This is a genomic window from Myxococcus sp. AB025B (assembly GCF_006518215.1).
Classification (GTDB): Bacteria; Myxococcota; Myxococcia; order Myxococcales; family Myxococcaceae; genus Myxococcus; species Myxococcus fulvus.
Genome location: NZ_SRLW01000011.1, coordinates 1 through 57,671, shown reverse-complemented (window position 1 = coordinate 57,671; position 57,671 = coordinate 1). Strand labels below are relative to the sequence as shown.

Annotated in this window: 22 protein-coding genes and 1 pseudogene (1 of these 23 running past the window's edge); 11 read left to right on the top strand and 12 right to left on the bottom strand. The window is 67.2% G+C overall.

What is annotated here, in order from left to right:
* From FL311_RS03395 to FL311_RS03365, 7 genes are all read left to right on the top strand, one after another.
* Positions 1-3,433, top strand: the 3' portion of a protein-coding gene (locus FL311_RS03395) for a non-ribosomal peptide synthetase (protein WP_141323423.1). 1,925 nt of this gene lie to the left of the window's left edge; only the last 3,433 of its 5,358 coding nucleotides appear in the window; the start codon falls outside the window, past its left edge; the stop codon is at positions 3,431-3,433.
* A 35-nt stretch (positions 3,434-3,468) separates the two neighbouring features.
* Complete coding sequence (locus tag FL311_RS03390; protein WP_141323422.1) at positions 3,469-6,729, top strand: non-ribosomal peptide synthetase; 3,261 nt, start codon at positions 3,469-3,471, stop codon at positions 6,727-6,729.
* A 32-nt stretch (positions 6,730-6,761) separates the two neighbouring features.
* Entirely contained in the window at positions 6,762-9,194 is a 2,433-nt protein-coding gene (locus tag FL311_RS03385) for a penicillin acylase family protein (RefSeq protein WP_141323421.1), read from the top strand.
* Positions 9,191-16,222, top strand: coding sequence for a non-ribosomal peptide synthetase (locus FL311_RS03380; RefSeq protein ID WP_141323420.1), 7,032 nt, complete (start codon positions 9,191-9,193; stop codon positions 16,220-16,222). The genes FL311_RS03385 and FL311_RS03380 overlap by 4 nt, the downstream gene beginning before the upstream one ends.
* A gap of 12 nt (positions 16,223-16,234) precedes the next feature.
* A complete protein-coding gene (locus FL311_RS03375) occupies positions 16,235-17,983 on the top strand; it encodes a hypothetical protein (RefSeq protein WP_141323419.1) in 1,749 nt (582 codons plus the stop codon).
* A gap of 19 nt (positions 17,984-18,002) precedes the next feature.
* A complete protein-coding gene (locus FL311_RS03370; RefSeq protein ID WP_141323418.1) occupies positions 18,003-19,397 on the top strand; it encodes an MFS transporter in 1,395 nt (464 codons plus the stop codon).
* 285 nt (positions 19,398-19,682) lie between these two features.
* On the top strand, positions 19,683-19,880 hold the full coding sequence (locus FL311_RS03365) for a helix-turn-helix domain-containing protein (protein WP_228556649.1): 198 nt from the start codon (positions 19,683-19,685) through the stop codon (positions 19,878-19,880).
* An 88-nt stretch (positions 19,881-19,968) separates the two neighbouring features.
* On the opposite strand, the gene FL311_RS03360 is transcribed toward FL311_RS03365, so the two are convergent.
* The 5 genes from FL311_RS03360 to FL311_RS03340 all read right to left on the bottom strand — a co-directional run bounded on the left by FL311_RS03360 (position 19,969) and on the right by FL311_RS03340 (position 32,923).
* Complete coding sequence (locus FL311_RS03360; RefSeq protein ID WP_141323417.1) at positions 19,969-22,167, bottom strand: hypothetical protein; 2,199 nt, start codon at positions 22,165-22,167, stop codon at positions 19,969-19,971.
* Between the two features lie 19 nt (positions 22,168-22,186).
* Positions 22,187-23,641 (bottom strand): hypothetical protein, encoded by a 1,455-nt coding sequence (locus FL311_RS03355; protein ID WP_141323416.1) that lies wholly within the window; start codon positions 23,639-23,641, stop codon positions 22,187-22,189.
* Entirely contained in the window at positions 23,638-26,775 is a 3,138-nt protein-coding gene (locus FL311_RS03350) for a DEAD/DEAH box helicase (RefSeq protein WP_141323415.1), read from the bottom strand. Before FL311_RS03350 ends, FL311_RS03355 begins: the two co-directional genes overlap by 4 nt.
* Entirely contained in the window at positions 26,772-30,083 is a 3,312-nt protein-coding gene (locus FL311_RS03345) for a hypothetical protein (RefSeq protein ID WP_141323414.1), read from the bottom strand. The genes FL311_RS03350 and FL311_RS03345 overlap by 4 nt, the downstream gene beginning before the upstream one ends.
* 80 nt (positions 30,084-30,163) lie before the next feature.
* Positions 30,164-32,923 carry a hypothetical protein gene (locus FL311_RS03340; protein ID WP_141323413.1) on the bottom strand — a complete coding sequence of 920 codons (2,760 nt, stop codon included), beginning with the start codon at positions 32,921-32,923 and terminating at the stop codon, positions 30,164-30,166.
* A 505-nt stretch (positions 32,924-33,428) separates the two neighbouring features.
* Between FL311_RS03340 and FL311_RS03335 the strand changes: the two genes are divergently transcribed.
* Genes FL311_RS03335 through FL311_RS03325 form a run of 3 tightly spaced genes read left to right on the top strand, consistent with a single transcriptional unit; the run spans position 33,429 to position 40,549 of the window.
* Entirely contained in the window at positions 33,429-35,144 is a 1,716-nt protein-coding gene (locus FL311_RS03335) for a hypothetical protein (RefSeq protein WP_141323412.1), read from the top strand.
* Positions 35,145-35,148: 4 nt separating this feature from the next.
* The gene (locus FL311_RS03330) at positions 35,149-36,597 is read left to right on the top strand and encodes a hypothetical protein (RefSeq protein WP_141323411.1); all 1,449 of its coding nucleotides are present in this window, start codon (positions 35,149-35,151) and stop codon (positions 36,595-36,597) included.
* A 19-nt stretch (positions 36,598-36,616) separates the two neighbouring features.
* The gene (locus tag FL311_RS03325) at positions 36,617-40,549 is read left to right on the top strand and encodes a hypothetical protein (RefSeq protein ID WP_141323410.1); all 3,933 of its coding nucleotides are present in this window, start codon (positions 36,617-36,619) and stop codon (positions 40,547-40,549) included.
* 105 nt (positions 40,550-40,654) lie between these two features.
* Here the strand turns inward: FL311_RS03325 and FL311_RS03320 are convergent, their stop codons facing one another.
* The 5 genes and pseudogenes from FL311_RS03320 to FL311_RS46240 all read right to left on the bottom strand — a co-directional run bounded on the left by FL311_RS03320 (position 40,655) and on the right by FL311_RS46240 (position 55,088).
* On the bottom strand, positions 40,655-45,940 hold the full coding sequence (locus FL311_RS03320) for a DEAD/DEAH box helicase (protein ID WP_141323409.1): 5,286 nt from the start codon (positions 45,938-45,940) through the stop codon (positions 40,655-40,657).
* A gap of 7 nt (positions 45,941-45,947) precedes the next feature.
* On the bottom strand, positions 45,948-50,210 hold the full coding sequence (locus FL311_RS03315) for a hypothetical protein (protein WP_141323408.1): 4,263 nt from the start codon (positions 50,208-50,210) through the stop codon (positions 45,948-45,950).
* A 4-nt stretch (positions 50,211-50,214) separates the two neighbouring features.
* Positions 50,215-53,286 (bottom strand): helicase-related protein, encoded by a 3,072-nt coding sequence (locus FL311_RS03310; protein WP_228556646.1) that lies wholly within the window; start codon positions 53,284-53,286, stop codon positions 50,215-50,217.
* A gap of 514 nt (positions 53,287-53,800) precedes the next feature.
* Positions 53,801-54,109 carry a DDE-type integrase/transposase/recombinase gene (locus FL311_RS03305; protein ID WP_141323406.1) on the bottom strand — a complete coding sequence of 103 codons (309 nt, stop codon included), beginning with the start codon at positions 54,107-54,109 and terminating at the stop codon, positions 53,801-53,803.
* Between the two features lie 338 nt (positions 54,110-54,447).
* Positions 54,448-55,088, bottom strand: a pseudogene (locus tag FL311_RS46240) (DUF5131 family protein).
* 385 nt (positions 55,089-55,473) lie between these two features.
* On the opposite strand from FL311_RS46240, the gene FL311_RS03295 reads away from it, so the two are divergent.
* Entirely contained in the window at positions 55,474-55,971 is a 498-nt protein-coding gene (locus FL311_RS03295) for a hypothetical protein (RefSeq protein ID WP_141323403.1), read from the top strand.
* Positions 55,972-56,083: 112 nt separating this feature from the next.
* Here the strand turns inward: FL311_RS03295 and FL311_RS03290 are convergent, their stop codons facing one another.
* On the bottom strand, positions 56,084-56,983 hold the full coding sequence (locus FL311_RS03290; RefSeq protein ID WP_228556648.1) for a DUF2381 family protein: 900 nt from the start codon (positions 56,981-56,983) through the stop codon (positions 56,084-56,086).
* Positions 56,984-57,264: 281 nt separating this feature from the next.
* A partial coding sequence (locus FL311_RS03285) for a hypothetical protein (protein WP_305036138.1) occupies positions 57,265-57,671 on the bottom strand: 407 nt, incomplete at its 5' end.

The following is a 57,671-nucleotide window of genomic DNA, read 5'->3' as shown; positions in this document are numbered from 1 at the left end:
ACACCGGTTCGAGACGGAGCTCGGCGTGAGCGTCTCGCTGGTCCTGTTCCTCCAGGACAGCACGCTGGAGCAGCTCGCCGCGCACCTCCTGGAGGTCCTGGGCAACACATCGACACCCGTCACCGAGCCATCCATCACGCTCGAGTCGTCCGTTCAGCCCACCCATCCGCTCTCGCGCGGACAACAGGCGCTGTGGTTCCTCCATCAACTGGCCCCGGAGAGCGCGGCCTACAACGTGTCGTTCGCGGTGCGCATCGTCTCCGACCTGGATGTGGAGAGGCTGAAGGAGGCACTCGGACTCCTGACCCAGAGACACTCCGCGCTCCGCACGTCATTCGAGACGATGTCGGGCCAGCCCCTGGCGCGCGTGCACGAAGCCCCCCCGCTGGACTTCGCGAACCTCGACGCCAGGGACTGGAGTCAGGACACGATCGACAAGGCGGTGCTGGAGCACACCCACCGTCCCTTCGACACACGAGTCGCGCCGCTCCTGCGAACCCGGCTGTTCCACAGGGCCGCTGGAGACCACGTCCTGGTGCTGACCGCGCATCACCTGGTGACCGACTTCTGGTCGCTCGTGGTGCTGCTGGACGAACTGGCTGTCGTGTACTCCGACCTCAGGGCCCGACGCCCGGTCTCCCTCCCACCCGTCCTCGCGCAGCCCTCGCATCACGCGAAATGGCAGGCGGAGCAGCTGTCAGGCCCCGCCGGCGAAGACCTCTGGCGATACTGGCGGGAGCAGCTGGCCGGAGCCCGACAGGTCCTCGCGCTTCCGACGGACAGGCCCCGCCCGCCGGTGCAGAGCTTCCGGGGCGCGATGCACCTCTCCCGATGGGAGGGCGACCTCGTCGCGGGCGTGAGGAAGCTCGCGGCCTCGCACGGCGCGACGCCGTACATGCTGCTGCTCGCGGCCTATCAACTCCTGCTCCATCGCTACTCGGGACAGGACGACCTGCTCGTGGGGACCTCGGTGACGGGGCGGACCCGCTCCGAGCTGGCGGGCACGGTGGGCTATCTCGTGAACCAGCTCGCGCTCCGTGCACGGCTCACGGGCAACCCCACCTTCGAGGACGTCCTGCGGCAGGTCCGACAGACGGTCCTGGGGGCCCTGGCCCATCAGGAGTACCCGCTGGCCCTGCTCGTGGAGCGGCTGCAGCCCGAGCGAGACACGAGCCGCTCGCCGCTCTTCCAGACGATGTTCGTGCTGGAGAAGCCGCACCGCCAGCAAGCCATCGCGGCCCTGGTGACAGGCACTCCGGGGGCCTCCGCCATCCTGGGGGACCTCACCCTCGCATCGGTGGCGCTGGAGCAGCACACGGCGCAGTTCGACCTGACGCTCAAGCTGACCGACGGCAGCGAGACGATGACGGCGGCCTGGGAGTACAGCAGCGACCTGTTCGACGCGGCGACGGTGCGGCGCATGGACGACCACCTGCGGGCCCTGCTCGTGGCCATCATCGAGGACCCGCGTCAGCGTGTGGAGGACCTCTCGCTGCTGAGCACCGTCGAGCGACGGCGCATCCTCGTGGAGTGGAACGACACCCGCATCCCCATCTCCGAGGAGCCGTGTTTCCACGAGCGCTTCGAGGCCCAGGCCGCGCGGACCCCGGACGCCATCGCGCTCGTTCAGGGTGACGTGGAGGTCACCTACCGCCAGCTCAACGAGAGCGCCAACCAGGTCGCCCGGCACCTGGTGCGGCTCGGCGTGGGACCGGAGAAGCTCGTCGGCCTCTGTCTCCCGCGCTCCATCGACCTGGTGGTCGGGCTGCTCGGTGTGCTCAAGGCCGGCGGCGCCTACGTCCCGTTGGATCCGTCGTACCCCCCGCAGCGACTGGCGTACATGTTGGAGGACGCGCAGGTCACGGTGTTGCTCACGCACCACGCGCTCCTGTCGCGACTGCCGGAGACCCGCGCGAAGGTCGTCCGCCTGGACTCGGATTGGGATGAACTGGCGAGGAACGGACGCGAGAACCTGGGGCGCCAGGCCACGCCTGCGAATCTGGCGTACATCATCTACACCTCGGGTTCGACCGGGCGGCCCAAGGGCGCGCTCATCGAGCACCGCGGGCTGACGAACTATCTCGCCTGGTGCACCCGAGCCTACGAGGTCGCGAACGGCGACGGTGCGCCCGTCATCACCTCCATCGGCTTCGACGCCACCATCACCGGGCTCTTCGCGCCGCTCTGGGTGGGCCGCAAGGTCATCCTCGTGCGGGAGCAGGAGGAGCTCGCCGCGCTCGTGGAGCTGCTCCGGGAGCAACGCGACTTCAGCCTCGTCAAGCTGACGCCCGCGCATCTCGACGTGCTGCGAAGCTCCCTCCCGGCGAAGTGCGCCGAAGGGGCAACACGCACCTTCGTCATCGGCGGCGAGGCCCTCTCTCGCGAGAGCCTGGGCTTCTGGCGGACACACGCCCCCTCGACGAGGCTCATCAACGAGTACGGCCCGACGGAGACCGTGGTCGGCTGCTGCGTCCATGAAGTGACCGACCTCGACTTCGCCGCTGGCACCGTGCCCATCGGCCGACCCATCGCGAACACGCGGCTCTACGTGCTGGACGGCCACCTGCGCCCCGTCCCCATTGGCGTGCCCGGAGAGCTCCACATCGCTGGAGCCGGAGTGGCGCGCGGCTACCTGCGCCGCCCCGAGCTGACCGCGGAGCGCTTCCTGCCGGACCCCTTCCATCCCGAGCCCGGCGAGCGGATATACAAGACGGGCGACCTCGCGCGGTATCTGCCGGACGGCACACTGGAGTTCCTGGGGCGCATCGACGACCAGGTGAAGCTGCGCGGCTTCCGCATCGAGCTCGGAGAGATTGAAGCGGCCCTGCGCCAGCACCCCGAGGTCCTCGATGCCGCCGTCGCAGTGCGTGCCGAGGCCCAGGGTGACAAGCGGCTGGTCGCGTATCTCGTCTGGAAGACGTCCACCGCGCGGCCCGGAGTCGTGGAGCTGCGACGCTTCCTCGCCGACTCACTGCCGCCCTACATGGTGCCCTCGGCTTTCGTGACGCTCGCGGCGCTGCCACTGACGTCGCATGGGAAGGTCGATCGACGCGCCCTGCCCGCTCCGGACACCTCGCGCCCGGAGCTGGCCGCTGCCTACGTCCTCCCCGGCACGGAGCTGGAGCAGACGCTCGCGGCGCTCTGGAGGTCCCTGCTCCGGGTCGACCGCGTGGGCGTGGACGACAACTTCTTCGAGCTGGGAGGCCACTCCCTCCTCGCGACCCAGATGCACCACCAGCTCCAGGAGACGCTGAAGCGCGAGCTCCCGCTCGTGCAGCTCTTCCAGCACCCGACCATCCGCTCCCTCGCGGCCTACCTGAGCCGAGGCGACGAGAGCGCCACCGACAACACCGACCTGCAGCGCATCCAGGACCGCATCCGGAAGCAGAAGCGAGCGCTCGACCTGAACCGCCGGAAGAAGGACCGGTCGTAGCTCGCCCCTCACACCCTCACGAAGCGAACCTTCCCATGACCGCGACCAAGGACACCCTCGAGCTGCTCAACAGCCTTTCGCCGGAGAAGCGCGCGCAGGTTCTCAAGTCCCTGAAGCAGGAGGCACTCCAGACGCAGTCGCCGCGCATCACCCGGCGCGCGGACCCGCATGCGCCGGTCCCCGTCTCGCTCGCGCAGAACAGGCTGTGGTTGTTCGAGCAGCTCCGCCCCGGTGGTCACGCCTACAACGAGGTGTCCGCGCTGCGCCTCGAAGGGACTCTCGACGTCGCGGTCCTCGAGCAGAGCCTTCAGGAGATCGTCCGCCGCCACGAGGTCCTGCGCACCACCTTCGCCGAGGGCGCCGAGGGCCCCGTCCAGATCATCACGCCCACGGTGGCGACGCGGCTGCACGTCGTCGACCTGGCTGGGCTCGCGGAGGCGGAGCAGTCCCGAGAGCTCCAACGGTTGATCGACGCCGAGTCCCGCCGTCCCTTCGACCTCACGAAGGGCGCGCTGCTGCGGACCACGCTGTTCCAATTGGGAGCGCGCAAGAGCGTGCTGCTCACGGTGGTGCACCACATCGTCCTCGACGGCTGGTCCATCGGCGTCTTCCAGCGAGAGCTCGCGGAGCTGTACCGGGAGCTGAGCGCGGGCCGGCCGTCTCCGCTGCGCGAGCTGCCCATCCAGTACGCGGACTACGCGGTGTGGCAGCGCCAGTGGATGAAGGACGACGTGCTCCAGCGGCAGCTCGAGTACTGGACGCGGCAACTGAAGGACGCGCCGCCCCTGCTGACGCTGCCCTTCGCGAATCCTCGCCCGGAGTCGGAGCGCTTCGCGGGGGCGCGGGAGTACTTCACGCTGGATGAGCAGGTCAGCAAGGGACTGTCCGCGCTGAGCCGCCGCTTGAACGCGAGCCTCTTCATGACGTTGCTCGCGGGCTTCCAGACGCTGTTGCACCGGTACACGGGTCAGACGGACATCCCCGTGGGCACGGTGGTGGCCAACCGGGAGCAGCCGGAGCTGGAGCAGCTCATCGGCTTCTTCGTGAACACCCTCGTCCTGCGCGGGGACCTGGGTGGCAACCCGCGCTTCGAGGAGCTGGTGGAGCGCACGCGCGCCACGGCGCTCGCCGCGTTCGAGCACCAGTCGCTGCCCTTCGAGAAGCTGGTGGACGCGCTCAAGCCCGAGCGCTCCCTCGGCTACAACCCGTTGTTCCAGGTCATGTTCATCCTGCAGAACATGCCGGCGTCGGACCTGACGCTGCCGGGGCTGACGCTCTCGCCCCTGGAGATTGGGAGCGTCACTGCGAAGTACGACCTGACGCTGGTGATGGACGAGACGCCCCACGGGCTGCACGGCCACTGGGAGTACAACAGCGACCTGTTCGACGCGGACACCATCCGGCGCATGAGCGGGCACCTGGAGGTGCTGCTGCGCGCGGTGGTCGAGAACGGGACCCGGCCCCTCGCGGAGCTGCCCCTGCTGCCCGAGGCCGAGGAGCGGCGGCTGCTCGTCGAGTGGAACCAGACGCAGCCGGCTGCGTTCCCCCTGGCGCCTTCACTGCACCGGCTCTTCGAGGACCAGGCCACCCGGACACCCGAGGCCGTCGCCGTGGCGCATGCCGGTCAGCGCCTGAGCTACCGCGAGCTGGATGAGCGCGCCAACCAGCTCGCGTACCACCTGCGGGGCTTGGGCGTCGGACCGGGGAAGCTCGTCGGCGTCTGCCTTCAGCGCGCTCCGGAGCTGCTCGTGGCGCTGCTCGGTGTGCTGAAGGCGGGCGGCGCCTACGTGCCGTTGGACCCGTCGTATCCCCCGCTGCGCCTGGGCTTCATGCTCGAGGACTCGAAGGCCGCGGTCCTGGTGACCCAGGACTCGCTGCGCACGCGGTTCGCCACGCACGGAGCGCAGGTGGTCTGCGTGGACGGGAGCGACCTCGCGAGACAGGGCAAGGAGCGCCCCACACCGCTGGCCGGTGAGCACGACCTGGCGTACGTCATCTACACGTCCGGCTCCACGGGCATGCCCAAGGGCGTGCAGGTGACGCACCGGAACGTGGTGCACTCCACCCTCGCGAGGTGGACGTACTACCGCGAGCCCGTGAGCAGCTTCCTGCTGCTGTCGTCCTACGCGTTCGACAGCTCCGTGGCCGGCATCTTCTGGACGCTGAGCCAGGGAGGCATGCTCGTGCTTCCCGAGGGCGATGGCCTGCCCGACCTCGGCGTGCTCGGCGGGTTGATCTCCGCGCATCGGGTGTCGCACCTGCTGTGCATCCCATCGGTGTACTCGCTCCTGCTGGAACAGGCCCGTCCCGAGGACCTCGCGTCCTTGAAGACCGTCATGGTCGCGGGCGAGACCTGCCCGCCCCGGCTCTTCGAGCAGCATCGCCGGGTCATCCCGAGCGCGGCCCTCTACAACGAGTACGGCCCCACCGAGGCGACGGTCTGGTGCACGGTGCACAAGCTCGAAGAGGCTCCGCGGCGCGCGAGTGTTCCCATCGGCCGCCCCATCTCGGACACGCGCATCTACCTGCTCGATGCACACCTGCACCCTGTCCCCATCGGTGTCCCCGGCGAGTTGCACGTCGGAGGCCCGGGGGTGACACGCGGGTATCTCAACCACCCCGAGCTGACGGCGGCGCGGTTCATCCGGGACCCTTCGAGCCAGGACACCGAGGCCCGGCTCTACAAGACGGGGGACCTGGCGCGGTACCTGCCGGATGGGAATCTCGAGTTCCTGGGGCGCGTCGATGACCAGGTCAAGGTCCGCGGCTTCCGCGTGGAGTTGGGCGAGGTCGAGGCCGTGCTGAGTCGCCTGCCCTCGGTCCGCGAGGCCGTGGTCGCCGTTCGTGACGATGAGCGCGAGAACAAGCGGCTCGTGGGCTACGTGGTCGCGGACGCGGGGGTGTCACTCACCGCGCTGAAGGAAGCGGCGCTCCAGCAGCTCCCAAGCCATGCCGTCCCGTCCGAGCTCGTCCAGGTGGACAGCCTGCCGCGGCTGCCGAACGGCAAGGTCGACCGGAGGTCCCTGCCCGCGCCCGAGACGCTGCGTGTGACGACGCAGGCGCCTTCGCAGGCGCAGTGGACCGAGCTCCAGCGGACCATCGCCGCGCTGTGGAAGGAGGCCATCAACGTGGAGTCGGTGAGCCTGGACGACAACTTCTTCCAGATTGGTGGGGACTCGCTCTCCGTGGTGCGCGTGTTCAACCGACTGCGGGAGGCCGTGGACAAGGAACTGTCCATCACCCACCTCTTCAAGCACCCGACCATCCGCGCCCTCTCCGCGTTCATCGAGCCGTAGCCGTCGCGCCCACCCACTCGACCGACTCCGCCATGCGCCTCTACTTGCTCGTCCTCGGGATGGCCGCCTTCTCCAAGTGCGGGAGGGCGGAGTCGCCGCCCGCGCCGCTGAAGGCCACGATTCATCGGACCGCCCATGGGGTTCCTCACATCACGGCCTCGGATTACCGGGGCCTCGGCGCGGGCTACGGCTACGCGCAGGCGCAGGATCTGGTCTGCATCCTCGCGGACCAGTTCCTGAAGGTCCGGGGCGAGCGGGCGCGCTACTTCGGTCGAGGCGAGAAGGACGTCCACGTCGAGAGCGACCTCGTCTATCGGGGCCTCGCGCTGCGGCCCCGGGCCCAGGCCGCGTATGGGCGTCAGTCCCAGGAGGTCCGCGACCTGATGGAGGGCTTCGCACAGGGCTACAACCACTACCTGGAACAGACGCCACCAGAGCGACTGCCCGCGCCGTGCACGGGCGCGAGCTGGGTGAAGCCCATCACCAGCCTGGACCTGCTCGCGTACCACCTGGACGTCTCGCTGTTGGACACGTTGCAGCCGCTCCTCGGGGATGTCGCCAACGCGCAGCCTCCTGGCATGGGGAGCGCGTCGACGAAGGAAGCCTCACTGCCCTTCGGGTGGCCTCCGGGGGTTCGAGAGTCGAGCCTGGGGAGCAATGGCTGGGCGGTCGGGCGTGAGCGCTCGCGGAGTGCCGGAGGGATGCTCGTCGCCAATCCCCACTTCCCGTGGGAAGGGGCGCTGCGCTTCTACGAGAGCCACCTCACCATCCCGGGACGGCTGGACGTGTACGGCGCCTCGCTGGTGGGCATCCCGGTCATCAACATCGGCTTCAACCGGAATGTGGCGTGGACGCACACGGTGACGGCGTCGAGCCACTTCACCGCGTACCGGCTCCGCCTGGTCCCTGGAGATCCCACGGCGTATCTGTACGACGGGCAGGTCCGTCGGATGACGCACGAGGAGCACACGGTAGACGTGCTCGAGGCGGACGGGCGGGTGAGCCAGGTGACGCGCACGTTCTGGCGCTCGCATTACGGGCCCATGGTCGAGCGGCCCGGGCTGGTCCCCTGGACGGACACGGTGGCCTACACGCTGCGAGACGCGAACGAGGACAACCACCAGTTCGCGGAGCAGTGGCTGCGGATGAACAGGGCGGAGAGCCTTGACGACCTCGCCGAGGTGGACCGCACCGTGCGCGGCATCCCCTGGGTCAACACCATCATGACGAGCGCGCGGGGAGACACCCGCTACGTGGACGCCTCGCGGGTGCCCCGGTTGAGCGACGAGGCCCTCGCCGCGTATCGCACCGCCCGGGAGACGATCCCGGACGTGAAGGGGTTCGCGAGCCTGCGCGTCATCCTCCTCGATGGCAGCACGTCGCGTGACGAGTGGGTCGACCTGTCGGGTCCGGGCAGAGGACTGTTCCCCGTCGACCAGGCGCCTCGCCTCACGCGCACGGACTTCGTGATGAACGCGAACGACTCGGCGCGGTACACGAACCCGGCGGAGCTGCTCGCCTCGGTCCCCTTCCCTTACGAGAACTACGCGAGCCCGGGAGGCCGGCTCTCCAACCGCTCGCGCACGAACCTCGCCATCCTGTCGGAGAAGGGGCCGGATTCGGCTTCGGGACCGGATGGAGTCTTCACACGTGAAGAGCTCGAGCAGGCCGTCCTGAACAATCGCAACTGGCTCGCGGAGCACCTCCGGGTCCCTGTCGCGCAGCGCTGCCAGGGCGCGACGACGGTGTCGGTCAAGGAGGCGCAGGTCGACCTCCGCGAGGCCTGTCGACTGCTCGCGGAGTGGGACGGAAGGCTGGAGCTCGACCGCAAGGGCGCGCTGGTGTGGCGAGAGTTCCTGGGGCGGTTCACGCGCGCGGAGCTCAATGACCGGGGACCGCTCTTCGCCGAGCCGTTCGACCCGAGCCGGCCGGTGCAGACGCCCGCGGGACTGACTCCGGCACCCGCGTCGGGCCCGGACCCCATCCTCCAGAAGCTGGGCGAGGCCGTCTCGGTCCTGCGAGAGGCGGGCCTTCCGCTCGATGCCCGTCTGCGTGACGTGCAGTTCGCCCGGAAGGGGTCGCAGGTGATTCCGATTCACGGGGGCGTGGATGGAATCGAGGGCGCGGCGAACATCGCGGGCTTCTCGCTGGCGAACTCGACGCTGTTGCCGCGCACCGAGCGGAAGCAGGTGCTGTCGGAGACCACGGGCCTCACGTCGGAGGGCTACCTGGTCAATCACGGCGCATCCTTCCTGATGGTGATGGAGTTCACCCGGGAAGGCCCCCGAGCGAGCGCGGTGCTCGCCTACTCTGGAGCCACGGACCCAGCCTCTCCCTTCTTCGCCGACCAGACCCGACTCTTCTCCGAGAAGCAGCTCCGCCCGGTCCTCTTCGAGCAGGAGGACATCCTCGCGGACCCGGCGCGCGTGACCACCGAGCTGGTGATCAAGAGGACGGCGCCATGAAACCGGAGGCGCGATCCCAGACCATCCCGCGCCGCCAGGGCGATGGACCGACGCCGGTGTCCTATGCCCAGCGGCGCCTGTGGTTCCTGGACCGGCTCGCGCCGAACAGCCCGACGTACAACATGCCCTTCACGCTGCACCTCGCGGGCCCGTTGGACGTGGAGGCGCTGCGCCGGGCGTTCGAGTTGCTCACGCACCGACACGAAATCCTGCGCACCACCTTCGAGGAGCGAGGCGGCGAGGCGTTCCTCCGCGTCCACCCTCCCTCGGCGTGGGCCATGCCAGTGGTCGACCTGTCCGGGCGTGAGCCTGACGCACGCACCGCGGACGCACGGAGACTGGCGGACGAGGAGTCACGGCGCCCGTTCGACCTGGAGCGAGGGCCGCTGTTCCGGACCACACTCCTGAAGCTCGATGCAGCCGAGCACGTGTTGCTCGTGAACATGCACCACATCATCAGCGACGGGTGGTCGACGGGGCTGATGATGCGGGAGTTCGCGGCGCAGTACGAGGCGCTGCGGCAGGGGCGCACGGCGTCACTTCCCGAGCTGCCGGTGCAGTACGGCGACTACGCGGCCTGGCAGCGGGAGCGTTTCACGGGAGGGACGCTGGAGAGGCAGCTCGCGTACTGGAGCCGGCAGCTCGCCGACGTGCCCTCTTCGCTGAGACTTCCCACGGACCGTCCGAGGCCCGTGGTGGCGACGGACCGGGGGGCGGAGCTCGTGGTCAAGCTGCCTCCGAAGGTCGCGGAGGCGGTGAAGGCCTTCGCGATGCGCGAGGGCGCGACCCCGTTCATGGTGTTGCTCGCCGGGTTCCAGGTGTTGATGTCCCGGCTGTCGGGGCAGGACGACGTCGTGGTGGGGGCGCTCATCGCGGGCCGGACGCACCGTGAACTGGAGGGGTTGCTCGGCTTCTTCGTGAACACGCTGGTCCTGCGCGCGGACCTGAGCGGCGACCCGACGGTGGAGCAGCTCATCGGTCGGGTGATGGAGACGACGCTCGGGGCCTTCGCGAACCAGGACGTGCCCTTCGAGATGCTGGTGGAGAAGCTCGCGCCGTCGCGAGAGCCGGGACGCCCTCCCCTCATCCAGGTGCTGTTCACCTTCCAGAACTCCTGGGCGAGCGCCTTGCGGCTCGAGGGTCTGACGGCGACGCCGATGGAGGTCTACAACGGCAGGTCGAAGTTCGACCTCACGCTCCAGATGGGAGAGAAGCACGGGAGTCTCGAAGCGGCCTTCACGTACAACGTCGACCTGTTCGATGCGGTGACCATCGAGCGCATCGGACGCCAGTACACGACGCTCCTGGAGCGCCTGTGTGCCGCGCCCACCGAGGCACGCTGCTCGACGTTGAGCCTGCTGGACGAGGAGGTTCGACAGCGCATCGTGCAGGAGTGGAACGCGACGACCACCGAGCTTCCACACGATCGCTGTGTCCACGAGCTGTTCGAGGAGCAGGTCGCGCGACGTCCTGACGCAATCGCGGTGGAGTTCGAGGAGGAGCGCCTCACCTACCGTGAGCTGAACGCCCGAGCGAACCGGGTGGCTCATGCCCTGCGCGAGCGCGGAGTGAAGCCCGAGACGCGCGTGGGGCTGTGTGTCGAGCGGTCCTCCGGGATGGTGGCCGCGGTGCTGGGTATCTTGAAGGCGGGTGGTGCCTACGTGCCGCTGGACCCGCGCCATCCACTGGAGCGACTCGCCTTCATGGCCCGGGACGTGGGGCTGCGGCTCGTGGTGGCGTCGCGAGCACACCGTGGCGTGGCGGAGAAGCTGGGGGAAGTGCTGGAGCTCGGGACGTGGGTGGAGTCCTCGGGCGAGGTCGAGAATCCCCAGAGTGGAGCCACCGCCAGCAACCTGCTCTACGTGATGTACACCTCCGGTTCGACGGGCGAGCCCAAGGGCGTCGCGATTGAGCACCGGAACGTGGTTCGCCTCGTACGCGGAGCCAGCTACGCCGACTTCGGTCCGGAGGAGGTGTTCCTCCAGTTCGCGCCGCTCGCCTTCGACGCGTCGACCTTCGAGCTCTGGGGCAGCCTGTTGAACGGCGGCAGGCTCGTGGTCCATCCGCCGCATGACCCGACGCTGAGCCAGCTCGCGACGCTGGTGAAGCAGCGCGGAGTGACGACGCTGTGGCTGACCGCGGGCCTGTTCCACCAGTTCGTGGACGAGGACGCGCGGAGCCTTGCGCACGTCCGACAGGTCCTCGCGGGTGGAGATGCGCTCTCACCGGGACACGTCCGGCGCTTCCTGGAGGTCGGAGGACGCCGCCTCATCAACGGCTACGGGCCGACGGAGACGACGACGTTCGCGTGTTGTCACGCGGTGGAGCGTCCCGAGCAGGTCGGAGAATCCGTGCCCATCGGCCGCCCCATCTCCAACACGACGGCCTATGTCGTGGACACGCGGGGCGAGCTCGTCCCGGTGGGTGTCGCGGGCGAACTGTGGATCGGCGGCGAGGGCGTTGGACGCGGCTATTGGAATCAACCCGAGCTGACGGCGACGAGGTTCGTGGAGAACCGTTGGAGTCCTGGTCGCGTGTATCGCACGGGCGACAGGGTCCGCTGGCGCGCGGATGGGACGCTCGAGTTCCTGGGCCGCATCGACTTCCAGGTGAAGTTGCGCGGCTTCCGCATCGAGCCGGGCGAAATCGAATCCGTCCTGCGTCGTCACCCGAGTGTCCGTGATGCGCTGGTCCTGGTCCGGGAACACGGTCCCGGAGACAAGCGACTGGTGGCCTACGTCACCGTGCATCCACACGGGACACCGCCCACGCGAGAGTCGCTGCGAGAGCACCTGCCCGAGTACATGGTGCCCTCGGCGCTCATCACGCTGGAGTCCTTCCCGCTCACGGCCAATGGCAAGGTGGACCGCAAGGCGCTCCCGGCGCCGGAGGGACTGCTTCCAAGCACGGAGTATGTCGCCCCACGGAATCCCACGGAGGAGCGCCTGGCCGAACTCTGGGCCGAGGTTCTCCGCGTCCCGCGTGTCGGTGTGAGGGATGACTTCTTCGCGCTCGGTGGGCACTCCCTGTTGGCGACGCAGCTCATCTCGCGCATCCGCGCGCGGCTCGGGGTGGAGCTGCCACTACGAGCCCTCTTCGAGGCGCCGACCCTGGCGTCTTTCGCCGAGCGTCTGGAGGCCGCGCCCCGTGTCGAAGCACCGCCGCTCGTGCGTCGGCCGCGAGCAGGGCCCGTGCCCCTCTCGTTCGCACAGCAGCGCCTCTGGTTCATCGACCAGTTGGAGCCCGGGAGCGCCACGTACAACATTCCCGTTGCGGTGAGGCTGAGAGGCCCGCTCGATGTGGAAGCGCTCCGGCACACCTTCGAGGCGCTCGTGGTCCGACACGAGTCCCTGCGAACCACCTTCCCGTCGGAACAGGGCCAGCCCCTCCAGCGCATCGAGTCCCAGGTCGCCCTCCCCTTGAGCGTCGTCGACCTGCGCGCCCTGCCCACGCGGGAGGCCGAGGCGACCCGACTCGCACGCGAGGAAGCCCTTCGTCTGTTCGACCTCGCCAAGGGCCCGTTGCTGCGGACCACCCTGCTCCAACTGGGCGAGCAGGAGCACATGCTCTTGCTGACGATGCATCACATCGTCTCGGACGGCTGGTCCATGGGGGTGTTGGTGCGAGAGCTGGGAGCCCTGTACGAGGGCTTCGCGTCGGGCCACGGAGTCACCTTGCCAGCGCTGCCGGTGCAGTACGCGGACTTCGCGCTGTGGCAGCGGGACTGGCTGCAAGGTGAGGTGCTGGAGGACCAGCTCGCGTGGTGGAAGCAATATCTCGAAGGAGCCGCGGTCCTCGAACTTCCGACCGACAGGCCTCGCCCCGCAGTCCTCTCGGCACGCGGTGCGGTCGTCCCGGTTCACCTGTCCCGCGAACTCTCCGATGCCGTCCTCGCCCTCGCGCAGCGCGAGGGGTCCACGCCCTTCATGACGTTGCTGGCCGCGTTCCAGGTCCTGCTCGCGCGCTACTCTGGACAAGAGGACATCTCCGTCGGCTCGCCCATCGCGGGGCGTACGCGCGCGGAGACCGAGGGGTTGATCGGCTTCTTCGTCAACACGTTGGTGTTGCGCACCCGGTTGAGGGGACACGCGTCGTTCCGGGAGTTGTTGTCCGAGGTACGGGCGTCCACCCTCGCGGCCTTCCAGCATCAGGAGGTCCCCTTCGAGAAGCTGGTGGAGGTGCTCCAGCCCGCCCGCGACCTCAGCCGCAGTCCGTTGTTCCAGGCGTTCTTCGCGCTCCAGAACGCGCCCCTGGAGCCTCTGCGGCTGCCGGGCCTCACCTTCGAGCCCATTCCCACCGCACTCGACACGGCGAAGTTCGACCTCACCCTGAGCTTCATCGAGACCCCAGCGGGCTTCGAGGGAGATCTGGAATACAGCGTCGACCTGTTCGACCCGGCCACCGTGGCGCGCATGGCGGAGCACCTTCGCATCCTGCTGGAGGGAGCGGTCGCTCATCCCGAGACGGCCCTGCGCGCCCTGCCTCTGTTAACCGCGCGGGAACAGCAACAACTGCTCATCGAGTGGAACGACACGCGGGCCGAGTACCCGTCGGATGCATGCATCCACCACCTCTTCGAAGCCCGCGTCCGCCAAGCCCCCGAGGCTCTCGCGGTGGGCTTCGAGGACGAGAGGCTGACCTATCGGGAGCTGAACGAGCACGCCAATCGGCTCGCACGACACCTGCGTGGGCTCGGAGTGGGGCCGGAGGTGCTGGTGGGCCTGTGCGTCGAGCGTTCCCCCGACATGGTCGTGGGTCTGCTGGGCATCCTGAAGGCAGGGGGAGCCTGGCTGCCGCTCGATCCGACGCTGCCACGTGAGCGCCTTGCCTTCATGGTGCAGGACAGTGGAGTGCGAGTGCTGCTCACGCAGAAGGCCTTGCGTGAACGAGTCCCGGGAACCTTCGAGCACGTGCTGCTCCTGGACGAGGCGCGTCCGAGTGCCCAGGGAGGAGACCTCGGACTCACGTTGTCGAGCCGCTCGTTGGCGTACGTCATCTACACCTCGGGCTCCACGGGACGGCCCAAGGGGACGCTCGTCGAACACCAAAGTGTGTGCAATCTGGTGGTGCAGGAGGCGGAGGTCTTCGGACTCGGGCCGGGCGGCCGGCTGCTCCAGCTCGCGAACCTGGGCTTCGACCTGTCTGTCGAGGAGATCCTCACCACGCTGTGCGCGGGAGCCACGCTGTGGCTCGCGCCAGTGGAGAAGGCGATGCCGGGGCTGGCCTTGCACCAACTCCTACGGGACGCGGCCATCACGACCCTCAGCGTCACGCCCGCCACGCTGGCACTCACGCCCTCCGAGGGACTTCCAGCACTGCGGACAGTCATCTCTGGGGGCGAGGCCTGCGGGCCAGAGCTCGTCGCGCGTTGGGCGCCCGGTCGGCGGTTCCTCAACTCCTACGGTCCCACCGAGGCCACGGTGCTGGCGACCTTCGCCGAGTGCGAGACGAACGAGGGAACACCGCCCATCGGCCGCCCGCTCGCGAATGTCCGCACGTACGTGCTCGATGCGGCGTTGCAGCCGGTGCCGGTGGGTGTGAAGGGGGAGCTGTTCCTCGGAGGCGTCGGAGTGGCCAGAGGCTATCTGGGACGCCCCGAGCTGACCGCGGATCGCCTCCTGCCGGACCCGTTCAATCCAGTGTCCGGAGCGCGCATGTATCGGACCGGAGACCTGGTCCGCTATCTACCGACCGGCGACTTGGACTTCATCGGACGCATCGACACACAGGTGAAGCTGCGTGGTTTCCGAATCGAACTGGGGGAGATCGAGTCCACACTGCTCCAACATCCCGCCGTGCGCGCCGCCGTGGTGCTCGCACGTGAGGACACGCTTGGAGACAAGCGCCTGGTCGCGTATTGCGTGCTCGCCCCCGGACAGGACCTGGAGGTGGATTCGCTCCGTGGGTTCCTCGGGGAGCGGCTCCCCGAGTACATGGTGCCGGCGGTCTTCATTCCGTTGGAGACGCTCCCGCTCACCGCGAATGGCAAGGTGGACAAGAAGGCCCTGCCCATTCCAGACGCCTCGCATCTGCACCATCGTGAATACGCTGCGCCTCGGGATGCACTGGAGCACGTGCTGGCGGACCTCTTCGAGGAGGTGCTCGATGTGAGACCTGTCGGGCTCCACGGCGACTTCTTCGAGCTCGGCGGACACTCGCTCCTGGCCGTGCGATTGGTGGCCCGGCTCCAACAGCGCATGAAGAGGACCCTCCCCCTCTCCGCGCTTTTCCAGGCCTCCACAGTCGAGCGACTCGCCACGAAGCTCCGAGGCGATGAAGCCCCCTGGTCGCCCCTCGTCCCCATCCAGCCCTACGGAACCCGTCCGCCCTTCTTCTGCGTCCACCCCGTCGGCGGCAATGTCCTCTGCTACGCGGAACTGGCTCGACACATGGGTTCGCAACAGCCCTTCTACGGACTCCAGGCGCAAGGGCTCGACGGCCACTTGCCGCCCCTGGAGTCCCTCCCGGAGATGGCGGCGCTCTACGTCCAACATGTCCGCACCGTGCAGCCACAGGGCCCTTATCGCCTCGGCGGCTGGTCTCTCGGGGCCGTCATCGCGTACGAGATGGCGCAGCAGTTGAAGCAACAGGGGGAAACGGTGGAGGTTCTCGTGCTCATCGAGCCCAGTCCCACGACCTATGCGCGCGAAGCGCCGATTGAAGGCGACGCTCCGTGGGCCGCGTTCACCACGGACCTGGCGCGAACGACGGGAGCTCCTGTTGAGAGTTCCGAGACGCAGCTTCGTCCCTTGATGAAGGTCTTCACGGCGAATGCGAAAGCGCTGCATCAGCATGCGCTGCGACCGTGGCCGGGGGCGCTCACGGTCGTGCTCGGCACGGACACCACCGAAGCCGAAGAAACGCCCCAACCCGCTCGAGGTTGGGCGGCACTGGCGACCCAGTCCACGGAGTGCATCGAGCTTCCGGGCGATCACTACTCACTGTTGCGTCCGCCCCATGTCGAGGCACTCGCACGCCTCCTCACCTCTCTCCTGGAGCAGCCCGCGCTGCGCTCGATGAATGGCTGAATGGGGAAGCACATGAACGTCCATCGCATCAGTCCCGGAGACGCCACGAAGCGAACGCCCCACATCGCCATCGTGGGAGGTGGACAGTCCGCGCGGTGGTTCCTCTTCGCGTTGACGGAGCGGCTCGCGCGAGGAGAACGTGCGCTGCAAGGCTGCCGTCTCACCATCATCGAGGCACAGACGGAGGTCGGGACGGGCCTCGCGTGGAGCCGACGCAACGCACTGGAGGAGCATCTCGCGAGCCTGCCGGCGAAGATGAGCCGGTGGAGCTTCGGCGAGCGGCAACAGGTGCAGTTCCAGCGCACGCTGGGTCTCCTTCGAGAGCTGGGACTCTCGGTCGAGTTGATCACGGGCCAGGAGGCCCTGACGCTCGAACAGCGAGCGGAGCACTTTGAGATAGGCCTCTCGTCCGCACCGTCGGTCACCGCCGACTACGTGATCCTCGCGACGGGCTATGGACAGCGGGCCTGGAGGAGCCGGGCCCTGCCGGAGTCCCTGCTGGATGGTCGGCCTGGAGTCCACGGTTCACCGTGGCCGGCCAAGGCGCTCCAGGATGCTGTGTTGGAGGGGGGCGGGAGCCGCCCCAAGCACGTCCTGATCCTCGGCTCGTACCTGAACGGAATCGACGCGGCGCTGTCGCTCGCGGTCAAGACAGGACGGTTCGTACCCGATACCGAGGGTCGTCTGCGATACGAGGCGCCTGAAGGCTTCAAGGTCACCCTGGGCTCCCGAACGGGTCAACTGCCGAAGGTCTGGGGGCGTGAGGCGACCTCGCCCTATCAGCCACGCTGGTTCACGGCGGAGCGGCTGCAGGAGACCTTCCAAACGAGCGGGAGCGGCCGGCTCCTCTCCATCGACACCACCCTGGAGATGTTGGGCGACGAACTGGCGGAGGCGGCTGGGCGTCAGCGCGTCCGTCGACGCGGAGCCCCCGTGCGTCGTCGCATCCGAGCCTGGCAGCGGCACCTGGCGCGCGCGGACAAGGCGGAGACGCTGCGTCGGGACATCGCCGCAGTGCTCACCACGGGGAAGCCGTACGGCGGCTACGAGCACATGCGAGTGGTGGAGTGGCAGACGTGCATCGACGCGGCCATCCAGTTGTGGAGTGAGAACTCCCCCTGGTTCTCCGCGGAGGACCACCTGTACTTCGACCGCGAACTGCGGACGACGTTCTTCAACACGATGTTGCCCATGACGCTGGGGAACGCGCTCCAGATTGAAGCCATGATGCGCTCGGGTCATCTGGAGGTCATCGCGCTGGGACGGGGTTATGAGCTCCATCCGGAGACAGACCCGGTCTGGCGAGTGAGCGTCACGTACGGAGATGCGCTGGGGCGCTCGCACACACGGCGGTTCACAGATGTGGTCGACGCCACGGGCCAGTACTCGAGCATCGAGGCGCATCCGTCGCCGCTGATTCAGTTCATGCTGGGCACTGGGCTCATCCAACCCGGCCTCCGCGCCTTCCGTTCGACGGAGGGGCTTTCGGTGCCCTCGGACAAGAAGAGGTCCGTCATCACCCGAGGGGAACAGGCCTACCTCGTCACCGGGGGCATCTACGTGAACCCGAAGACCGGAGAGGTCATCCCGCGAGGCACGTACGAGTTGGAGTCCAGTGGGTCGAGCCGGACGGCCATGTACGCCATGGGCCCGAACGTGTGCGGACAGTTCACCGACGCGCAGAGCCTGGGGCAGACGCAACGCGACTCACTCCGGATCGTCGCGGACCTGTGTCGGAAGCTGAGCCAGCAGCAACCGTGAGTTCGGGGAGCCCGGCCCGATGGCTTCTCGACAGGAACAACCGGAGGGACCTGCCCTGGCCGCTGGAACGCCAGTGGCAGGGGGCTTCGTGGTCCAGCCCGAGGAGCCCCCTGCCCCGGCCTTCGCCGTCTTCCTGCGCATCTGGGCAGGTCAGCTCGTCTCGATCCTGGGCTCCAGGCTGACGGCGTTCGCGTTGGGAGTCTGGGTCTACCAGCGCACGGGGTCGGTGACGCAGTTCGCGTTGATCTCGCTCTACACGGCGCTGCCCTCGCTTTTGCTCTCGCCGTTGGCGGGGGTGCTGGCGGACCGGATGGACCGTCGTCGGGTGATGATCCTGAGCGACACGCTGGCGGCGGCAGCCACGGCGAGTCTCGCGCTGCTGATGTTCGCGGGCAGGCTGGAGGTCTGGCACATCCACGTCTCCGTGATGGTGGGAGCCATCGCCAGCACCTTCCAGGTGCCCGCGTATACGGCGGCCACGACGCAGTTGGTGCCAAGGGAGCAGTTGGGTCGAGCCAGTGGCATGGTGCAGCTGTCCCAATCCCTAGGGAGGCTCGCGGCGCCACCCGTGGCGGGGCTGTTGCTCGTAGCTGTGGGCATCCAGGGTGTGATGCTGGTGGACTTCGCGACCTTCCTCATCGCGCTGGTCACGCTGCTGAGCGCGAAGATTCCTCCGCTGGGTCGCATGCCGAGCACCTCCACCGCGCGAGGCTCACTCTGGCGAGATGCTTTTGAGGGCTGGCACTACGTCGCCGCGCGCCCAGGGTTGATGGGAATGTTGGTGTACTTCGCGCTCATCAACCTGTGCGCTGCCTTCACGGAGGTGTTGGCACAGCCCATCGTGCTGAGCCTGGCTTCGCCCGCGGCCCTGGGAATCACGCTGACCATCGCCGGGTCCGGAATGCTGGGCGGAAGCCTCTTGATGAGCGTCTGGGGCGGCCCGCGAAGAGGCCGGATGTATGTGGTGCTGGGTTCCGGAGCGATGCTCGGTGTGAGCCTCGTATTCGCTGGAGCGCGGCCGTCGCTCGTCTTCATTCAGCTCGCCGCCTTCTCGTTCATGTTCTGGGCGGCGGTCGCGAACGCCTCGAGTCAGGCGCTCTGGCAGGCCAAGGTCGAGCCCGCCGTGCAGGGACGCATCTTCGCCATCCGACTCCTGCTCGCGACCAGCCCGACGCCGCTGGCCTACGCAGTAGCGGGGCCGCTGGTCGACCGTGTCTTCGAGCCACGCATGGCGCCAGGCGGAGGATGGAGCACGAGCCTGGGCGCTTGGATTGGCGTGGGCACCGGGAGAGGGAGCGCGGCGCTGCTCGTCATCGCGGGTGCGCTCGTCCTGGTGGCCACGCTCCTGGCGCTCCTCCACCCACGCATCCGCCGACTGGAAGAGGAACTCCCCGACGCAAGGCCGAGGCAGTGAATTCTGCCGGTTCGCTGCTGGAGTTCGGAAGGCCGAAAAGTCGGAGGCCCTGGAGCCCCCAGCTTTCGCCAAGGACTCCAGGGCCTTCTATTGGTCGGGGCGACAGGATTTGAACCTGCGACCACTTGCACCCCAAGGAACCCCGGGAGCCGTCCAGCGGTTACCAGCCCTTCACAACCTATCGTAAACACTCGGGTTTCTTCGACCGGGGTTGTCCAGCCGTCCCATCCAGTACCCCAGGACCCCAGGATTTTTGCTGCTAGTTTGCTGCTGGGCCCCGCCCCGGTGGCGCTGGAGGCCTCCGGTTCTGGCCGGCTGCTGACCGTCCGGGAGGTCGCGGAGCGGCTGGGGGTCTGCCGGGCCACCGTGTACCGGCTATGCGAGAGGGGCACGTTGCCCCACATCCGCATCTCCAATGCGGTTCGGGTCAATGCAGAAGCATTGGAGCAGTTCCTGCGGGAGTACACAGAATATGTGCCGTAGCTCGGCCCTCTGCGACACACCGGAGTTCAGACCGGCTCCGAGTGGTGCCCTCGAGGAGTTCAGGGGGCACGCACCATGCATGGCCCCCTCAGCGGTATTCGAAGCTCGGATTGAGGAGGGAACCAAGTGGACCTTCGGGAGCTGCGCAGGATGAGGCGGCGAGGCGCTCCGTGAAGACCCCCAAGCGCCGCAGCGCGCTGCCTTCTGAAGCTCCCTGGCACAGTTCGCAAGAGAGGCCGAACCACTCACGAGCCGCCGAGGGCCGATCGTGCCGAGCAAGAAGCTCCCCTGCATGCCGGGCGATCAGCTCGGTGGGATGCGAGCGGAGCGCTCCCGAGGCGAGCACACTGAAGAGCGACTTGGGCCCACGCTCCTCAAGCACGCCTAGCCAATCACCCCGCGGCACACAACCGGGAGCCCAGAGCAGGGCGCGGAGGACGAGGTCGAGCGTGAAGCGCATGCCCGGATCACGCTTGACGAGCCCTGCAGCCTCCGCTGGCTTCCGAATCTCCCCCACCCCTGCCAGCTCAAAGGCCTCAGAGATGCCTCGCATGTCCGCATCTGCTCCTGAGAGACGTACCCGCTCTAGGAGCATGCGCGCAAGAATAGTGGCGTTCATCCGCAGGTCCATCGGCGAGTCCAGGAAGTGGCGCCGAGCTCTCAATGCCAACCGGATCGCCTCCTCGACGCGCCCGCAGAAGGCGAGGGAACGCGCCGCCGTACCGAACATCCGCCCCCGCTCTCGATCAGGTACATCCCATCCAGGCTCCTGCCCAAGTGCCTCCGCCAGGGCTCGCTCCCTCGCGTCCACGAGGGTGGGTGGGACCTGCTGCCGGATCGCCAAGGTGATGATCTCCCCATCTTCCTCGGCATTTCGCATCAGGGCTTCGGCCGAAGACGCAAGCTCCCCCAGCCGTGACTCCAACTCAGACACGTCCGCGGGCAGACGGTTCTGCAGCATGACCTGCTCAAGGTTCAGCATCTGCTGCCGCTCGGAGAGCAGGCCGAAGGAGAGCCCCGCGACGAGCAGCTCCCGGAAGGCGCTCGCGGCCTGGGTTCCCGCGGAGATGTCTCCGCGGTGATTGGCGCATTCGAGCGTCTGGCGCCAGAGCCGGGCAGCACCCTCACGATCCCCGGCAAGAGCCCGTCGCACCGACTTCGCGAGCGCCCCCTCCCCCGACCAGCCTGCTTCGATGGCGCGCCAAGTCCCCTCATAGTCGCCAGTCTTGGCTGCCAGCGCCCCCTGCCCACGGCCACTCAGCACCAGCCCAACGCTCATCGCTTCACGGACCGTCAGGTCCGCCCCGAGCACCCGGCAGGCACGCTCCCAGAGTTGAGTCGCGGCCAGGAGCGCCCCCTCCCGGGCCGCCCTGTAGAGGGACAGGGACACCGCCTGGCCTCGGACATCTCCCGCCAGCGTCTCCAGCAGGGCCGAGGCCTGCCACAGGTCCGGCGTGTCATCCCGGAGAGCCCGGTCCACACCTCGCAGCGTCTTCAACGCGGCTCGCGCAACCACCAGGGGGGGATTCTTTCCATCGGGATCCAGCGGAGAGCCACCGGTTACGGCCTCCTTGCCGGACACACCACACAGCAAGCCATGGAGGAAGTTACAAGCAAAGTCCGAGAAGAACACTGCGGGATGGGCGCCCCCATAGCGGCCGGGATCCGCTTCGATGGATCTCAAGGAAGGCCAAGGGCCCAACTGTCCGCACGACTCGCGCGCAAGCCCATCTAGGGTCTGGCGCACCTCGGCCTCGGTGTAGGAGCGAACCCATCTGCGCGGGGGCTCTCCCTCTTTCTCGAGCGACTCTAGGAGCTGGGCAATCCCACGCCGAGCAGCCGCCTGGGCGGCCTCCTCCATTAAGGGGAGTGTGCGCGTGGCCGGCCGGACATCCAGCTCGCGTGCCCCTTGGAGCACCGCGAGCCGGGCGGAGATGTCCACCACATCCGCTAGCATTCTCACGTAGGTGGCGAGCCGGGCGTCCGCACGGCCGCTCGGGGGATCCACGAGGAAGAGCCAGCAGCCCCCCAGCCGGGCCAGCTCACGGGACAGCACCTCGAGAATCCGGCCACGAACCTCCCGTGGCAACTCGGAGGCGTGAGGGGGCCACTTGTCGATCCCCTCCGCCTTGCAGCTCTGTCGCAAGGCGCGCTCCAACGGTGCTGCGAGCCGGTCCACCTCGCCGGGGCAGAGAACACCGCCAATGACGAGGACTTCGTCCTTCGGAGGCTCCTGCTCGAAGCGGCCGGCCTCATCCAGCGCGAGTGTCCAGACGTGGTGAGACATGCACGTGCCCTCCCGATGCTCACTGCGTGGGGATCTTCATCGAGGCCCGGACGATGCCCAGGACGCGCTGCCGAAAGTCTTCCAGATCGACGGGTTCCGAAGCCTCGGTCTCATCGAGGCCGGGATGCACGACCTTTACCCGTATCTCATTCGCATCGGCAAGCTCGTCAAAGAAGGCCGGGCACTCCTCCAGCGCTGGATCGGCGAGCCGTCCGACGTCGGGCACGAAGACACGCGCGAACGCCAGCCCCAGGATCCGGGTTCCGATGGTGGCGTTGCGCGCCAGCACCCCGCGAAGCTGGTGCAGCGGATCATCCTTGGACACGGTCTTCAGAAGATGCTGAGCACTCCTGCCCAGGTTGGCGCTCCGAGCCAGGACGCGCTCCTTCCGGGTAGCGATGGGAAGCGCCAACACCTCCCGAAAGCGCTCCTTCGTGAAGGCGGCCTCGAATCGCTGGTGGAGCATCCCTGACAAGGCCTCCAGCACATCGGCCCAGCAGTGGAGCGCCTGACGCAGCGAGGTGTGCTTCACGGCATGCGCGATAGTGGCGAAGACCTCGGCGTCCACGACCATCCGTTGCAGCAACTCCCAGCTGGGATTGTCCCAGACGCTCACGAGCGCGTGCCGGGCCTTGCGGCCTGCTGCCTCGCGCAGATCGCTCATGCTCGCGTATCCCGCCTCTTGAAGGATGAAGGGGGTGAGCAACGCACTCACCTCCAGCTTCCGTGCCTCAAGCTCCCGGCGCCCCGCCTCATCCACCCGTGACAGCAGCCCCTGCCACCCGGCGGAGTCGAACTCGGAGGAAATCCGTGCGGAGGGAACGACACACGGACGCCAGACCACCGGGTCCGTCGTCGGCCGGAACTCGACGGGCACATAGACATTTCCGTGCTCCGGCCTCTCGCGAGGGTTTCGGCGGATCCGGCGGATCAGCCCGGAGTCGAAGTTCTGCACGCCGCCCCCCATCCGCTCGATCCCTCGCAGCTCGGGCACGTCCGGCAGGAAAGAGAGCGCCTTGTCCACGAACCCGTCGCTCGGGCGCTTCCCCAGCTCAGGCTCGGCATCGCAGGAGATGCCCTGCCATCCTTTGGGTAGCTCCGGCTTGTCCTTGGGGTGCAGGCCAAACACGACCTGCAGCAGTGGCCTGCGGGCAAGCGGGTCCCAGACGATCCACCCTTCACGCTCGTAAGGCTCCTCGGATGGTCTGGCAGCTGGCCGCGGCTCCCAGCGCTCCTGCCCCGGCTGCTGTTGGATCCGCCCTGCCCTGTCCAGGGCATCCAGCACGGAGTGGATGAGGCTTGCGTCCACTTGCAGGGTCAGGGCCAGGTCCCCAGGATGCCCATGCCCCAGCTCGATCAAACCGAGAACGGCCTCCTCCAGCGGATCCTGAGTATAGGCGTCTCCCTGCAACGAAACCCAGACAGGGAACCACCATGCCGGGACCTGACACCACAGGCGCTGCTCGGCCGTCATGCCAGCGCCTCCTTCCAGGGCTCGATGAGATTCTCCTCCTGGCAGTGACTCACGAGCTGAGCCAGGTGGGGCGCTCCCTTCCTGACGAGCCCAGAGGACATGGCGCCCGTGCTGCCGAGAATGATGAGCTGCCGCTGCGCCCGGCTCAGCGCGACGTTGATGCGCGAGGGCGCGGCCAGGAAGCCCGGCTTTCCGTCCATACGGGTCGTGCAGAAGAGGACCACGGGGTACTCACGTCCCTGCACCGAGTCGATGGTGCGCACGGTGGCAATGGCCCGCAGCTCTGGCCGCGTCTTCAAGGCGTGGTCCAGCGCTTCCTTCTGGGCGAGGTAGGCGCAGATGACGCCAACGAAGGGTGCGCTCTTGTCCGCCGCCTGGCTGTGGCTGTACTGCACGAGGAGATCGAGCACCGCCTGGAGCTCGGTGGGATTCGTGTACACAGCCTCCTTATTACGAGGCAGGTCGAGCCAGACCACGGGCCGATCCGCCAGCACGCCCCAGAACGGCGCGCGCTTCGCAGCCAACACAGGGCCGGAGTAGTAGCTGTCAATCGCCTCCTGATGAGGTGTGTAGAAGAGCCGGTCCACGAGCGCTCCGATGGCCCCGTGCATGCGGTACTGCGTCCGAAGACGAATTCGGCACCCCGCGGGGATCAACCCGTAGAGCAGCCCGAAGAGCGTCTCGCGCTGGATGTCCACGGAAGGCGGCCGATCGCTCTCCAGGGCGTCGATGATCTCGTCCTCCACCATGGGGGGGAGCTGCCGGTGATCTCCGATGAGGACGACGCGGCGTCCTTGCACCATGGGGACGAGCAGCTCGAAGGGAGAGGCCCTGCCGGCTTCGTCGATGATGACCCAGTCGTATTCAGGCTCATCGGGCACTCGCGCCTTGGCCGCCATAGAGCACGTCGCCGCAGTGGTGTTGCCATGCCGCTGCTTGATGGTTTCCCAGGCGGCGGGATCGTTGCTCAGCTGGGTCATGAATCGGAACGCAACGGCCGCGGGCGTGCGGACCAGCCCATCGGCGCAATGGCGTACGTCCTCCTCCGCGCGCTTCGCCCATGCCGCGAGGCGCTGGCGCAGAACATCGCCGTCGCTCGGCGCTGACAGGAGGGAAGGCTGGGCTGGACGGTGCCCTGCCTCTACCAACGTCCGCAGCTCCTTCCACCGCTCTTCCACCCGGCGGGACCAACGCAAAGGGCTGACCCGCATCCCTTCCGTGGCTTCGAGCACGGCTGCCACGGCCGCATCCACGTGCGCCCGAGAGGCGATGGGCCATGAGGTCCGAACGCGCTCCCACCAGGCCTGGACGTCTCCGGCATGCTCGGGGAGCTGCGGAGGAGCCTCAGGTTCCCCTTCCGGCCCGGCTGGTGGAGCCCACGCGCGCAGCGCCCTTGCCAGGCTCCGCGCCTCCTCGCGGGAGGAAGGCGTGAGCGGAGCCGCCTCGTTGCCAGCCAGATGCTCCAGCGCCTCCGCCACCTTCCCGAAAGCCACCTCCCCCGCCAGCATCAGGAGCCGGAACCGCGCCATCTCCGAGCGGACATCATCCAGGCTCTGCAGCTTGCGAACGATGGGATCTGACTTCAGCCGCGTCTGCAGCGCGTCGATAATGCGCTCCCGTCCCCAGGCACGCCGCTCGGCCTGGGCGAAGTCCTCGTCCTCGTTCTGCCCGCCCTTCCGAACGGTCCGGACGACGAGCCCCTGTACGGACTCGAGCTTCTCGACGACGTTGTCGATGGCCTCGTTCTGCACGGAGGAGATGAGCACCCGGATGGGGGGCTGTGACCGGCGCCGGGTCGCTGCGAGTTGCTGGAGTGCCTCGACAATGACGCGCGTCTTACCCGCGCCGGGAGGCCCCTGGATCGCCACCAGCTCCTGACAGCCCAGGATCTTCAGGAGAGCGGCCTGCTGGTGCTCGTCGAGCTGATCCTGCACAGGCTTGGGAAGCCGCACGGCCGCAGGCTCCCGAGTAAGGCTCGGTGCATTGAGGATGTCCAGCAAGCGAGAGCAGGCCGCGCGTCCGGCGCGAAGGACATCCAGGGCCTCCCGTTGCCGCTCCTCCTGCTTGCGGGCGCCGCGGTTCTCCACGGCCTGCAACACGCCCGAGGCAGGAATGTCCCGGACGCTCCGCCCTGGCTTCATGCGCAGTTCCACGAGCCCGGGGCCCTTGCGCCGCATCTTGTCGATCGTCAGCGTCCCCTCCTCCACCCCCTCCTGTTTCACCGTCTGGTCCAGCTTGACCCAGCGGCCCTCCTGCTGTGGAGGCCCGAGCCAGGCCCGCATGCCCTCGTCATTCAAACGGGCCCGTGCCACCCACGTGCTCCCGCGCTGGCTCGCCCCCTCATATTGCAAGGGCACGGCAGCCCGGGCCTGCTGCTTCTCCTGAGCCCGTTCGCGGGAGAGCTGGGCATAGCGCGCCCAGGTATCGAATAAGGGCGAGCGCTCCGACATGAAGGCGACAGCGTCGGCAACAGCCACGCCCGCTGCCTCCTCTCCAGAGACGGGCAAGCCTGCTCCCGGCTCGATCCGCACCAGCCCGTTGGGCCCGCAGCGAGCAGTCGCGGCATCCCGGGCCGCGATGCACTGGCGCAGCTCGAACCAAGCCTGTCCGTCCTGCGTCACCAGTTGCGTCTCGATGACTTCCCCCGTGGGCAGCCACCACGTGACAGCACGGGCATCGTCATCGGAGAGTGCGGCGATGCTGCGCTGCCCGATGACAGCAATGCGCCTCCCACCAACGTCCAGGGACAGGCGCTCCAGTGCGTCCTGCCCGGAACGGAGCCCCAGCTGTCCGGCCCGCTCCGCAAGCCACGCGGGGATGCGGAATGGAATTCGAGCCGACAGCGGGAGGGTCCTGGGCGGCGCGAAGGGGAGCAATGATCCGGACTGCTCCTTCACGCTGAATCCGCACACCCAGACGGCGTGAGGACAAGCATCCAGGATGCGCCGCAGGTCCAGTGCCGAGACTGGTTGAATCTCGCGTACGTCTCCGCCCGGTAGACAGAGCATCGTAGTGCGCTCCATCCGCACGGTCACAAGCGTATCCACCACCTCGTAGGGAATGGCCTCGGATCGGAAAGCATGGCCTTGCCGCCCCTCCAGCAGGGTCCGCGCCAGGTGAGGTGCGATGTTCATGTCTCCCTCCCTGCGAGTGGCAGCGTCACGATACGCCCCTCCAAGGCATCGATGGCCATCGACAGCGGCTCGTCCTGAGCCGTGGAGCGCACGGCTTGCCGCAGAACCTCCTCGGGGAGCTGCTGGCGCAGTTCTCGGAGGAAGGCAACTGTCTCACGGACTTGAGGATCCTCGGGGGGCAGCAGGCCGGCCACGCGGCAGCGGCACAGGTGCATCAGGGACTGCAGGAGGAAGGCGAAGTGATCCTTCCGGCGCTCGGACTTCTCGAGCCGCCCGAGTTCGCGCGTGAGGACAGTGAGCGTTGCACGGGCACGCGCTTCGCCGAGGTGAGGCGCAAGTTCCGGGTGAGCCTGCAGCGCCCAGAGAATGGCATTGCCCAGGCTCCGGCGCTCATCGTCAGAGCTTGGCTCAAACCCGACGATCACATCCCAGACCCCATCGGCTCGGCCATCGACGATGCGGCCAAGTCCTCGCCACCACTCGGTCCTGGTGCCCCCCTTGGCCTCCTTCATCCTCTCCATGAGGAAGCTCGCGAAGCGCCCATCTCCGCGAATGCCCGCCCGCGACCTGGCGCGGACGGCCCAGAGCTTCGCCTTGTCCGTTAGGGCGGGCGCCTCCCCATCCTTGTCCGGGCTTCTGCGCAGCCCCAGCAGCCAGTCCAGCCGCGGAGCCACCAAGTCCTCCAGCAGCTGGCGTCCCTCTTGGCTGAGGGACGCTGGCCCCGAACCCTGGACGGCACGAAGCGCCTGCTCAAGTTCCTCCACGAGCGGGAGCATGTCATCCTTGAGCAACCCCGCATTCGTCTTGGCCTGTTTGCGCTCCTTGATGGACAACTTGCGCCACCATTCAGCCAGGGCTTCGCTGGCCTCCTGAATGTGCTTTAGGGCCTGCTTCTCCAGCAAGGGTGGAGGGTTGTATTCGGGGGGCCCGCTGGGCTCTTCCCTGTCCCCTTCCTCAGGCTCGGCCCCTTGGAGCCGAAAGGGAATCCGCTCGAAGGGAGCCGCTTCGTATGGCTCCAGCCGTCCCTCCATATCCTCGAGGCCGTAACGGAAGCGGACGGAGATGCGTACCGTCACGGGCTGTGACAGCGGCAGCGGAGGCCCTTCCAGGCGCAGCTTGAAGGGAGCCACCTGCCTCTCGCGGAGCATCCTCAAGTCGAAAGCATCCTTGCCCGCCTCCAGGATCAGGGTCTGCGCCGAGACGAAGGACAACGGGCGCCCGGGTTCGGCATAGGAACCCTCCGGCACGACATCGACATGCTTGCGCCGGTTCTCTTCCCGGACCTCCACGGTCAGCGCGGGCAGCCTGTCCCTCCACGTGGGCCGCCCGGCCCGGTAGCGCTCCAGGAACACGCGAGCCCCTCGCACTGCCGCATCCGAGGAAAGGAAGACGAGCGGGAGCGGAGCCAGTCCCTGCCGCAAGCGCTCCTCCAGTTCCGGCCCCGCGCCTGCAATGGCCACCAGGTCGATGCCCTTACCCGAGAAAGTCCTCGCGGCCTCAAGAAGATGCCTGTCCAGCTGGTCGCCGGGCCGCGGCAGCGGAGACAGCACCCAATTCTCGCCCTGCTGTACCCAGGCCTGGGCATCCGAGGGTTGGCGCAGCCATGCCGCGCGTAAGGGCTCGCGCCGCTCGGCCTCCACGGGCTCGAACCGCAGCGCCTCGCCGGAGGGGAGCGCCTGGCCGGCCCGCTCACGCAGCCAGACGCGCTCGCCACCGGGCATTGCCTCGCACGACAGGAGTGCAACATCGTTGGCGGCATCGCTCAGGGCGATGACGAGCATCCGCAGGGCCTTTCCTGGCGGAGGCGTGACCCGTTGAGGTTCCTGCTCTCCTAACTGGAGCGCCACGGCCACGGGCTGCCAGACGGCCCAGCACGCCCCGGCATGCATCCGCAGCCGCTGAAGCGCTCCTTCATCAAAGCGATCCGGCACGACGACGGCGAGTTCCGTTACAGCACGCTGCTTCCAGCGGTGGAGCAGGCGGCTATAGCGCTCGACATGAGGGCCGTGCAGCGCCAGGGGACCGGCCACATCGCCGCCCCCCAGCGTGGCCGAGCGACCCACCACATCCAGTGACAATGAGCCCCCTGCGGGAATTGTGACCACCGCGCTCGGGCCCGCATCGAACGGTCCCGCGTCATCCATGATGCGCAGGGTGGCGTCCAGCGCTGAGACAGCCACCCGCCCTTGCAACTCGCGGCGGGCAAGAGGAGCTAGAGCGGATCGTGCCGGGTTCAGCTCACCGAATACTGCGTCCATGGCGGGGAGCAGGCTTCGATCGGCCGAGTACTCCTGGCAGTGTGTCTCTGAAGCTAGCATCACCTTCAGCCGCGTTCCCAATGGACCCACCGCCGCCTGTACGAAGGCGCCCTCAACGCGAAACGTGCGCTCCTGCCGCGAGGTCCCCTTCCAACGCCTGTGGCTGACGATCAACCCTCCTGGTTCTGACAGGACCGACCACTCCTCGACCTGCTCCTGGCCGAAGCGGACCCACCGCCGATGTCGATCGCTCTCAAGCCGTTTCGAGTTCACCTGGCGATGGAGCGGACGGACCCAGCCAGGAAAGGGATCCAACTTCCCCTGCGCATCGAAATGACACCAGGCCGCCACGAGGAGCACCTCGTCGAGGACACGCTCCAGACTCCGCCACTCCTCGATGAACCGCTCCTCCTCGCCACGCAGCAACTGCAGGGCCCGCCAGACCGCGCGGTAATCGGCATCCCCCAGCAAGGCGTTGGAAGGGCGCTCGTCGGGGCGCGGCAGGCCCACGGTTCGCAGTTCCTCGCATTCAATGAGGGCAGCCGCCTCGCGGCCCAGGGCACGAAGCTGTCGGACCTGCGGATCGGTACGCTCGTGCGAGCGAGGCACCCCCTGCAACGCACTCTGGGCTGTCCGCTGCAGGCGAACACAGGCGGCGCGCAGGATCCGGTTTTCACTGGTGTCGTAGCGCTCGACGCGGACGAGAGCGCGCAGCATCTGCCGGGGACCTGCCTTCTCCAACAGGGTTCGGCCCGGCTTGCGAGCGTTCACCCGAAGGCAGGCGGGATCCATCTCTCGCACCCTCCGAAGAGGGACCTCGTTGCGAGTCCGGGCAAGCCTGCGCCTCAGGTGTTGCCTGAGCCGGATCAGGCGGGGAGTCAACAGCGGCGCGAGCCCCGCCACCAACGGAGGAGGCAGCAGCTCGGGCCTGCGAAGAACCTCCTGCAGGCGGCGGCCCGTCTCGAGGAAGTCGATGGGGAGCGGCTGGAAATCAGCGGGGTTGCGCGACGTGAGCGCCTCCAGCAGCGCGCCATGGAGGGCGAGCAGCAAGAGGCCATCCTCCACCTCGTTGCGTGGCTCGCCCGAGGGGAGCTGCCGCTGGGAGGGCGGAGGTGGAGCGGGCAGCGTGCTCATTCGGCGATCCGGTAGAGTTCCGCTGCGCCCCTCCAAGCGAAGTAGTCCTCACGGCGAGCCTGCTCGAAGGACTCCGTGAGCTCTGCCGGAAGGTGGCGGGCGAGTGCGTCGAGCCCCTCACGGACGCGGCGGGCTTCGCACTCCAAGCCCTTGAGACGAGGCAGTATCTTCATGGCCCACTGATCCGACCAGGCGTGATCGCGGGCTTCCAGGGTGCTCCCCGGGTACTGTGCGATGTAGGTATGAATGGCGCGGAAGAGCCGGTGCCCGAAAGGCCGGCCCACGCGTTCCATGATGTCGTTGATCTCGTTGAGCGTGTCAGCTGCCTCTGAGGATCGCTTCTCCCCACACCACTGCTTCCAGGTCTCGAACGGCAGGCGCTCCTTCGAGCGTGAAATGTGGCCCTGCTTCTCGAGCCGCATGTTGCGGGGGCTGGGGAATGACAGCAGGCAGGAGCGATCCAGCACCTTGTCGCTCAGGGTATGGGTGGACTCGTCCTCGTTCATCGTGCCCACGAAGAGCACGCGCTCGTCGAGGTAGAGGAGTTCCTGCGTTTCACCCGCCCCCAGGTCGATGGACACGGAGGCCCGCTTGCGATCCGGAACCCCGCCCACACCGCGTCTGGCCTCAAGCTTCGAGAGGAGTTCGGAGAAGTAGTACTCCACCCGCGCGAGGTTCATCTCGTCGAGCAGGACGATGCTGAGCCCCTCGCGCAGGCGCGAACCTTCCGCATTCACCTGGTAGAGCAGGCGCGCCAGGGGGTCGGCCTTCAACCGCCCATCCGTGTAGTTGAAGAAGCCCAACAGATCGCTGGGGCTATCCCAGCCGGGCTGCACCGCCACGGGCAGGAAGCTGAGCCCGCCCAGATCAGCATAGAGGCGCGGCAGCTCGCTCTTTCCCGTGCCGGAGATGCCCGCGAGGATGGTCAGAGGCGAGCTCTGGGCCACCTTCAAGGACGTGTGGAAGGCGTGCACTAGGCGCGAGTGGAAGCGGAACCCCGCATCCTTGAGGCCCTGCTCCACACGAGCCAGCCAGTCCGTCTCCGCGGGCACCTCTGTAAAGAGGGGGGGAAGCTCCGCCTGGGAGAAGAGGGGCTCAACGAGCTGCTTCAGGCGATCATCCCTCGAGCGGACCTTCTCCGTGAGTTCATCGATGCGCTTGAGGAGACTGTCACGCTCCGCCTGCCTTGCCGCGATCTCTCCCGTGAGCGCAGCCAGATCGCGCGCGAACTTCTGGGACTCATCGCGGAGGCTTTGCACCCGAGAGCTCTCCTCCTGGGCCTGTTGCTGCACACTGGCCTTCCGCTCCTCCGCCACCTTGAGAAGTTCCGCGCCCTTGGCGCGCGCGCGGTTCAGCTCGTCTGAGGCACTCTCTTGGATGCGCTGACGTTGTACCTCGAGAGAGGCCTGATCCATCGCACTTTGGGTCTCCAATTGCTTGTTGTGTGCCTTGGCGTCCCGCAGCTCCTGCTCCAACTTGGAGAGCCGGTCCTGGAGGCGCTTGCACTCCTGCAATGCCGCATCCCGCTCCGTGATGGCCCGCGCGGCACGGCTCTGCGCTTGGTCCTCCGCCCAATCCCCGAACTCCTTGCGGAGGTTCTCCCGAACGGCCTTGCTGACCTGGGTCTCCCGCTGGCGCAGCGCCTCTTCCCTCTCCACCTCTAGCCTAGCCGCGCGGCTCTGCTCCTCGCTGAGTTTGCGCAGAAGCTCGTTCACCTTGCGGTCCAGCTCGGCCGTCTTGTGGCGCTGTTCATCTCTTTCGACCCGAGCGTCATCACGGGTCTGCAGGAGGATCTCCCGCTCTTGCTCAAGCCGCTCTAGGCGCGCCTCACGCTTCTGGGCCACCTCCTGGAGCTGCTTTCCCTCGGCCAGCTGAGCCTCAAGCGCATCGACCCGGCGCTTCAGCTCATTCCGCTCCCGCTCCGTCTTAGCGCGCGTCCTTTCGAGCCGCTCCTTGTCCGAGGCGGCCTCGGTCCTTGCCTCCCGAAGCTCCTCCAGCTCCTTCTTATCGATCTCGTACCGCTGTTCGGCACGGTCCTGCTTGCGCCACTGCTCAAGCTCCTCATTCAGCTCTTCCCGCTGCTTCACCAGCCGCTGGTTCTCTGCCTCCAGGATCTCCCGGCCGCGCAGCTCGGACTCCTGCTCGGAGAGCTCCTTGCGGCGCTTCTCCAACTCCTCAAGCGTGGACGCGCCTTGAGTGAGCCTGAGCCGGAGGAGCTCGCGTTCGAGCTGGGCGACCTTTTCCTCCAACTCCTGGACGCTGCTCCGAGCCTTGCCGAGATCCTGCTCGCGCCGTGAGAGCGTCTCCCGGAGCGCTGTGTTCTCCTGGTGAAGGACGGCGAGCCCACCGGGGTTGAAGCTATCGATGAGCTTCTTGATCTTCCCGTACCGATCGTCGGCGTCCTCGAAAGCCTCCTGAAGCTCCAGGAGCCGAACCTGCAGGTCCTCCTGGATGCGTCCGGCCACCTGGCGAGTCTCGACCTGGACGAGTTCGCTGGCGCGCTCCTCGGTCAGGAATCCATCCAGCGCCGCAATCCTCTGCCGGACCTCCGCCAGCCGCTGATCGAATCCCCCCAGGGCCTCCTCCACTCGGGCCCGCATGGGAGCGAGCGCTGCCTGAGTGATGCTCTCGATCTGGCCCGGTACCGCGGTCCTGGCCAGCTCCTGCATGGTGCTCCGCAGCTCATCGAGCGGAGCTTTCAAGGAGGACAGCACAGTCCCAATGTCCATCGCACTGGCCCGGATCAGCTCTGCCACGGCAAGGCCATTCGCAACGGGAGCGCCTAGCATAGAGGATGGCTCAGCAGGCCGCTCACCCGGGCTCGAACTCTCTGCCGGGCTTCCACTCACGGCATCCGGCGTTTTCGCAGGCGCTTCCATCGATGTAGGTGCTGCAGATGCCTGCTGAAACCAGCGCTTCTTGTTCTTCGCCAAGCAGCCCCCCGCAGACTTCGAACTCTACCATGATGGAGGAGCGCAACCTGCTCCCGATGGAGGTTAGTGCCCAAGCGGCTCACAACTCTTTGCAATCACTCGGGTTTCCTCTCCGGAGTTTGCCAGCCGCCCCTCCGGTACGGCAAGACACCAAGGATCTTGCTTCTCCCTTGCTGCTGCACCCTGCCCTGCAGCGAGCTGGTCGAGATGCGCCACGCCACAGAATCCACCGCTCCATGCTTGCTGCAAGCTGGCGGAACTCCTGCGAAGCTCTCGGAGAGCGCCAGCGCAGTCCGCCAGACCTCTTGAGTCCGGGAAGGAACCGGCCGTGAATCCTTTTGTCGACTACCTCAACTCCCTGCGTACACAGGACGCGGAGTCCAGTCCCAACTACGTCGAGGAGAACCGGGCTGAGAGTCTGCAGCGCATCCGGCAAATTCATCCCTGGTTCCCCACCGAGCAGACGCTGCGGGTCCAGACCCAGATGTCCGTCCTCGTGGAGGCGATGAGGCGGGACGACTTCCCTGTCGATCTGGTGTTCCTCACAGGAGACGCCGGTGATGGGAAGACTGCGGCGTGCATGGACCTTGCCCGCGCTGAGGGGATCGAGCGCCCGCTGGAACCCATCGACACCATCAATGCCTGGACCGTCATCAAAGACGCTAGCGAGGTTCCCGAGGAACAGCTGCTCGAGTCAATCTCCCGGTGCCGTAAAGAGCGTCGGCGCCTCCTTATCGCCATCAACGAGGGGCGCCTCCGCCAGTTGCAGCGCTCCGCGGACCTAGCCACCCTGTGGGACAAGCTCATCGAACCCTCGCTCCGCTCGTGGATCGACCGCAGCACGGCCGACCAGCTCGACAGCGCGATGCGTGAAGAGCGCGTCGCGGTGGTCAACTTCCGGCACCGGATGCATGTGAGGACTGTAACGCCAGGCCTCCTCCAGATCTGGTCCCGGAGCGCATTCTGGGAAGACAGCCCAGCATGCAGCGGCTGCAAGGTGCGCGCGAGCTGCCCCATCCTCGCCAACATCCAGTCGGTAAGGGAACAGTCGGTTGCCCAGGCCATGACGGATGTCCTCACTTTCGCGCACTACGCCGGGCAGCGCCTCCCGTTCCGGAGGCTGCAGGCGGTCCTGGCGTTCACGCTCACCGGCGGGCTGCGTTGTAGGGACATTGAGGGACGGTCCCCCCAGCTCACGGACCGCTTCTTCTGGCTGTTCTTCCAGCGAGAGCCCCGAGGCGGCCTCCGCCCAGAGCCCATCGCCCGCTCACTAGCCCCCGCTGACTCCGCATTTGAGGCAGAGCCGTCGCGGGACAGGGACATCGAGACGCTGCTCCGCGACAACTCCAGCCTCTCCGATTTTGACAGGAGAGCACTTCAGGTGCCCGGCGTCCGAGAATCCATTGAGACCTTCCGCGCTCTGCGACGGCGGGCAATCTTCTCTCGCTCTACGGCACCGGCGGGCACCGTGTCGGGACAGACTGCCCCCACCTGGGCCAGAGCGCTCCAGTACCTGGAGGAAGCAGCTCTCAAGAACAGCGACGAGGAACTGCTGAGAACCGTGATGCGGGGGGTGAACCGTCTCCACCGGCACACCACGGATATGTCGGAGGCCATTTCCGGACACCAATTGGAGCCGGCGGCGTTCCGGGACCCCCAGCGGGCATCGCTTGAGCTCGCGCTTGGCACCCCATTTAAGGTGGAACTGGCCAAGGGCCCTGTGCTCCCAGCCCTCGTCAGCGCCTGGCTGGAGTCTTGCCCATCCGACCTTGAGTGCAGAGCCTGGCCGGAGCACCAGCCGCGGTCGGATCGCCTAGCGCGGCTCCGCTTGGACGCACGGTTGGTGATGATGCTCTTGGAGGTCAACGCTGGCTTCTCCTTCATCCCCGCGCTTGGGACCCACCGCCGACAGCTCGCACGATTCCACGCACAGATGACATCTATGATCTCCGCCGATAAGACCCGCATCGTGCTCCGCAGCGGAGACCGTGCGTGGCGGCTGTCCAGCGCGGGCAACAAGCTACGGTTCGAAGGCCACGAGTGACCTGATGCCCCCTCCTCAAATCGAGAACCTCACCGAGACCCTCCAACGCAGGCTCGGGCTACAGCAGGCACAGACCTTTGCGCCCGAGGACATCCTGGCGGATGCGATTGCACGGTTGGTGCGAGTGCGCGGCGACGTGAACCGCGTCCGCTCGCTTTGGAAGAAGGAGAGCGCGCCGACGCTCATTCAGGACTATAGCGCTGAGGAGCATGGCGAGGCGCTCGAACGGCTGCGCGCGGTGCTCGACGCAAACCTCGTGGTGCAGCGCGGACGAGACGGGTTGCCCAAGACGTTCCGGCCACTGATGCCCGAGCTCATTACGCATGAGCGCGTCGGCAACGTCTTCCGAGAGCTAGGCAGGACAGTGATGGACGTCCTGTGGTCCGACACCGAAGTACGCAGGCATCTCACGGAGCGAGTGGGCACATGGCGCACGCGCCACCCACTCGCGCTCGCGCTCGCTCCTCTGTGCACCTCCGTACCACACGACGAGGCCGTGGAGTCCCGGTTGGGGGAACTCCTCAAGCACGGCGAAGATCCGGGGTTGGAGCGCTGGGTCAAGACCACGGTTACGCAGGACTGGAAGGCATGGCTCAAGGCATCGGCTCACCTGGGCGTGGACGAGCAGCTCGACACCATGACCGCGCTCACTTGCCTGCACCTGCACGTTGCGCTGCTCTGGCGGCTGTGGCACCACGGGCAGCCAGCGGTGGTGTTCGTGGCGGTGTCCGGCCAGGAAATGGACCGGGCCTGCGCGCGCGCCGCCTACAACATGTACGGCTTTTGGGGCGACCGGGCGCACTTCGCGCTGCGAGAGGTCGCGAAGCAGGCCCTGACACGAGCCCGTAGCGAGAACAGCGAGTACGCCAGCCTCGACCGGCCCTCAGACTTCGCCCGCTGGGCCGTGGCAAGCATCAGGGGTGGGCGCTCCGCGAACGATCGCTTCCAGAAGGCTGTTCGCGATAAGGCGCAAGGCGCAGTAGATCACCCGGAGCAGGAGCTGGTGGACGCGCTCGTGGAGGCTTTCGAGACGCAGTCCGGAGTGGCGACAAAGGTGAAGGACTTCCTGCGCGGGACCGGACGCGCAGCGGGCCTCGTGGGGCCCGACGTATACCGCGCCCGCAAGCGCTACCAGCTCGACGACCGGCTCCTTGAGCTGCTCGTGCGGCTCCACGTGCATCGCCCTTCCGACACGGTGCAGTCCCAAGAGGAGGAAGCGCGCGGCGTGGACGCACTCCTCGACGACGTCTTCAGCCGGTACGGTCTGATCCTCACCACCGAGCGACAATCGGTCCGGACGGCACTCAAGGCCGAGTCGCTCCGCCCAGTGTTGCGGCTGTTGCCCGGGGATGAGGCGGCACGGCGCAACCGGGCCCTCCTCGAGCGCAGGCTGGACGAGCTACGGTTGGTGCGGCGCTACTCCGATGCTTCGGCGGTGCTCAATGTGGACTGACGCGGAACGTGCAGACTGGATGGCAGACACCCTCGCGCGCTGGCTGCGCCTGCGGGTGGGAGCCGGCAGCGAGGGACGGCGTAACTTCCGGCTGGTGTGCGCGCCAGCCTCGCTCAGGCCGCAGCTTCAACAGCACCTCGATGCGGAACCCGGGGGTAAGATACGATGGTACGTGCGCGAGTCCTCGGCGCCGGACGCGGTGAAACTGCGCCATGGCCGCCCCGCGGACGTGCCCTCGGATGCCTGTATCGGCTACGTGCTCCTGTGGGAGGAGGGATCGGCAGCGGCGGACCGCAACGCGCAGTCCTTGCGCGACATTGCCCAGTACGACGTTGCAGATCTTCTCGTGGACCCCCAATTCGAGCTGCCACTAGAGGCGGCGATCCGGACACGCTGCATGCAGGCCGCCGATGCATGGGACCTGCAGACACGGACCCGCCTGAAGGAGCACCTCGGCGCGGCCTGGGATGGCCTCCGTACGGCTCTCCGGCTCGGCCCACGGCGCCGCGACCGCGCGCTCAGACTCGTGGACAACCTTGAGCGCTGGGGCAACTTCCTCCATCGTTGCCAGGTGCCCGATGCAGAGTGGGCGGGATGTCCGCCGGAACAGCGTGCCGGGCTGCTGCTCAGCCGGCTCGGCAACTCCCTTCCCGAGCTAGGCCTGTTCACCCTCCCCGCCCTGGCTTCGGTGCTCGGGGTGACCACCGATCCGAAGGAGAGGCCCCTTTCGCCCGCACGCACGGGGGAACGACGCTGGGGCGAGCACCTGGAGGAGATGCTGCTCGAGAACTTCCAGTGGGCAGCAGACGCCGGTGCCCTCAGCGATACCCTTGCAGGCAAGCGCACACTCCGGGAACAACTGGAGGCGCTGGTTCTCAAAGGGGGGGTCCGGTTGTCGAGCACGGGGGGACAAGAGGCCGCTGCAGAGGCCCTGGAGAGTTTCTGCCGTGAACACACCCCTGGGGCGCTTGAGCAGGTCGAGTGGATGTTCTACGAGGACCCTCGTAATCGTCGCAGCCGCTCAATGGGCTTGGCCGGTCTGCTCATCGCGAGAGGCCGCCGCGAGGCGCGGGACAACCCGGTCGAAAAGCTGGCGATGGACACGGTGCGCGAGCTAGGGGCGGTCGTCGCGGGCGGTGACGCCGCGTGCGAGCCCCTCGTGCGGGATGCCCAGGCGTCAGCGGCGGGTCGGCAGATCCTCGTGTCAGCGCTGAACGAGCTCGGCAGTAGCACGGGGCAAGCCCTACCTGAGAACTGGAAGCGCTTGCTGGAGGGCGTCCAACTGCCAGACGTGGTGCCCGAACGCTTGCGCACGCTGTCCGAGCGGTGGATGGCCATCGATCGTAAGGAGTCGCCGGACGAGACCATTGCTCCTACGCTGCTGCTCGGGCTGGCGAGGCTACTGGCGGAACACACCTCCGAGGAGACCGCCGCCGACGAGGCGGCTTCGGCTACTCGCCTCGGGCTGGCGCTGAGGGAGGACCCCGCGATCCAGGCCCAGTTCACGGTCGACTCATCACTCCCCCAGGCCTTGCGCGCGTGGCTACGCGACAAGGTCCGCGAGGCCTGCGAGGACCCTGACGTCACAGAGGACGAGCTTGCGCTGCGCGAGCAGGACTCACTCTCCTTCGAGGTCTCCCGGCTCGTGGGCAACAAGATGCAGCGACTGGGAACAGTGCTCGTGCAGTGGACCGCTGCCGACCGCGAGGTGCGGCGGGGCACTGTGGAGACGGTCCTCCGATCGAGAGAACTGCAGTTGGACGACGGATTTCGGGCACCTTCAGGTATGGCCCTCCTGCGGCTGAGTTCCCGGCTGACGTCGAAGGCCGGGCCCAGTTCCGACGCGCTGAACACGGCCTGGGGCGAGTACGTCCGGGATCTCGGCGTCAACCCGGCTGAGCCCTCCAGATTCCCCGAAGTCCTTGACCTGATCGCTCCGACCGGGGACGCCGCCAAGCGCCTCGTCGAGGCGTGGCAAGGCCAGGTGGAACAGGCCGCCAGCAGAAGTGCTGAGCAACTGCTGGAAGAGAAGGCTCGACTCCAAGAGGCCATGATGGCGGCCGTGGTCGCCGGCGATTTGGTACTGGCCCAGTCGCTCGGGCAGCAGCTGAAGGTTCTCCCTCCCCCTACCGCCTCCACCCCCAACATGGGCATCGATGAGGCACGGCGCCTGCTCGAGACCGAAACTTGGCGACTGGTGCGCGGGGCGATCATGGAGCGGCTTGTGCTCAGTCCGCATCACCCCTTGGTACTCCGCCTCCGGGTGCTGTCAGACGTCCTGCTCACACAGGTCATTGAGGCCCTATGGCGCCGGACCTGGCCATCATCCGCTCACGAGGACCTCAAAGATGCACTCGCGGGGTGGGAGCTGCCCGAACCCCAGCATGCTTACGGCTACCGGCCGGAGGAGCCGCTCGTATTCGACGGCTGGGTTTCCGGTCACGCGGTCTATGCGCCCCTGCGTGAAGAGCGAGGCACAGATGCCAGGGCGTTGGGTCTGCGCGCTACACGGGAAGTGGTGAACCGCTTCGCGCGGCTCTTCCCCGCGGCGGCTGACCGCATTCAGGTCCGAGTGCATGGCGATACGGACGGTCGCTGGGCATGGGGCCTCTTCGGCACGAGCGCCGAGACAGCGAGCCTCCGGGCAAACCTCGACCTGGTAACCCCCCTCCCCAGCCGAACGCTGACTGCGTTCGAGACGGGGGCGCTGAGCAGTGGTGATGGCCTGCTCGCTTATGAACCCGGTCCCGAGGGGGCAAGCCCACAGCGCCGGTTCAGGCGCGTGAGGACAGACGCCCCTAGTGCAGAGATGCATCTCTCGCTACTGCTGGCAGACCGCGTGGCAGCGTTCTCGGCCCGCTTGGGTGAAGCCAGCCCTTCCGAGGCCACAACGAACGCCTGGGACACCCGCCTCTTCTTCCACGAGCCTCGGCCTGAGACCGTGGACTACCAGGTGATTCTTTCGGAGCGACCGGATCAGCTCTCTCTGGCTGTGAGTCAAGCGGTAGCCCGCACATGCGGCCATAAGGCCCCGCGGCTCGAGATGTTCAGCTTCGATCCGGAAGCCGTGGGACCGATCCTGCGCGATGAGCAGCGCCGCGGACGTTGGCTGGTGCTGGTATCCCGCTACCCAGCATACCGTGCGGTACAGGCATGCGAGAACGTCACCACCCTGCTCGACTTCGCGTCGCGCCTGGAAGGCGGGCGGCCGGTGCACGTCGCGGTGAGCCTTGGCCAGGAGCGGCAGGAAGAGTGCGCAGCCTCCCTTGAACGAGCAGTTCGGACCTTGCTCGGGAACCTGCCTTGTTCGGGAAGGTCGCTCCTGGCCCGAGCTCGGAGCATCGCTCCGGGGCTCGCACTGCAGGCCCTATGCTCCTCTCAGGTGGCTCTCGAGGGACTCCTCGGGCTCCTCCTCACCCAATCCCAGGTGAACGTGCCAGGAACCCTCGTGCTCTCACTCGACCAGCACCAACATCTACTCGGTGGGACCGGCATCCTTGCCGACCTCCTGGTGCTCGCCGAGCGCGACGGGGGCTTTCAGCTCGCCGTCTCAGAGGCGAAGTTCACGACACTGCAGGTCACGACCAGTTCCGAGCCCGTGTCCAAGGCGCAGCGGCAAGTGCGCGTGACGCGGGACCGACTCGACCGCTTTGTCGCGCGCCACCCGCTCGCAGCCATGCCACGTGCCGCGCTGGTACGAGCCGCAGTCCAGCAAGTCCACCTGCTCGACCGCACGCTCGACGTGGAGAGGCGCCGCACGCTGGCGAAGATGCTCGCCCGGCTCGCAGACCCCGAGGTACCTGTGACCATCTCGCCGGAGGACCAGACGGCCATCCATGTCTGGAGCTGGCACGAGGGGACCCTCGCAGGCATCCACTCGCTGAACGGAATTCCGACGCACATCCACAGCCGCACGGAGACGACCCAGGCCCTCCAGAGCCTCGCAACCTAACCCCCACAGGAGAAGACGAGCCGGGGGCAGATGGGCAAAGCCATGGAGGAGACTGATCGCAGCGCCATCCTGACTGCCGAGTTGGGCGACTCGGTCTGGGTCATGTCAGGAGGCAGCTCGGTTGGCAGCGCCGAGGGATCGTAGCCGCTCGATGACTACATCGATTTCTTTGAGGTCTGCAGCCCGCAGTGGGACAACGTGCCACGCGTTTGAGCCCTTCGCCAGCCGTGAGCGAATGAAGTGGTCGCGTCGCAGTCGATCCCCGACATGAAATGATGCGGAATCCACATAGATCGCCACCCTGGTGCCGGTGAGTACGAAATCCGCAGTGGAGATTGGAGGCTCCCCCGGACTCGCAGCTACCGGGACTTGCTTCTCGACGTCCAGCCCGGCCTTCTCGAACGCTCGGAGGAACTCCAACTCCAGCGGCGAGCCCACTCCTGCCGCATACGCTGCGAGCCATGGCGTAGGATCAAATTGTTGAACTGCTGCAGCCTCGGGGGGAGTCGCTGCCAAAGCTTCCAGGTCGGGAACAATCGATGGCCAATTGAGATCTGCATGGTACCGCTGGTTCTGGTAGCTCTTGAGGCACCGGTAGCACGCGGTCTCGCATCCCTCGTGCTTTAAGTGCTCGAGCGCCATGGCTGCCACCAAGTGGAACTCGCTCCCCGCGCGCTCGAGAAACCCACTGCCGCCCACGGCCGGGTCGATGAACGTCAACGCGGCGTGCTGCCAGGCAGACGCCTCGTCCTCCTCGCCCCATGGCTCTTCGAGTTCGATTTCAATCTCCGGGCCGTCCAGCAGGTAGAGTTGCCGCATGCCAGTGCGCAGCGCGTACCCCAGCGACCGTCCCCACCGGGAGAACTCGCGCGGAGACATCTCTTCCGGCAACGCCACGTGAATCCGAAGTGTGGTGCAGTCGGTAGCGGCGGTGATTGCCACGGGCCTGGGCGACTGTCCCAGCCGATCGCAGGCCTTCGCGTGCCCGTACTTGTCCTCCTCCCCCTCCTTCTTTGGCTTCTTCGTTCCCTTCTTCTTTTTCTCCGGCGGCTCGGGCTTGAGCATGCGCCCGCAGGTAGGGCAAAGCGGGAAGCCCCGCGCCGAGTCATGGAGCAGCATCCCGCTCCGTCGCTCTTCCTCCGAAGGGGGCCTGGACTCGTTGAGCCATCGCACCGACTCGCCCTGGCGCAGCTCGGCACGGAACCCGGTCGGCAGGCTCCACGCGGACACCATCGTCCCGTTCCACTGTGGGAAGCACTTCACCAGGCTTCCCATCGCGAAGCGCTCCTCCTCCTCCAGCACCGGCGCATCGTGGCGCACCGCGAGGAACCCGCCGAATTCCCATGACGGCAGCGCCTGGGTCTTAGGTAGCTCACCACACCGGACGCACCGCACCTCATCCTGCCCAAAGCGATGATGGCATCGCCCGCACAGCCGGTACTCCCAGCTCGGGTACTCGGACTTAGGGTTCCACGGCGAGGACGTGTCGAGCCCCACCACCCTCCACCGGTGCCCGCGCGCATGGGCGATGGCTTCCGGCTGGTACTGCGCCAGCCCGAAACGCCGCACGACGCTGATCGTCTCCTCCGAGTCCTGGTCCTGAAGCAAGCGCAGTGTGGCCGGCTCGCTTGGAAACTCGTATCCAGGCAGGATGCCGAACTCCGCGAAGCGCCGCATCGGGTGACCGGCGCTGCGGTCGTCCGCGTCCTTGTCCTTCCCCTTCTGCCGTTCGTTGGGAATGCCGAGGATCTTCCGCTTCAGGTCGCTGGCGTTGAAGGCTGCCCGGTCCCCCTGCCCCGTCTGGCGCCACTGCTCCATCACCTTGTCCAGCGTGGCGATCTGCAGCCGGACGCGCTCGAACAACTCCCGGATACGAGCGCTCTGCCTGTCGAGTTCCTCACGCAGCTTCGCCTCGGAGAACAGCCCCGCTGGCCCGAGGATCTCCTCCCCCCACGCGTCCATCGCCATCTTCACCGCATGCGGTTTCTGCGCCTCGAACGCAGCAAGCAACTCCTCGATGTTCTCCTTCACGAGTTCCGCGTTGAAGGTGACGTACTCCGCCATTCGTCCCTGGAGCCCCGGCGCCGCCGATCCGAGCGCGATGGCGTTCAGATGTCGCACGAGCACGTTACGGTTCCCCAATGACAGTGGAGGCGCGGGCACTTCGCCCGAGATCATCTCCGCCGGGCGGTCGTAGAAGTACAGGTCGTGCGGCGTGTTGCGTGCGTAGGAGACGACCACGCCTACCCGGCTTCGTCTTCCCGCGCGCCCGCCCCGCTGCGCGTAGTTGTCCGGCCGCGGCGGCACATTCCGCATGAGCACGCCGTCCAGCGCACCGACGTCAATACCCATCTCCAGCGTCGGCGAGCAGGCCAACACGTTGAGCTTGGAATCGCTCGGCGGCCCCTTGAAGTCCTCCTCCAGCTTCGCGCGGGCGGTTCCCGTGATCTGCGCGGTGTGCTCCGCAGCGCGCAGGGGCATCAGGTGCTCCTTAAGGAGCCGCTTCGCGTAGCGGCTCTGCCCAATGGCCTCCTCGTCCAGCCACCGCTCGGCGCTCCCCTCGCAGTTCGGGCAGGGAGCGCCCTCCCAGGCGTAGTACATCCGGTGCAAGCAGCGCTCACACCGGTACCGGTCCTGCATCTTGACCCTGTCGAGCACCACGGCATCGGCATTGAGCTGAAGCAGGCGCATCTGGGCCTTGAAGCCGTGCAGCGCCACCGGCTGGATGAACTGCGGCATGAGCATCGCCACCGCCGCCAGCAGATCGGCTGGCTCGGCTTCACGAATGCCACCTTGCGCGCGGACGAGCCGCTGGAACTGCCGCCAGATCCGAGGGGAGCCTCCCCCCACGCCTTCGCGGCGCGCGAAGTTCAGCCTGCGTACGCCGCGCTCGGTCTCCGCTTCGTCGAGCCACGCCACCGGCCTTCCCGCTTCGTCGCACGCATAGCCGTGAGGCAGCTTTATGCGGCGCTCCCAATCCGCCGCGTCTCGGAAGTCGGGCGGGCAGCTCGGCGACTCCGGGTGGAACTGGAGCATGGGCCGCGACAGCGCGCGCTGGAGGCGGAATTCGTCCAGGATGCACCGGCTCAAGTGCGTCAACGCCTGGGTGGAGAGCCTCAGCCCGCTCAACAGGGGCTCCCCGCGCTTCTTCACCCACTCGGCCAGCTTCTCGTAGCGCACGCCCACCAGGCCCAGGTTGAAGACCGTCGCCCGGTAGCTCGCGCTAACGGCGAGATCGTCGAGCAGCGGTGCCTCTTCCCACGGCCGTGCGCGCTCGCGAGCGGCGGTGGGCAGGAACTCCGCATCGTCGTACTGAAGGGTGTGAGGATTGTCCCGCTCCTCCACTCCCTGCACGAGCAGCCGGTGGATCGCCTCGGAGAGCGGTACCTGCCCCTTCTCTACGATCCGCACCAGCCGGCGGCGCATCCGGTCGTAGCGGGCGGAGTAGGTGATGTAGCGGGCTTGGTGGGCGGCGTCCTGGCGACTGTCGGCGAAGATGAGCAACCGCTCCTTCCCATCGTGCCCTGGCCGCCCCTTGTTCTGATCGCCGAGCGCCTCCACAAGCCCTTCGCACACCACTCGAACCGCGGCGGACGTCCCAAGGGAGACCGCGGAGAGGATACGGCCCGCGCCACCCGCACGGGCACCACAGACCAAGCAGCTCGCCGCCGAGGGCGCCAGCACCACTCGAACGCGCAGCGTGTCATCGCGCTTGAAGGCCAGGCTCGTGGGATCGAAGGAGCCAACCAGGACCTGACGGTCCTTCATCTCCTTCTCGATGAAGTTCAGCGACCCGTCATCTCCGGCGACATCCAGCCGGTCACGGTCGTACAGGTACCACTCGATCCGCTCTTCATCGGGACCGATGGAAACCTTCAGCGGGCCATGCTCGGGATTCTCGGGCCCGGCGAAGGCAAGCACGTGCGCGCCACAGCTCCGGCACAGGTGGAGCGGCGCGGTGGGCTTGCCGCAGGCGCATACTCCTTCGCCCAGCGCCACCAGCTTGCCGCAGACAGGATCGATGCACCGGTGGAACCGCCACCCACCTCGGAGGAAGCGGTGGGTCCGAAGCCGAAGCGCGCCCGGCGTCCCATCGGGCAGCGCGGCCCCCACAGTCAGCGCCGCGGTCACTTCCTGGGCGAGCTCGTCCGGATCCGCGTCCCGGCGCTCTGGCACCGACTCCCGGATCGCCTCGCACAGCGCGGAGACCGAGAGCGGCTTTCGCGCCAGTAACTCGCCCAGCTTCCACAGGATGGCGGCCTTGCGTGCCGCGGTCTGAAGGTCCGTCCCCTGCGGCGCACCCGCCAACGCTGCAAGCGCCTCGGACACCGCCTCTCCATCCGTCGTCTTCGGCGGCCGGATGACCACCGGCTTGGCCGGCCAGGCTGCCTCGGGCGGGATCGTCACGTCGCGCAGCTCCTCGCCGAGCACTCGGATAGACTTCGCGTCCACGCCCGCCAGCCGCGAGAAGAAGTCGCTGACCGCGGCATCCCGCAGTGCCTTGAGCTCCGCTGCCGACCGCTCGCCAGCGGCGGCCTCGTCGATGCTCTTGATCGTTGCGGACGTGCCCACCGGCACCAGCGAGGGGGAGCGCACGCTGGCTGACGCGTTGAGGTAAAGGTCCTGCCGGGCCGCGCGCAGATGCGCCGCGAGCCTGCGCAAGAGGAGCGCGATGTTCGCCCCCAGCGCGCCGCGGTAGGAGTGAACTTCATCCAGTACCACGAACCGGCACCGGTGGTTGGCGAAGAGCGCCGCCCGGTCCTTCGGACGCACGAGCAGGTACTCGAGCATCATGTAGTTCGTCAGGAGGATCTGCGGAGGCGCATTGCGCATGGCCTCTCGCTCGGTCTCGTCGGTGGAGCGGTCGTACTTGGCGACCCGGATGTGGAGATTTTTCGACGCCCTGAGGTACTCCCGGATGCGCTCCTCCTGATCATTGGCAAGCGCGTTCATCGGGTACACGAGGATCGCGGTAAGCCCTGGTGCCTGGGCCAGTGCGCTCGCGTCACGCAGCGCGTTCTGGATGACGGGGAGGAGGAAACACTCCGTCTTGCCCGAGCCCGTGCCGGTGGTGACGACCAGCGGCGTCGGCTGGGGCTTGAGGAGGTGCTCGAGCGCATCGCTCTGGTGGAGGTACGCGTGCTCCGAGCCAGAGCGCTGGACCATCACCTCTGCCAGCGCCGGGTCCAGCCCAAGCTCCACCCACCGCTTGCCCGCCTTGAACGGCCGGTGCGTCTGGAAGAACGGCTCCTGAGCGAGGAACTTTGCCTTGTCCAGTTCGGCGAGCAGGGCGTTGCGAAGTCCGTCGTCGCGCGCGCGGAACTCGGTGATGAGGTGCTCGCGATACTCGGAGAGGACGTTGTCGACAACCTCGATGGGATGAAGGGGCATGGGCTTCTCAGGCGTCTTCGGGTTCGTCCTCGTCTTCCGAGTCTTCCGCTTCGTCTTCGTCGTTCTCTGCTTCCGCTTCGACTTCCAGCGCGTCGAGGTTCACCCCGCGCAGTTCTGGGAAGTCGAGGAGTGGTTTGGGGAGGTCCTCGTTCAGCGGAATGTCGAAGTAGGGATCATACTTCTGGCAGAAAGCTTCGAGCCCCAGCGCAGCCAGTTCGTCGTACGCGGCGAGGCACTGCTCCGGTGCGCATGCGTAGCTGGTATGCGGGAAGCTCGCGAGGACGTGCTCGTACTGGCCTCGGGAGAGCCCGTAGCCGTGGGCTACGATGGCGTCGATGGCCACGCGGATGGCCCAACGATCATCTGGGCCGCCCACCGCCGGGAATACGAGCGGCACGTTCCCCTTCTCCCGCCATGCATCGCCGACCTGCTCCCGCCAAAGAGCGAGATAGCCATCGTGGTTGCAGGAGAGCCGCAACGCGCCGTGGGCGAGGAAGCGCTCCGCCACTGGGGCTACCACTGGAACCGGACAGCCACTGAGAATGAAGAAGTTGACGTGTGCCGCACTCTTGGTTCGCAGCACCCAATCGAACGAAAACGAATTCACGGCGCCGATTGAGGCAAGAGCCTTCGCATTGGGACGTATTTGCGGCTCCCTCTCCACCGGAGCTGTGTTGCCAAACAGAAACCCAGGGGGTAGCAGACAGAAGATGCCGGTTCGCTCGTCCGTGGATCTGGCAATGTCCCGAAAAGCGAGGCGGTAAAACCGAGAACGCGAAAGCCACGTCGGCTTGTCCGCCACCTTTTCCCTCGCGACGAGATATCGCGGCGGCTCCTCCCAGCGATCATCGTATTGGTGGAAGGTCTTACCCTCGTGGAGAGGAAGGTAGCCCTGCGCCACAAGCCGAGCGTGTATCGCGGGATTTCGCGAATCCTCAGCGTCTAGCACACGCGTCGCAGCGGTAAATCGCTTCGCTGACTTCGACATGTGCATTTCTTCGCCGCACCGAATGCCCAAGCGTTCAAAGCGCTCCCCCAGAAGCGTTGCCCTCCGGAATGCAGATTCGGCCACCTCTGCATCCTTCGGCGATCGCAATTCGAGGAAGCTGAAATACTCGCTGCCGGTCTTCTTCACGAATGCCAGCGAGTACCTGAGCGGTGGCTCCTGGTTTGTCAGCCAGTCCAAGTCGCGGAGGTAGAACGCACACTCGAATTCGCGGGTCGGTGTTTCGCTCTTCTCCGCCACCACCGTTGCGAACTTGAAGCTGGAATGGATAGAAAAGAGTTTTCGTGCGTTCTCGAAAGAGAAGCAGGACTTCAGGGTATTCGTCAGATACAGCTCACGAATGCCAGTCGCGCTCTCATTCGCGTGGAATGCAGAAGGAAGCAATACACCTGCGCGTCCGTCTCGGCGAAGTAGCCCGATCATGCGCTCCGCGAACACCTGCCAGAGATCAATGACCGCTCCGCTGGGCCTTCCTGCCGCTGTTTTGCACACGTGCGTATATGCCCGCGATATCAGCGACTTAAGCCTGAAAAAAACCGCGAGGTACTTTTCGTACGCTGCCTTCACCTCGGCGTCAGCAGTCAGCCGTGCCTCGATCTCGGAGCGCTCCAACCGCGTGGGTGCATCAAGGATTCGCAGGTCAAACGCGGCGAAGAACTCCTTTGCCTTTGGCTGAACCGCGTCCCATGGCGGATTCCCCACGACTGCATCGAACCCGCGGCGCTCGTCAGTCCGCCCGGTCGGGAAGAACACCTCTGGGAACTCCAACTCGTACGCCAATGCCGACCGTCCCAGTTCCAGCATCCGCGCGAGCGCTGGATGCGTGGACACCGCGCTCGCCGTGTCCCGCCCCTCAGCCACGGCCTCCACCAGGGCCTCGTAGCCCGCGTCATCCGACTGAGCGCCAAGCATGGCACCGCCCGCCCACGCATGGGCGAGCACCCGGAACGGCTGCAGCGCCGCATCGAGCCGTGCCTTGGCCTGCTGCTTCTGGAGGACGTCCGCCACGTCCTTACCGACACTCGCCTCCAGCTCGCGAACATGCTCCAGCGCACGGTTGAAGGCAGCCTGCAGACTTCCCACGACATCCGGCCGCAACAACTGCGAGACCTGCGTCCCCGTTCCTGGGGTGGCCAACAGCCGGCCGAAGTCCGGTGCCATCACCGAGTCGCCGCGCACCAACCGGTGATCGAGGAACGTCAGCGGCAAGCCCTCCGCGTACGACTCCAGCCACAGGGACACCTTGGCCAGCTCCACCGCGAGCAGGTTTTTGTCTACGCCGTACAGGCAGTGCACCGCCACGAGCCTCCGGCACAGGGCCAGCGCATTCGCCGCGGACACGCCCGGCTCATCGCCCTCCACCACCCGGCTGGGGAGGTACGCAAGCAACTCATTGTTCGGGTCGGGGAGGATCTCCACCCGCTTGCGCAGCTCGACTGCTTCCGCCGCCGCGCTCGCGTACCGCGCCGCGGCATCGGCGCGCTGTGCTTGCGCGGACAGGCGCTCTTTCTCGTTCCGCGCCTTCTCCACGCCCTCCTCGGCCACTGCCAGCGCCGCCCGGGCCTTCGCCGCTCGCTCCTCCGCGCCCACCGCGCGCTCGTCGCAGAGTCGGCACGCTTCATAGAGCTTGGTCCCCAGGTACCGGCACACCTCGACGAGGAAGTGCCCGCTGCCCATGGCGGGATCGAGCACCTTGAGTTCGAGCAATGCCGCCGGGTTCGGGTTGCTCGTCGGGCTTCGCCGTTCAACTTCCTCCTCGAGCGCCTCCTGCACGAGGAACCGCACGAATGGCGTCGGCGTGTAGTACGCGCCGGTCGACTTTCTCCCCAATCCCACGCGAAGAAAGAAGCGGCCCGCCTTCACGTCCTCGATGCGCTCGATCTTCGACTTCTTCTTCGTGCCTTCTCCCGCAGGCTTCAACGCCGCCTCGGCGGCCGAACGGCGCAGCACGACCTCCAGCTTGTCGCGCTTCAGTCGGACCATGTCCTCGGTAGCAATACCCGGCTCAAGTTCCAGGAGCGCCTCGTACACGCGCCCAAGATCCTCCACGTCCAGCGCGCCATAGTGCACGCGTTGACGCTGAGTCTTTCCGTCACTCACGGTCCACAAGAGCCGGTCGAGAAGAATCGCCACCCCGCGCTCGCCCCACGCGAGCCCGTCGAGCAGCGGAGTGCTCTCTTCGCCAAAGAGCATGCCGCCCAGCGGGCTGACCTTGAGCTCACTAGAAGAGAGCCCCTGCTGGAACAGCCGGAACAAAGTCCGCAGCCCATCCTCCAGGAGCCGCCCGGTGTCGCTATTCCTTGCCAACACGTCCTCTGCGTACGGACCGAGCGCGGTATTCGGGGAGAAAGAGTTCCGCCAGAGGCTCTGCGACGCGAAGCTGAACGCCCGCGACGGATCCGCCTCCGCCTCCAGCTTGAGAATGAAGAGGAGCCGATAGACGACCAGCAATCCCTCGTGCCACAGATCCAGCGCGAGCGCGTCATGAGGCCGCCCCGCCAGCAGCGCGACGTTCCCGGGCTGGTCGAGCACCTCTTGGACGAATCCCTCGACCGCGCGCCGCGCCTGCTCCCGCAGCTTCTCGGTGACCTTCGCCTGGCTAAGCCGTGCCGCATCGAGGAACTCGGGCAGCTTCGCCAGCCCAGCGGGGCCCGAGAGCGCGAGCACCAGCCGGTACGAATCCGGTACCCCCTTGCCGCTTTTCCGCCACCCATTGGTGGAATCGAGCCGCACCATCACATGGCTCTCGGTGCGGACCGGATCACAGACCAGCAGGCGCAGTTCGAGCCCGTCGGTGAGCAGCCCCAGCCGCTCGCCCTTGGCCAGGAGCACCCGCTGGGCGATCTGCGAGGGACTGAAGCGGAACGCCCGTCCACGCCGGCTCGGTGCGTCCAAGTCGGTGTCCACGTCCACCGCCCACGCCCGCAGCCGTGTGCCGCCGTCCTCGGTCTCGAAGATGACGCCGCCCGGCTCGTCTCCCTCGCGGGTACGGACGGTCTCCTGCGGGGTGATGCGCGCGTACCCGAGCCGCTCGCGCAGCGGCTCCAGCACGTGGTTCTGCACTCGCAGCGCCCCGCCCTGCTCACCCAAGGAACGAAGCTTGCGGCGGTAGACCTCCCATGACTTCTCGAGCGCCTTGCCCTCCGGGCCAGTGGTCTTTGGAAGAACCTTTGCCTTCTTGAGCTGCGCCTCCAGCGAGGACTTCACGAACTGCTCGGGCAGCGCTGGCCCGAAGAAGGAACAATCCGGCAGTACCAGCGGCATCGGATTAGGCCTCGCCCTTCGGAAGAAGCATCAACATCCCCAACGCGGTCACCTTCGGCTCGGAGAGCGTGCCGCGCCGTTCGAGTTGCTCGCGGCGCTTCTTGTGAAGCCCGAGCACCACCTCCGCTTCGCGCCGCACCTTGATCGGTTGAGAGGCGTCGGTGGCAAACCCGGACAGCCGCGCCGTCGGCTCCTGCTCGGCCCGCCAGCCGGAGGACTCCTCGCGCACCTCGAACAAGGTGGCCTGCGTCGCGCGCACCTTCCCAGTCAGCTCCTCCGCGCGCGTCCGCAGCCAGGCGTCCAGTTCCAACCGCTCACCATCGAGCGCCTCGCGATAGCCGTGCTCCCACGTGCGCGCGAACCCGGCGAACCGCTCCACCGCCTCGTCGCGGGCCGCAGCGATCCGTGCTGGCGCCCACGCCTCGAAACGGGACTTCCACACATTCTTCCCGCTCACCGCGGCCTTGTCATCGAGCCACCGCAGCCACTCGCGCGACTCGTCCAGCGCCTGCAAGTTGGAGGCGCCGATACGAACCGCGACCACGCGCTCCAGCTCGCGGCCTTGCGCGCTCTCCACGCGACCGAGGAAAGTGAGCAGTAGGGTCGGCTCGGGCACATCCGCCACAGTTACGCTCACCCGCCGGTCCTCGCTCCCATCGCGGCTGCCAAACTGCGAGTTCCGCACCCGGTCGAGCGCCCGCCGCACGATGGGGTGCGCGCGGCCGATGAAGCCCAACGGTCGTCCCTCCCCGTCCGCCTGCCGCTCTGCATCGGTCGTCAGCCGCAGCGTCCGCCCATCTTCATCGATGCCTGGCACCTCCTCGAGGCCCGCCGCCCACGATGGCGGGAGTGAGAGCGTCACCACGTCCTTCTCCGGGGTCTTCACCACGCTCGGGTCGCCGGACTCCAGAAGCAGTGCGTCCTGCACGAACGCATCGAGTCCGCCGAGCCCCGCGCGCTCCGCCTCGTTCCGCGCCGCCTCCGCCTCGTCGACGAGGTTCTGCGAAGCGCCCACGCCCTCGCGCCCCAGCCAGTCCGCTGTCTTCGCCGCCTTCGCAAAACCGCTGAACGCCTTGTCGATCTCGTCGAGGAGCTCCCGGTATGCGGGCGAGGACAGGTCCTCCTCCTCCTCGCCGAATCGGATCTCCTGGGAGTGGGAAAAGAGCTGTTCGCTCTCCTCGGAGAGCCCGGCCAGCAGGCTTCCGGTGAGCCGGTCCGACTCCGAGCTGAGGACGCCGAGCGTATTGGGCACGAAGGAGAGCGCCCGGCGCTGGCGCTCGTACTTGGCGATGAGCCGCATCAGGAGCCGGTGCTCGAAGGTCGCGTCCAGGTAGAGGTAGCGGACGCTCGGCGTGTGCTTCTGCCCGAAACGATCGATGCGGCCGTTGCGCTGTTCGAGCCGGTTCGGGTTGTAGGGCAGCTCGAGGTGGAGGAGGTGGTGGCAACGAGCGTGGAGGTTCAACCCCTCGCTCGTGGCGTCCGTGCTCACCAGCACCAGCGAGCCTTCGGTGCGGAAGCGCTCGGTGATCGCCGCCCGCTGATCGTCGGAGTCCGCGCCGCTGAGGAGGAGCACCTCGCCCGCCAGCTTCTTTCGCTTCTTCGCCGCCTCCAGGGCCACTCCCACCGCGCGCTGGCTGTCCGCGTACTCGGTATAGACGAGCACGTTGGCGTCCGGCTCGGCTTCACGGATCTCTGCGAGCTGCGCCACCAGGGCATCGAGCTTCGGGTCCTCGCCCAGCGCCGCCTCGGCCAGCCCGATGAGCCGCTCCAGGCCCGCACGCACCTCAGCCTCGCGCTCGAGCTTGCGCCGCGCCACCCGCGTGCCCGCGGTGAGGTCGACGATCTCCCGCTCGAGCAGCTCCGCGGCCATGTCCTCCGCCTCGAGCAGCGCCTGGTCCTGTTCCTCTTCGAAGGAGAGTACCCCGTAGCGCTCCAGGCGGCGGCGGTAGTCGCGCAGGGTCCGGAGCCGCTCCTTCCGCGCATCCGCCGCCTCTCCACCGCGATCGATGAGCTCCTGGAAGCGCTCGTGGATCACCTTCAGGGTCTCCAGGCATGCGGCCACGGTGGAGACGCTCCGCTTGAGCAGCGCGATGAACGCCAGCACATCGCCGTAGCGCCGTTGTTTGAGCGCCGACTTGAGGTGGGGGGAGACGAGCTCCAGGAGCGAGCGCTGGAGCTGAGCATACTGCGTGCGCTTCTTCTCCTCGGGCTTCACCGGGATGGGCAGCACCTTGCGCTCGGGGAAGAGCTCCTCACCCGTCTTCGGATCCCGGAGATGCCCCTTGAGGCGGCGCACCACGTGCGCCCTCCACCGCTCACCGCGCAGCCCCCCATTGCCCGTACAAAGCGAGGGGTCGAGCAACTCTACCAGTGAGGCGAAGTGGCTGTCGAACCCGTCGTGCGGTGTCGCGGAGAGGAGGAGCAGCCCGTCCGACTGCCGCGCGAGGAGTTCCGAGAGCTTTCGCCGCTGCGAGTCCTCGAAGTCCCCCACCGTGCCGAGCCGCGCGCAGTGGTGAGCTTCGTCAATCACCACCAGATCGAAGTGCGAGCGCTCCAGATCCTTGAGGACCTTCTCCTGCTTGGCGAAGTCGATGGAGATGAGCCCGAGCGCGACGTGGTCGAAGGGATTGGTCCCTTGCTCGGTGGCGTAGCGGATTTCCTGCATTGACGCCGCGTCGAGCACCTGGAAGCGCAGCCCGAAGCGTTCCCGCATCTCCTGGCGCCACTGCCGGAGCAGCGGGCCGGCGGGGGAGACGATGAGGATGCGGTGCGCGCGCCGGCGGGCGAGCAGCTCGGAGATCACCAGCCCCGCCTCGATCGTCTTCCCGAGCCCGACCCCATCCGCGAGGAGCAACCGGGGGCGAGCAAGGCGGAGCGCCCGCATCACCGGCACGAGCTGGTAGGGGGCGAGCCTCAGCCGGCCCGGCTGCGCACTTAGCAGCGCCCCCGGCCCCAGCTCCTGCTCGAGCAGGAACGCTTGATGGTAGAGCCGGAAGTGGTTGAGTCTGCCCGGACGTTCGGGGTTCAAGTCCCGCGAGTTCGGCTCCAGGCGCTCGAAGGGCGCGAGAAAGTCCATCTCCTTCCCCCGAAGCGCGCCCTCCATGCAGCGGAGCCGGTACCGTTGCTGGTCACCGGCCGCCTCAACGATCACAACTTCCCAAAGAAGTCCCCGCGCCCTGACTTCCGTTCCCGGCAGCAATTCGCCCATGTTTCTCATGCTTTGCGGTGTCCGCCCGAATACCCTTGGCAGACCCTATCCGGATCGGTCGTAGGGGAGAAGCCGGGATCGTTGCTCCAGGCGAGAAGCCCCCATGGCTTCCGGAGCAGCCCCGCCAAATCGCCCCTGAAAGGGTGCGCGAGCCTCGCGGCAGTGTCCAACGGCACGTTCACGATGTACCGCCGATACGTTGGGCGCGGGAAGGCTGCGGCTGGGGCACCAAGCTCCCGCCTGGGTGCCTCCCTCCCCGACAACCGGGCTCCAACCAGGTTCCTGCTCGCATATGAATCTCCAGCGAGCTGTGGAGCGACAGCAAAATTGCCCCCCTCCGGGGCCTCCTGAGCCGTACGGAACTCGTGGGGTGACTTCATCTTCAACCTGCGGTGCGGGTGGCAGCGGTTGTAGTCCCGAGCCAGGCCGACAGCTGCGCCAGGATGTGGGCGGCCGAGGGCAGTTCGTTGACGTACACGTAGGCGCGCTTGAAGGTCGTCACGAAGGCCTCGGCCATGCCGTTGCTCTGGGGGGAGTACGAGGGCGTGGTGCACACTCGCAGGCCGAGGCTGCTGCCGAAGTCCCGGGTATCCTTGGCGGTGTCGACCGGCCTGTTGTCGGACAGCCACTCCACCGAGTGAGGCGCCTTGGAGGTGCCCAGACGGAAGCAGGCCTCAAGTGCCTCGGCCATGAGGTTCTGAATAGTGACTGAGGTGAGAGGCTGGGCAGCAGCCTGGAAGGCGATGGCTTCGCGGGCGCAGGGGTTCCTCGAGAACTTCGGCGTCGTCCTGGGCGTCCAGGCGGCGGGGCTGCCGAGGGGAAAGGGGGCGGTGCAGCGTGGAGCGGGCGACTGCGAGGGCCCCGGCCACCGCGCTCACAGAATGCCTCCCAGCTTGGACAAGGCCGCGGGCAAGAGTAGTTCTTTTTCGCGCGCCAACTCCACTGCGTCTCGGAGGGCAGCGGAGCCAGGATCTGCCAAGGCAGGTAACCCCCTCCATAGCGGTGAGCAGTTGAGTCCAGCGTGTAAGGTCAGAACGACGGGAGTTGACAGACTCGGAGGTCCTCTGGCCACTCGTCCCAGTCACCCCCGTGCCGATCTCCAAATGTGAGCATGGAAGTGCCGTCCCGGACATTGGCGCCGAGTTGCTTGAGGAAGTACGGGACGCCTGCGTTCACGCAAGCATCGCGCAGCGCCCGTACCCACGCGAGGTCGAAAGCAGGAGCGTCCTTCCCGGACTGCCCCCCTGGATTATCCAATCGAGGCGCGCGAGCCACTCCCCCAGGTCAAGCGCCTCCCACTGGGGCTCAATAGAAAGGAATCGAATGGTCCGCTCGTCGCCCACCTCCAACAAGGGGGGAACGCGACCGAGGGACTGCCGGCCCGTGATACTCGTGCCTGCCCACAAGTTGCCCGGCCACGGCCTCCGAAGCCAGCGAGAGAACTCTCTCATCCGCCCCGGGCGCTTGGTGAGCCACAACCAGTGGTGCTGCCGGCCAGCAGGACTCTCCACCGCATTGATGATTTCGTCCTCCAGGTATTCGAAGGACACCACCTGCGAAAGAGCGTCCGACATATCCGAGACGAAGATGAGCCGGGGCATCCCGTCCAGCCATGGCTTGTCCAGGCGCCGCAGGCCAGTGAGGGGACGCCATGCTGCGGCCTTTCTCACCCGCCCCGGAAAGCGTGTCACCGTCTCGAAATTGGGAGCATAGCCCAGACGGCGGTCTTCCCTTTGTTACGAGGCTCCTGGCCGAAGCGCCGCGGCAACTCGTCCCGGCCCGGTCTTGGCGTGTTCCAAGAGGTATGACAGCTCCGTCGACAGCAGCACCTCGCCGGTGACGAGTCACACATTCCCATCCAGCAGGATGAAATACCGGTGGACGCGGAGGCGGCGGTACGCAGACGGTAAGTCCGCATCGGTGCTCGGTATAAGAGCTGTGACGGAACCCTCCGTTGAAGCACCTCACCCATCAACCTGCGCCCTGCGGGCGCGCTCACGATGCGCGCCACCAGGGCCCTCCGGGTCTGCCGTGCGCGTGCGTCCTGGAGGTCACATGAAGAACGAGGACGACACCCCGGCCCCCCGCTACGCGGAGAAGGTGGTGAGCCTCAACCTGGAGCTGGCCAACCTGGCCCACGGCTTGCGCGGGGCCCAGCTCCTGGCCGAGCTGCTCGCCAACCACGACATGCCTGGCGAAGCGGAAGAGCGGCAAGCCCCGCGCTCCATCGTCGCCATCCTGGTGCTCGTGGACGGCCGGCTCCAGCAGCTGCGCCGGGTCATCCAGGGCGAGGAAGACGCGCGCCACCTCTGGGCACCGCACAACGCGATCAGCCCGGAGCCGCTCCCGGGGGATGCCGATGACGTGCGGCTGGAGCCGCGGTCTTCCCCCGACACAGCTGGCGCCCATGGCACCAGGAGGCGCGCGGGCAGGACGGCCAGGCGCAAGCCTCAGGCGAAGCAGGCCGCAAGGAAGACGGCTGCGGGTGGAGCGGCGGAACCCCCGGAGAGAGAAGCGGGCACGTCGGCTCCTCCTGCCAGCGTGGCCCCGTGACAGCCAGCACCTGGCGGCACGAGGGTGTCATGCACCGGCAACGGTGCGGACACCCGGAGGTCTTCTGACCTCTTTAGCTCTGAGCGCCGCGCCGGTGCACACCTGGGCCACCTTACGGGAAGGAAATCCCGGACAGGCTGACGGTGCGCCCCATGCCCGCCTCCCACAGCTTGAGGGTGAAGGAGCCCTGTGCCTCCTCCCGCGTCGCCAGTGCCTCCACTACGATGTGTTGCCGCGTCCTGTCCGTTTCAACGAAGCCTCGTTGCCATACCGGCAGGACCTTCAGCTCCATGCCCGTCCTGTCCGTCAGCATCGCGCCCGCAGTCGACCAGGGCCGCGCGCCTTGCGGGTTCTCCATCACCAGCGTCACCACCACCCGGCCGGCGGCCCGGTAGCTGTAGACCTCCAGCGTCACGAGTGCATTTCCGGGGGACTTCGTGACAGCCTCGGTGAGTCGGCGGGTCGCTACCCCCATGTTGTCCAATTGCCCGGCGGCGATGAGCCCCGTGAGTCCCCCCGGTCCTGCGCGCTCCGTTCGCTCCCGCTCCAGCTCTTCATGGCACCGCTGAGCCTCGGCCATCGCCTCCTTCGCCTCCCGCTGGTAGGACGCGGCGGTACGAGTGGCGCGATACACCTCCAGCAGCCGCTCCGCACGGGCTGGATGCACCACGAGGGTGAAGGCCGCGCCTGCGGGGGCCGCACCGTCCTTGAAGCGCACCACGAGCCGTAGCCGCTCTCCGCTCTTCAACGCGTCCGAGGGGAGGAGCCGGAGCGTGGCCTGGCCCACGTCCACGAGGGCAAAGGACTCCCGCTTCTCCAGCACCATCGTGTCCCTGCCCTCCTTGTCCCGTAGCAGCTCTGCGTCGAAGGCCAGCGTGGTGGATACCCCCGGGCTGATGGGCACCTCAGGCTCGCTGTCACCGGCTTCCGCCGACAACTCCAGTTGCCGCACGCCCGCGTTCCATGACGGGGGAGGCGCCTCTGCTCTGGCCGTCGTTCCCATCAGCAACATGAGCGCCAGTAGCGAGGCGGAAGACGAAGCGGGCATGGGGCGTCACCCTCACTCGAAGTGGTCCACAGGGTTCGCATACCCGGTGGTCCAGATCCGGGCGGAGTCAGCGTCACTGCCGGGCTTTCGCTCCAGGCCGCGCTCTCTGCCGCTGCTGCGCAGCTCGATGCAGACCGGATAGGTGCGTGTTGCGAGGCGGGCTGGTTGATGGACGAGCGAGCCGCCTGATTGATGGGCATCACCGAGCGCGAGCGTCAGCGCGCGCGCCCGGTGATGGGAGTGGCCTAAAGAGCGGCGGAGTCGGTGTCGAGCACGCGTGCGAGTACGTCGCGCTCGACGAGCTTCTTCTTGCGACGCGCGGCCTCGCGAAGCGCCGTGGTCGCGAGCCGGTCGATGTCGCGGTGGGCGCCGGAAGCGGCCTCGTGGAGCATCGCCATGGCGTCGGAGGCGAAGAGTTCTCGCTCGCAGCCCGCGTTCTTCAGACGCAGGCGGAGATACTCTGCGGTGTCCTCGGGTCCAAGCGCGTCGATGGCGAGCCGGCGTGCGAGGCGGGAGGTGAGGCTACGGTTGCGGCGCATCGCGAGGCGCGAGTCGAGTTCGGGCAGGCCGACGAGGATGAGGGAGAGGAGCGCCTTGGAGTCCCACTGGTAGTTGAGGAGGATGTGGAGGTGGTCGAGCACGTCCTGGTGGA

Coding starts and splice junctions, on each gene's coding strand:
- FL311_RS03390 (WP_141323422.1), top strand. CDS start 3,469: ATGACCGCGACCAAGGACACCCTCGAGCTGCTCAACAGCCTTTCGCCG.
- FL311_RS03385 (WP_141323421.1), top strand. CDS start 6,762: ATGCGCCTCTACTTGCTCGTCCTCGGGATGGCCGCCTTCTCCAAGTGC.
- FL311_RS03380 (WP_141323420.1), top strand. CDS start 9,191: ATGAAACCGGAGGCGCGATCCCAGACCATCCCGCGCCGCCAGGGCGAT.
- FL311_RS03375 (WP_141323419.1), top strand. CDS start 16,235: ATGAACGTCCATCGCATCAGTCCCGGAGACGCCACGAAGCGAACGCCC.
- FL311_RS03370 (WP_141323418.1), top strand. CDS start 18,003: ATGGCTTCTCGACAGGAACAACCGGAGGGACCTGCCCTGGCCGCTGGA.
- FL311_RS03360 (WP_141323417.1), bottom strand. CDS start 22,167: ATGTCTCACCACGTCTGGACACTCGCGCTGGATGAGGCCGGCCGCTTC.
- FL311_RS03355 (WP_141323416.1), bottom strand. CDS start 23,641: ATGACGGCCGAGCAGCGCCTGTGGTGTCAGGTCCCGGCATGGTGGTTC.
- FL311_RS03350 (WP_141323415.1), bottom strand. CDS start 26,775: ATGAACATCGCACCTCACCTGGCGCGGACCCTGCTGGAGGGGCGGCAA.
- FL311_RS03330 (WP_141323411.1), top strand. CDS start 35,149: ATGCCCCCTCCTCAAATCGAGAACCTCACCGAGACCCTCCAACGCAGG.
- FL311_RS03325 (WP_141323410.1), top strand. CDS start 36,617: ATGGCAGACACCCTCGCGCGCTGGCTGCGCCTGCGGGTGGGAGCCGGC.
- FL311_RS03320 (WP_141323409.1), bottom strand. CDS start 45,940: ATGCCCCTTCATCCCATCGAGGTTGTCGACAACGTCCTCTCCGAGTAT.
- FL311_RS03315 (WP_141323408.1), bottom strand. CDS start 50,210: ATGCCGCTGGTACTGCCGGATTGTTCCTTCTTCGGGCCAGCGCTGCCC.
- FL311_RS03310 (WP_228556646.1), bottom strand. CDS start 53,286: ATGGACTTTCTCGCGCCCTTCGAGCGCCTGGAGCCGAACTCGCGGGAC.
- FL311_RS03305 (WP_141323406.1), bottom strand. CDS start 54,109: ATGGCCGAGGCACTTGAGGCCTGCTTCCGTCTGGGCACCTCCAAGGCG.
- FL311_RS03295 (WP_141323403.1), top strand. CDS start 55,474: ATGAAGAACGAGGACGACACCCCGGCCCCCCGCTACGCGGAGAAGGTG.
- FL311_RS03290 (WP_228556648.1), bottom strand. CDS start 56,983: ATGTTGCTGATGGGAACGACGGCCAGAGCAGAGGCGCCTCCCCCGTCA.